At 70.5% G+C, this 56993-nt stretch carries 49 protein-coding genes, 1 tRNA gene and 1 pseudogene; 21 read left to right on the top strand and 30 right to left on the bottom strand.

What is annotated here, in order from left to right; translation table 11 throughout:
* Positions 1 to 268, top strand: a 268-nt coding sequence (locus FFK22_RS42645) for a hypothetical protein (protein WP_186002242.1), incomplete at its 5' end; no start/stop codon positions are given.
* A gap of 264 nt (positions 269 to 532) precedes the next feature.
* Here the strand turns inward: FFK22_RS42645 and FFK22_RS01085 are convergent.
* The 9 genes and pseudogenes from FFK22_RS01085 to fdnG form a co-directional block, all read right to left on the bottom strand.
* Complete coding sequence (locus tag FFK22_RS01085) at positions 533 to 1369, bottom strand: endo alpha-1,4 polygalactosaminidase (protein WP_138886541.1); 837 nt, start codon at positions 1367 to 1369, stop codon at positions 533 to 535.
* A 153-nt stretch (positions 1370 to 1522) separates the two neighbouring features.
* Positions 1523 to 1618, bottom strand: a tRNA-Sec gene (locus FFK22_RS42650).
* Positions 1619 to 1735: 117 nt separating this feature from the next.
* A pseudogene (gene selB, locus FFK22_RS44750) lies at positions 1736 to 3568 on the bottom strand (selenocysteine-specific translation elongation factor); the annotation flags it as partial.
* On the bottom strand, positions 3565 to 4362 hold the full coding sequence (locus FFK22_RS01095) for a tetratricopeptide repeat protein (protein WP_138886539.1): 798 nt from the start codon (positions 4360 to 4362) through the stop codon (positions 3565 to 3567). The gene FFK22_RS01095 and the pseudogene selB, both read right to left, overlap by 4 nt.
* Positions 4349 to 5764, bottom strand: a complete 1416-nt coding sequence (gene selA / locus FFK22_RS01100; protein ID WP_138886538.1) for an L-seryl-tRNA(Sec) selenium transferase — start codon at positions 5762 to 5764, stop codon at positions 4349 to 4351. Before selA ends, FFK22_RS01095 begins: the two co-directional genes overlap by 14 nt.
* A gap of 1 nt (position 5765) precedes the next feature.
* Positions 5766 to 6683: a formate dehydrogenase accessory protein FdhE gene (gene fdhE, locus FFK22_RS01105; RefSeq protein ID WP_138886537.1), complete on the bottom strand. Its 918-nt coding sequence runs from the start codon at positions 6681 to 6683 to the stop codon at positions 5766 to 5768.
* Between the two features lie 55 nt (positions 6684 to 6738).
* Positions 6739 to 7446 (bottom strand): formate dehydrogenase subunit gamma, encoded by a 708-nt coding sequence (locus FFK22_RS01110; protein ID WP_186002243.1) that lies wholly within the window; start codon positions 7444 to 7446, stop codon positions 6739 to 6741.
* The gene (fdxH, locus tag FFK22_RS01115; protein WP_138886536.1) at positions 7443 to 8387 is read right to left on the bottom strand and encodes a formate dehydrogenase subunit beta; all 945 of its coding nucleotides are present in this window, start codon (positions 8385 to 8387) and stop codon (positions 7443 to 7445) included. The genes FFK22_RS01110 and fdxH overlap by 4 nt, the downstream gene beginning before the upstream one ends.
* Before the next feature lie 13 nt (positions 8388 to 8400).
* Positions 8401 to 11490: a formate dehydrogenase-N subunit alpha gene (gene fdnG, locus FFK22_RS01120; protein ID WP_138886535.1), complete on the bottom strand. Its 3090-nt coding sequence runs from the start codon at positions 11488 to 11490 to the stop codon at positions 8401 to 8403.
* A gap of 371 nt (positions 11491 to 11861) precedes the next feature.
* Between fdnG and selD the strand changes: the two genes are divergently transcribed.
* From selD to FFK22_RS01170, 10 genes are all read left to right on the top strand, one after another.
* Complete coding sequence (selD, locus tag FFK22_RS01125; protein ID WP_138886534.1) at positions 11862 to 12947, top strand: selenide, water dikinase SelD; 1086 nt, start codon at positions 11862 to 11864, stop codon at positions 12945 to 12947.
* Positions 12948 to 13074: 127 nt separating this feature from the next.
* Complete coding sequence (locus FFK22_RS01130) at positions 13075 to 14892, top strand: S9 family peptidase (RefSeq protein WP_221938304.1); 1818 nt, start codon at positions 13075 to 13077, stop codon at positions 14890 to 14892.
* Between the two features lie 15 nt (positions 14893 to 14907).
* Positions 14908 to 16335 carry a M20 family metallopeptidase gene (locus FFK22_RS01135; RefSeq protein WP_138886533.1) on the top strand — a complete coding sequence of 476 codons (1428 nt, stop codon included), beginning with the start codon at positions 14908 to 14910 and terminating at the stop codon, positions 16333 to 16335.
* A 101-nt stretch (positions 16336 to 16436) separates the two neighbouring features.
* A complete protein-coding gene (locus FFK22_RS01140; protein ID WP_138886532.1) occupies positions 16437 to 18071 on the top strand; it encodes an ABC transporter substrate-binding protein in 1635 nt (544 codons plus the stop codon).
* Positions 18072 to 18083: 12 nt separating this feature from the next.
* Positions 18084 to 19154, top strand: coding sequence for an ABC transporter permease (locus tag FFK22_RS01145; RefSeq protein WP_138886531.1), 1071 nt, complete (start codon positions 18084 to 18086; stop codon positions 19152 to 19154).
* An 8-nt stretch (positions 19155 to 19162) separates the two neighbouring features.
* Positions 19163 to 20083, top strand: coding sequence for a nickel transporter permease (gene nikC, locus FFK22_RS01150; RefSeq protein WP_138886530.1), 921 nt, complete (start codon positions 19163 to 19165; stop codon positions 20081 to 20083).
* A complete protein-coding gene (locus tag FFK22_RS01155) occupies positions 20076 to 20939 on the top strand; it encodes an ABC transporter ATP-binding protein (protein WP_138886529.1) in 864 nt (287 codons plus the stop codon). Before nikC ends, FFK22_RS01155 begins: the two co-directional genes overlap by 8 nt.
* On the top strand, positions 20936 to 21724 hold the full coding sequence (locus tag FFK22_RS01160; protein ID WP_138886528.1) for an ABC transporter ATP-binding protein: 789 nt from the start codon (positions 20936 to 20938) through the stop codon (positions 21722 to 21724). The genes FFK22_RS01155 and FFK22_RS01160 overlap by 4 nt, the downstream gene beginning before the upstream one ends.
* A gap of 5 nt (positions 21725 to 21729) precedes the next feature.
* On the top strand, positions 21730 to 22749 hold the full coding sequence (locus tag FFK22_RS01165) for a serine hydrolase (RefSeq protein WP_221938305.1): 1020 nt from the start codon (positions 21730 to 21732) through the stop codon (positions 22747 to 22749).
* Positions 22750 to 22761: 12 nt separating this feature from the next.
* Positions 22762 to 24222, top strand: coding sequence for an MmgE/PrpD family protein (locus FFK22_RS01170; RefSeq protein WP_138886527.1), 1461 nt, complete (start codon positions 22762 to 22764; stop codon positions 24220 to 24222).
* Here the strand turns inward: FFK22_RS01170 and FFK22_RS01175 are convergent.
* From FFK22_RS01175 to mdcA, 8 genes are all read right to left on the bottom strand, one after another.
* A complete protein-coding gene (locus FFK22_RS01175; RefSeq protein WP_138886526.1) occupies positions 24120 to 25049 on the bottom strand; it encodes a LysR substrate-binding domain-containing protein in 930 nt (309 codons plus the stop codon). The two genes, FFK22_RS01170 and FFK22_RS01175, sit on opposite strands and share 103 nt — an antisense overlap.
* Before the next feature lie 267 nt (positions 25050 to 25316).
* Positions 25317 to 26237, bottom strand: a complete 921-nt coding sequence (gene mdcH, locus FFK22_RS01180; protein WP_138886525.1) for a malonate decarboxylase subunit epsilon — start codon at positions 26235 to 26237, stop codon at positions 25317 to 25319.
* Positions 26234 to 27061, bottom strand: a complete 828-nt coding sequence (locus FFK22_RS01185; protein ID WP_138886524.1) for a malonate decarboxylase holo-ACP synthase — start codon at positions 27059 to 27061, stop codon at positions 26234 to 26236. Before FFK22_RS01185 ends, mdcH begins: the two co-directional genes overlap by 4 nt.
* A gap of 1 nt (position 27062) precedes the next feature.
* On the bottom strand, positions 27063 to 27893 hold the full coding sequence (mdcE, locus tag FFK22_RS01190) for a biotin-independent malonate decarboxylase subunit gamma (protein ID WP_138886523.1): 831 nt from the start codon (positions 27891 to 27893) through the stop codon (positions 27063 to 27065).
* Positions 27890 to 28735 carry a biotin-independent malonate decarboxylase subunit beta gene (locus tag FFK22_RS01195; RefSeq protein WP_138886522.1) on the bottom strand — a complete coding sequence of 282 codons (846 nt, stop codon included), beginning with the start codon at positions 28733 to 28735 and terminating at the stop codon, positions 27890 to 27892. The genes mdcE and FFK22_RS01195 overlap by 4 nt, the downstream gene beginning before the upstream one ends.
* Positions 28732 to 29025 (bottom strand): malonate decarboxylase subunit delta, encoded by a 294-nt coding sequence (locus FFK22_RS44290; RefSeq protein ID WP_138886521.1) that lies wholly within the window; start codon positions 29023 to 29025, stop codon positions 28732 to 28734. The genes FFK22_RS01195 and FFK22_RS44290 overlap by 4 nt, the downstream gene beginning before the upstream one ends.
* Positions 29013 to 29900, bottom strand: coding sequence for a triphosphoribosyl-dephospho-CoA synthase (locus FFK22_RS01205; protein WP_221938306.1), 888 nt, complete (start codon positions 29898 to 29900; stop codon positions 29013 to 29015). The genes FFK22_RS44290 and FFK22_RS01205 overlap by 13 nt, the downstream gene beginning before the upstream one ends.
* Positions 29901 to 30230: 330 nt before the next feature.
* Positions 30231 to 31871 carry a malonate decarboxylase subunit alpha gene (gene mdcA, locus FFK22_RS01210; protein ID WP_138886519.1) on the bottom strand — a complete coding sequence of 547 codons (1641 nt, stop codon included), beginning with the start codon at positions 31869 to 31871 and terminating at the stop codon, positions 30231 to 30233.
* Between the two features lie 132 nt (positions 31872 to 32003).
* Here mdcA and FFK22_RS01215 point away from each other — a divergent pair, with 132 nt between their 5' ends.
* Both FFK22_RS01215 and FFK22_RS01220 read left to right on the top strand, forming a co-directional pair.
* Complete coding sequence (locus FFK22_RS01215) at positions 32004 to 32687, top strand: GntR family transcriptional regulator (protein ID WP_138886518.1); 684 nt, start codon at positions 32004 to 32006, stop codon at positions 32685 to 32687.
* Positions 32688 to 32738: 51 nt separating this feature from the next.
* On the top strand, positions 32739 to 34091 hold the full coding sequence (locus FFK22_RS01220; protein ID WP_138886517.1) for an SLC13 family permease: 1353 nt from the start codon (positions 32739 to 32741) through the stop codon (positions 34089 to 34091).
* A 21-nt stretch (positions 34092 to 34112) separates the two neighbouring features.
* On the opposite strand, the gene FFK22_RS01225 is transcribed toward FFK22_RS01220, so the two are convergent.
* The 12 genes from FFK22_RS01225 to FFK22_RS01280 all read right to left on the bottom strand — a co-directional run bounded on the left by FFK22_RS01225 (position 34113) and on the right by FFK22_RS01280 (position 47105).
* Positions 34113 to 35081 carry an ABC transporter ATP-binding protein gene (locus tag FFK22_RS01225; protein WP_138886516.1) on the bottom strand — a complete coding sequence of 323 codons (969 nt, stop codon included), beginning with the start codon at positions 35079 to 35081 and terminating at the stop codon, positions 34113 to 34115.
* Positions 35078 to 36238: an ABC transporter ATP-binding protein gene (locus FFK22_RS01230; RefSeq protein ID WP_138886515.1), complete on the bottom strand. Its 1161-nt coding sequence runs from the start codon at positions 36236 to 36238 to the stop codon at positions 35078 to 35080. Before FFK22_RS01230 ends, FFK22_RS01225 begins: the two co-directional genes overlap by 4 nt.
* Positions 36228 to 37778 carry a gamma-glutamyltransferase gene (locus FFK22_RS01235; protein WP_138886514.1) on the bottom strand — a complete coding sequence of 517 codons (1551 nt, stop codon included), beginning with the start codon at positions 37776 to 37778 and terminating at the stop codon, positions 36228 to 36230. The genes FFK22_RS01230 and FFK22_RS01235 overlap by 11 nt, the downstream gene beginning before the upstream one ends.
* The gene (locus tag FFK22_RS01240; RefSeq protein ID WP_138886513.1) at positions 37775 to 38665 is read right to left on the bottom strand and encodes a polysaccharide deacetylase family protein; all 891 of its coding nucleotides are present in this window, start codon (positions 38663 to 38665) and stop codon (positions 37775 to 37777) included. Before FFK22_RS01240 ends, FFK22_RS01235 begins: the two co-directional genes overlap by 4 nt.
* A gap of 10 nt (positions 38666 to 38675) precedes the next feature.
* Positions 38676 to 39461 (bottom strand): SDR family NAD(P)-dependent oxidoreductase, encoded by a 786-nt coding sequence (locus FFK22_RS01245; protein WP_138886512.1) that lies wholly within the window; start codon positions 39459 to 39461, stop codon positions 38676 to 38678.
* Between the two features lie 8 nt (positions 39462 to 39469).
* Positions 39470 to 40333, bottom strand: coding sequence for an ABC transporter permease (locus FFK22_RS01250; protein ID WP_138886511.1), 864 nt, complete (start codon positions 40331 to 40333; stop codon positions 39470 to 39472).
* Positions 40330 to 41256 (bottom strand): ABC transporter permease, encoded by a 927-nt coding sequence (locus FFK22_RS01255; protein ID WP_138886510.1) that lies wholly within the window; start codon positions 41254 to 41256, stop codon positions 40330 to 40332. The genes FFK22_RS01250 and FFK22_RS01255 overlap by 4 nt, the downstream gene beginning before the upstream one ends.
* Before the next feature lie 19 nt (positions 41257 to 41275).
* Complete coding sequence (locus FFK22_RS01260; protein WP_138886509.1) at positions 41276 to 42769, bottom strand: ABC transporter substrate-binding protein; 1494 nt, start codon at positions 42767 to 42769, stop codon at positions 41276 to 41278.
* Between the two features lie 2 nt (positions 42770 to 42771).
* Positions 42772 to 44283, bottom strand: coding sequence for an ABC transporter substrate-binding protein (locus FFK22_RS01265; protein WP_138886508.1), 1512 nt, complete (start codon positions 44281 to 44283; stop codon positions 42772 to 42774).
* Positions 44280 to 45059: a GntR family transcriptional regulator gene (locus FFK22_RS01270; protein WP_138886507.1), complete on the bottom strand. Its 780-nt coding sequence runs from the start codon at positions 45057 to 45059 to the stop codon at positions 44280 to 44282. The genes FFK22_RS01265 and FFK22_RS01270 overlap by 4 nt, the downstream gene beginning before the upstream one ends.
* 82 nt (positions 45060 to 45141) lie before the next feature.
* On the bottom strand, positions 45142 to 46137 hold the full coding sequence (locus tag FFK22_RS01275; protein ID WP_138886506.1) for a Gfo/Idh/MocA family protein: 996 nt from the start codon (positions 46135 to 46137) through the stop codon (positions 45142 to 45144).
* A complete protein-coding gene (locus FFK22_RS01280; protein WP_138886505.1) occupies positions 46134 to 47105 on the bottom strand; it encodes a Gfo/Idh/MocA family protein in 972 nt (323 codons plus the stop codon). The genes FFK22_RS01275 and FFK22_RS01280 overlap by 4 nt, the downstream gene beginning before the upstream one ends.
* A gap of 85 nt (positions 47106 to 47190) precedes the next feature.
* Here FFK22_RS01280 and FFK22_RS01285 point away from each other — a divergent pair, with 85 nt between their 5' ends.
* The 8 genes from FFK22_RS01285 to FFK22_RS01320 all read left to right on the top strand — a co-directional run bounded on the left by FFK22_RS01285 (position 47191) and on the right by FFK22_RS01320 (position 55277).
* Positions 47191 to 47907, top strand: a complete 717-nt coding sequence (locus FFK22_RS01285; protein ID WP_186002245.1) for a FadR/GntR family transcriptional regulator — start codon at positions 47191 to 47193, stop codon at positions 47905 to 47907.
* 26 nt (positions 47908 to 47933) lie between these two features.
* Entirely contained in the window at positions 47934 to 49502 is a 1569-nt protein-coding gene (locus tag FFK22_RS01290) for an ABC transporter substrate-binding protein (protein ID WP_221938307.1), read from the top strand.
* A gap of 61 nt (positions 49503 to 49563) precedes the next feature.
* A complete protein-coding gene (locus tag FFK22_RS01295; RefSeq protein ID WP_138886503.1) occupies positions 49564 to 50523 on the top strand; it encodes an ABC transporter permease in 960 nt (319 codons plus the stop codon).
* 1 nt (position 50524) lies between these two features.
* Entirely contained in the window at positions 50525 to 51409 is an 885-nt protein-coding gene (locus FFK22_RS01300; protein ID WP_138886502.1) for an ABC transporter permease, read from the top strand.
* A gap of 17 nt (positions 51410 to 51426) precedes the next feature.
* Positions 51427 to 52353 (top strand): dihydrodipicolinate synthase family protein, encoded by a 927-nt coding sequence (locus FFK22_RS01305; protein WP_138886501.1) that lies wholly within the window; start codon positions 51427 to 51429, stop codon positions 52351 to 52353.
* Between the two features lie 7 nt (positions 52354 to 52360).
* A complete protein-coding gene (locus FFK22_RS01310; RefSeq protein ID WP_138886500.1) occupies positions 52361 to 53377 on the top strand; it encodes an ABC transporter ATP-binding protein in 1017 nt (338 codons plus the stop codon).
* Between the two features lie 2 nt (positions 53378 to 53379).
* Positions 53380 to 54348, top strand: a complete 969-nt coding sequence (locus tag FFK22_RS01315) for an ABC transporter ATP-binding protein (RefSeq protein WP_138886499.1) — start codon at positions 53380 to 53382, stop codon at positions 54346 to 54348.
* A complete protein-coding gene (locus FFK22_RS01320) occupies positions 54345 to 55277 on the top strand; it encodes a dihydrodipicolinate synthase family protein (RefSeq protein ID WP_138886498.1) in 933 nt (310 codons plus the stop codon). The genes FFK22_RS01315 and FFK22_RS01320 overlap by 4 nt, the downstream gene beginning before the upstream one ends.
* A 7-nt stretch (positions 55278 to 55284) precedes the next feature.
* Here the strand turns inward: FFK22_RS01320 and FFK22_RS01325 are convergent, their stop codons facing one another.
* Entirely contained in the window at positions 55285 to 56796 is a 1512-nt protein-coding gene (locus FFK22_RS01325) for a PLP-dependent aminotransferase family protein (RefSeq protein ID WP_138886497.1), read from the bottom strand.
* Positions 56797 to 56993 lie beyond the last annotated feature (197 nt).

Below are 56993 nucleotides of genomic sequence, written 5' to 3' on the forward strand. Positions count from 1 at the left end.
GGGCATCCGCCCAGACCCGGCCTGGCTGGACCCGGACCATTCCGGCGCCGGCGGGTCCCATGGCCGCATGGCGGGGGAAGACGGCAAACAGGACGATGGCGAGGATGACGACGAGCCCGTCTCGCCCTGGTGGCCCCAGGACGGCCCCGAGCAATGCCGGTACTTCTACTTCAAGGGCAGCCAGAAAACCCCTCCCGGCTGGATCGACCTCTTCACCGAGAAGCGGCTCGACCGCCCGCCCTGGGAGTTGAAACCGCGCCGCCGCTGAGGGCTACCGGTCGTCAAGCGCCTCCCTCACAGAGAGATCGGACGGTTTTGCCTCTCCCGTTTACGGGAGAGGTCGGAGGCGCTTGCGCCTCCGGGTGAGGGGGGTTTGTCGAGGCCAGTGCCCGCCCTCACCCGGTCTCGCTGCGCGAGCCCGACCCCTCCCGCCAGGCGGGAGAGGCAAAGGAAACAACGCATCGAAGGTATACAAACGCCGTGTCCCGCGAGGGGAGGCGCGTTGCTGTGGCCGAGCCGGCCTGTCAGCCCCTCAACACCATTTGTATTCGTAGTCTCCGTCCCCCGCCGGGACCACGTCCCGGTCGCGGTAGATGATCGAGATCTTGCTGCCGCGCGCCGAACAGGCGGCGTTGAAGAAGCTGATCGGGTCGACCGGGTTGCCGTCCGCGTCCCGGTCGTTGTCGTTGTACTCGATCTCGTAGACCTGGTTGCCGTAGATTTCGGTGAAGGCCTCGCACTCCGACCACAGCTGGCATTCCTCGACGATGGCGAAGTCGAAGCCGATCTGTGACACGCCGATCGGGGCCAGCTCGCTGGTGTTCTTCTGCGCGATGGCGAGGTTGGCGGCATGGGCGCGCTGCACCAGCAGCTTGGCGAAGGCGGTGTTGTGGGCCTTGGTCAGCACGCTCTTCGAGCGGGTCCAGGAATCGAGGTTGTCCGGCTCCACCGCCTTGAAGCCATCGCGCGCGCACTGATCGATCCACGGCCCGATGATCGCCATCAGCGCCGTGCGCTTGGCCGCCGTCGAGGTGTCGAGCAGGTATTCGTCCGGCCACTCCGGATCGATCACGTATTTGCCGTTCTTCTTGACCAGCAGGTTGGAGTGGTTGGTGGTCCACCACACCGCGTCGTCGGGCTGGGTCTGGAAGGCGTTGACGTAGCAGATGCTGTACTTGCCCGGGGCGGGGGCCGCCAGCCGGTCGCGGTCGACGATGGCGACGCCGGCCGCCGCGGCATAGGCGCCGCCGATCTGGTAGTCGAACTGCCCGTTGGCGGTCGGGCGAGTGAAGGCGCCGGCGGGCGTGGCCGCAAGGATGCTCGCCGCGGCGACGGCAGCCGCCGTCGTCCGGAACCACAATGCATGCATGGGGGTCGTGACCTCTCGGGCCTGCCGTCCCCGCCTCGAGCCCGCTCGCTCTGGCGTGGTGGGGGCCGGGCTGGCTACCGGCTGGGGGCAGGCTGCGCGTAGGATGTCTATCCTTCCGCACAGGGTCAATAGTTATGATCGGGCGCGGTGGGATGGCGGAAGAGAGTGGGAGTCGAACCCACCAAGGACCGGCTCGCGGCCCCTCCCGGATTTGAAGTCCGGACGCCCCACCGGGGACGATTCTCCTCCAGGCTCCCCGGCCGGCGCCGCGCCGGTCGAGGGACGAAACAGGTCCAGCCGATGCCGGTTCAGTCGGCGCAGGTCGCCCCGCCGCAGCGTCACGCCGTGGCGGTCGAAGAACTCCAGGATCTGAATCGCGACCTTGCGGCCGCTGTCCACCTGATCACGGAATTGCGCCGCGGTGAAGCCGGTCTCATGGGCCTCGCCCAGTTGCTCCAGGATGCCGACGATCTCGGCCGCGGTCGGGCGCAGGAAGAAATGGTCATGCGCCACCTCGTCGACCCGGCCCATCCGCCCGGCGCGCTTCAGCAGCCGGCGGACCTCCGCCTCCTCGATGCCGGCCTCGCCGGCGATGTCGCGCACCCGCGGCGGCCGGAACCGGGCCTCGCCGCCGAGCCGCGGATGGATCTCGGCCCACAGGATCTCGTCGGCCTCGGTCAGATGCGCTTCGTGGCCGGCCAGCCGGACCCAGGCGCCGTCCAGCGCCACCTGGCCGGCCCGCGCCATCACCCGCAGCAGGGCGGCGAAGGCCGGCGCGGGCAGGCGCGGCTGCGACGGCAGGCGCAGCCGCTCGAAGCCGATGCCGGGCAGGTCGGGGTTGTCGCGGTGGAAGCCGTCCAGCGTCTCCAGCAGCCCCTGGGTCAGCCGCGTCCAGTCCTCCGCGGTCAGGGCCAGCCGCTGTTCGCCCGCCACGATCTGCATCAGGCCGAGCCGTTCGGCCAACGCGTCCACCCGGTCGGCGCCCAGCGCCCGGTCGCGGCCGAAGGCGGCGAGGTCGACCAGCTGCGGCGGCACCGCCAGCAGCGCCACCAGCGCGGCCTCCGGGTCGTCGAGCGCCAATGCCGCCAGCTGGGCCATCCGCTCCGGGCCGCGCCGCTTGCGCGCCGGCGCCCGCAGGTCGACCAGCCGGCCGCCGCCGATGGTGCGCTGGGCCGAGGTGTCGCGGATGACATAGCGGTCACCGGAAGCTGCGGCGACCGGCCGGTCCAGCACCAGCTGTACGAAGGCCTCGCCGCCCGGCGGGATCGGGTCGTCGCCCAGCAGCACGATCCGCGCCCCGGCCTCGGCCGCGGCGGTGTGGAAGCGCACCGGGAACCACTGCCCGATCGGCCTGCGCTCGCCCGGCAGCACGCGCAGGGTCGCATCGATGCGCTCGGTCGGGGCGTGCAAGGCGGGGTCTAGAACCACATCGCCGCGGGCAAAAGCCTCGCGCGTCACCCGGTCGCCGGCCAGGTTCAGGGCGCAGCGCTCGCCGGCGCGGCCACGTTCGGCCGGGCGGTTCTGGGCGTGGATCGACCGCACCCGCACCGGCAGGCCGGACGGGCTGGCGACCAGCTGGTCGCCGACCGCGACCGACCCCGAGAGCACGGTGCCGGTGACCACCGTGCCGGTGCCGTGCAGGGTGAAGGACCGGTCGACCGCCAGCCGGAACCGGCCCGCCGCCTCGCGCCCGGCGAAATCCGCGGCCTCACGCGCCAGCCGCTCGCCCAGCTCGGCGACGCCCTCGCCGGTCACGGCCGAGACCGGCAGGATGTCGGCTTCCGCCATGGTGGTTCCGGCCAAAGCCGCGTGGATCTCCGTCGCCACCGCCGCGCGCCGGTCGGGAGCGGCGAGATCGGCCTTGGTCAGGGCGACCACGCCGCGGCCGATGCCGAGCAGGTCGATGATCGCCAGATGCTCACGGGTCTGCGGCATCACGCCGTCATCGGCGGCCACGACCAGCAGCGCGAAATCGATGCCGGAGGCGCCGGCCAGCATGGTGTGGACCAGCCGCTCATGGCCCGGCACGTCGATGAAGCCCAGCACCTCACCCCCAGGGATCGGCCGGTAGGCGAAGCCGAGGTCGATGGTGATGCCGCGGGCCTTCTCCTCCTTCAGCCGGTCGGTGTCGACGCCGGTCAGCGCCCGCACCAGCGCGGTCTTGCCATGGTCGATATGGCCGGCGGTGCCGATGATCACGGCGCCACCTCCGGCAGAGGGCGGCGGGAGAGGGCCTCGGCCTCGGCGATGCCGGCGGGGTCGAGCACGGCCCGGGCGGGCCCGAGGAACCGGCCGGCGAGCGCGCTGCCGCCGGCTTGGCCGCGGATCAGCCAGGCCAGGGCCTGGACCGGATCCGCTGGCACGCCGGACCCCAAATGATAGGCCGCGCCGAGCATGGCCTGCGCGTCGGGCTCGCCGCACTCGGAGGCCTTGCGCCACCAGCGCGCAGCCTCGGCCGGATCGCGGGCGACGCCGAGGGCGTTGTGATGCAGCATGCCCAGCCGCGTCATCGCCGTGGCGACGCCCTGGTCGGCCGCGCGCTGCGCCCACAGCCGCGCCTCGGCCGGGTCGAACAGGACGCCGTCCTCGACCAGCATCCAGCTCAGCATGTCCTGCGCCGCGGCGTCGCCCTGTTCGGCGGCGGCTCGGTACAAGGCGGCAGCCCGGCCGTCGTCCCGCGCCACGCCCTCGCCGCGGAAATGCAGCGTCGCCAGGTTGCGCTGGCCGATCGGGTCGCCGGCCTCCGCCGCCAGGCTCAGCCAGCGCACCGCGAGCGCCAGGTCGCGCTCGACCCCCAGCCCTTCGGCGAAGCAGGCGCCGATATTGCTCTGCGCCCGGGCGACGCCGTCGCGGGCGAGCGGCCCCCAGATGGCGAGCGCCGCCGCATGGTCGCCTTTCCGCGCCGCGGCCGAGGCGGCGGCCAGCTGCTCGGCGACGGTGGGCGAGGGGGGCTCCGGCGTCCGGCCACCGCGAAGACGATCAAGCCAGCCCATGATCGCCCGTGTCGAGCGCGGCGAGGGAGGCCAGGAACCCGGCCTCGTCCTCCAGGCAGCGCAAATCCAGTAGCAGCGCGCCGCCGGTGATGCGCCCGACCACCGGCACCGGCAGCTCGCGCAACGCGGCGGCCAGCGCGTTCAGCGCCCGGCCGCTGTCGCCCGGCACGGTCAGGGCCAGGGCGGCGCTCGGCAGCGTCTCCAGCGGCAGGGCGCCGGAGCCGATCTGACTGGCGCAGGCCCGCAGCTCGACCGCGGCGAGGCCGCCCACGGCCTGCGCCACCGCCGGCAGGATGTGGCGGGCCTGGGCCTCGATCTCGTCGGCCTTGCGCGCCAGCAGGCGCAGCGTCGGCAGGCGCTCGGCCAGCCGGGCCGGATCGCGGTACAGCCGCAGCGTCGCCTCCAGCGCCGCAAGCCGGATTTTGTCGACCCTGAGCGCCCGCTTCATCGGGTTGCGGTTGATCGCGGCGACCAGATCGGCGCGGCCGACGATGAATCCCGCCTGCGGCCCGCCCAGCAGCTTGTCGCCGGAGAAGGTGACGAGGTCGGCGCCCTCGGCCACCGCCTCGCGCACCGTCGGCTCATGCGCCAGGCCGATGCCCGCAAGATCGGCGAGGGTGCCGGAGCCGAGATCATGCACCAGCGGCACGCCGTGCTTGCGCGCCAGCGGCGCCAGCTCCCGCGCCGCGACCTCGGCGGTGAAGCCGGCGATGCGGTAGTTCGAGGTGTGGACCTTCAGCACCAGCCCGGACTCCGGCCCCAGCGCCGCCGCGTAGTCCTTCGGATGGGTGCGGTTGGTGGTGCCGATCTCGCGCAGCGCCGTGCCGGCCCGGGCCATGATGTCGGGCATGCGGAAGGCGCCGCCGATCTCGATCAGCTCGCCGCGCGAGATGATCGACTGGCGCCCCTGGCCGAGGGTGTTCAGCACCAGCAGCACCGCCGCCGCGTTGTTGTTGACCACGGTGGCGTCCTCGGCCCCGGTCAGCTCGCGCAGCAGGTCCCGCAGATGGTCGTCGCGCTCGCCGCGCTGGCCAGTCGACAGGTCGAACTCCAGCGACACCGGGCTGCGCATGGCCTCGACCGCCGCCTCCACTGCCGCCTCGGCCAGCAAGGCGCGGCCGAGATTGGTGTGCAGCACCGTGCCGGTCAGGTTGAAAACCGGCCGCTGGGTCGACCGGGCGCCGGCCGCCAGCGTCGCCGCGGCGGTCGCCGCCACGCCCTCGGCGTCGGGGGCGGGGGCGCCCGCACGCACCGCCTCTCGCGCCACGGCCAGGGCGCCGCGCACCGCGGCCGTGGTCTGGGCGTGGCCGAAGGCGGCCAGGGCCGTCGTCGCGGCTGGCGTCTTCAGTACCTGGTCGACCGAAGGCAGGTCGCGCAGACGGGGGAGGGGGGCGCCGGCCATGTCAGTAGCCCAGCAGGAACGGATTGAAGCCGCCGCGCTCATACTCGCCCTGCTGCTGCATCAGCAGGTCGAGGCCGAGGCTGGCGGCGTCGTCCGCCACCGGCTCCAGATCCGTCTGCCTTACCTGGTACAGCACCTTCACATAGCGGTGGCAGCCGTCGCAGGTCTCGGCCTTCACCGTGCCGCCGCCGCCTTCGACCTCCTGGTAGCCGATGCCCTTGGTGCTGCCGCACAGCACGCATTGGATCCGGACCTGGTGCCAATAAGTGCCGCACAGGCTGCAGGCGCAGAACCGGATGCCGTGCATGCCGCGCCAGCCGACCACCATGGTGCTGACCGGCGGCCCGCCGCAGCACGGGCAGGCGCCGTTGCCGACCGGCCCCAGCGCCGCGGCGTCCAGCCGCGCCGCCAGCCGGGCGAAATGGACCTGCAGTGCCGCCGCCATGAAGGCGTGCTCGGCCAGGGCCTCCGCCGGGATGGAGGCGGCCAGAACGGCCCGCAGCATGCTCTCGCCCTGCGCCCGGCCGGCTGCGCGCACCCGGCTCAGGGCCTCGGCCGCCGCGGAGGGCATCGCGATCTCCTCTGCGGCGGCGGTGAAGCGGTCGAAGGTCGTCGCGAAGGCCGCGTCCGGGGCGAAGCCGGACCGGTCGAGCGGCGGCATGCCATGGGTGCGGGCCCACGCCAGCGCTGCCTCGCCGGGCGGGACCGGCTCGGGCAGGTCGTCCTGGATCCGGTACTGGAGCTCGGCGAGGTCGGACAGGAACCGCAGATAGGGGCCGATCTCGCTCGAGGGCGCCAGGGCCCGCAGGCGCAGGGCGCGGTCGATGAAGATCTGGTGCGGGTCGGGCAGGCGGGCGAAGGGCGGGGCCGCGACCTCGCCGATCACGGTCGGGTCGGGCCGGGCCGTATCATCACTCATGTCGATCCTCACGAACCCGACGGGCCACGTGATGCGGGACTCGTCTCTGCTGCGCCTACGGGGCCGTCTTGCCGCGCCCGGGCTTCCGCGCCACCAGCTCGCGCAGCCATTTGCGATGGTGGCGCCAAGCCCAGCCGCCGGTCACCCGGCCCTTGGTCATGGCGCCGATGGTGCCACGGACCCAGATCGCCGCATAGACATGGGTGATCCAGACGCAGATGATCACCACCGCCGCCAGGGCATGCACCAGGATGGCGATGCGCTTCTGCTCGATCGTGGTGAACGGATAGAAATACTGGTCCCAGACCACGAAGCCGCTGGCGATCAGGACGATGATCAGGATCGACATGCCCCAGAATACGAATTTCTGGCCGGCATTGTACTTGCCCAGCTCGGGCAGGTTCTCCTCGCGCCCGGCGAGGACGTCGCGGGCGCGGCGCAGCCAGGTGTTGTCCTCGCTCTTCCACAGATTGGCCTTCCAGAAGCGGATGAACAGGCCGGCGAAGGAGAAGAACAGCACCACGCCGATCCAGGGGTGCAGCGTCCGCGTCAACTGGCCGCCGCCGAACAGCGCGGTCAGGAAGAACAGGCTGGGATGGAACATCGCCAGGCCGGACAGGGCCAGCAGCACCAGGCTGGTCGCCGTGATCCAGTGGTTGATCCGGGCGGCGACCGTGTAGCGGTCGACCACCACCGGCTTGCCCGGGTGGACGTCGTCGCCGGGCAGGACGTCATCCGGCCGGGGATCGGTGGCGGCGGTCATGTCCGGTCTCCGCCGGCCAGTTCCTCGGCGTGCTTCTCATCTTCCGGCGACACCCGGTTGGCCCCGGCGAACAGGTGGTGCAGCACGCCGGCCACCGCGGCCAGGCCGATGGCGCCGAGCCCGACCACCTTGGTCACGCCCTTCCAGGCCTCGACGATCGGGCTGATGCTCGGGTCCTTCGGCAGCCCGGCATAGATCTCCGGCTTGTCGGCATGGTGCAGCACATACATGACATGGGTGCCGCCGACGCCGGGCGGATCATACAGTCCGGCCTGGTCGAAGCCGCGCGACTTCAGGTCCTTGATCCGGAAGTCGGCCCATTCCTTCATCTCGTCCTTGGTGCCGAACACGATGGCCTGGGTCGGGCACGCCTTCTGGCAGGCCGGGCCCTGGCCGACTGCGACACGGTCGGAGCACAGCGTGCATTTGTAGGCCTTGTGGTCGGTCTGCGAGACGCGCGGAATGTTGAACGGGCAGCCCTTGATGCAATAGCCGCAGCCGATGCAGTTCTCGTGCACGAAATCGACGATGCCGTTCGAATACTGCACGATGGCGCCCGGCGCCGGGCATGCCTTCAGGCAGCCCGGATCCTCGCAATGCATGCAGCCATCCTTGCGGATCAGCCATTCCAGGTTCTGGGTCTCCGGGTTCTCCCATTCGGTGAAGCGCATCAGCGTGAACATGTCCGGCGTCAGGTCGGCCGGATTGTCGTAGACGCCGAGATTCTCGCCGATCGGCTGCGCCTGGGTGTCGTTCCACTCGATGCAGGCGGACTGGCAGGCCTTGCAGCCGATGCATTTCGACACGTCGATCAGCTTGGCCACCTCGGTCTGCCGCACGGCGGCCGGGGTGATCGTGGAGGCCGATCGGCGGATCAGGTCCTGCTCGCCGAATTTGGGGGCGGTCGGGGCGACGGTGGGGTTGGGGATCGGGGGAAACATGGTCTCTTCTCCCTCACGCCACCGGCGGCCCGGACGAGGCCTCGATGTTGACGCAGAAGGCCTTGAACTCCGGCGTCTCGATGTTGGCGTCGCCGACGAAGGGCGTCAGGACATTCGCCCCGAAGCCCTTCCGGGCGGCGCCGATGAAGCCCCAATGGATCGGGATGCCGACGATGTGGACGGTCTTGCCGTCGCAGGTCAGCGGCCGGATCCGCTTGGTCACCACCGCCTTGGCGAAGACCGAGCCGCGCTTCGACCACACCCGCACCCAGCCGCCCTTGGCGATGCTCTTCTCCTTCGCCAGCTCCTCCGAGATCTCGACGAAGAATTCCGGCTGCAGGACCGAGTTCACATGGTTGTTCTTGGTCCAGTAGTGGAAATGCTCGGTCAGCCGGTAGGAAGTTGCGGCATAGGGGAAGTCCGGCGAGGCGATGTCGGCGAATTGCGCGAAGTCGTCCTTGAACACCCGTGACGCCGGGTTGCCCCGCACCTTCGGCGCGATGACGTTGGCGACCGGGCTCTCGAACGGCTCGTAATGCACTGGGAACGGCCCCTCGCGCATCAGCCCGCGGGCGAACAGACGCGACACGCCCTCGGCGTTCATGATGAACGGCCCGACATCCTCCGGCTTCGCCGTCGGCGAGATGTCGGGGACGTCGTAGCCGGTCCACTTGCTGCCGTTCCATTCGATCAGCTTGCGGGACGGGTCCCAGGGCTTGCCCGAGACGTCGCAGGAGGCGCGGTTGTACAGGATCCGCCGGTTGGCCGGCCAGGAGAACGCCCAGTTCTGGAAGGTGCCGGTGTCGTCCGGGTCGGAGTTGTCGTGCCGGGCCATCATGTTGCCGGCCTCGGTGAAGCTGCCGGCATAGATCCAGCAGCCGCTGGCGGTCGACCCGTCGTCGCGCATCACCGCGAAGTTCGGCAACTGCTTCCCGGCCTCGACGATCTTCTTGGTCGGGTCGGCCGGGTCGAACAGATCCGCCAGGGCGGACCCGTTCATCTCCTTCGCCAGCTCCTCCGCCTTCGGTTCGCCCGGGTCGGCATAGGCCCAGTTCAGGTTCAGGATCGGGTCGGGGAAGGCCCCTCCCTCCGTCCGGTACATCTCCTTAAGTCGCAGATGGATCTGCGCCATGATCCAGGCGTCGGTCTTGGCCTCGCCGGGGGGCGTGCCGCCGGGCCAGTGCCATTGCAGCCAGCGTCCGGAATTGACCAGCGACCCCTCATCCTCGGCGAAGGAGGTGGTGGGCAGCTGGATCACCTCGGTCTGGATCGAGGCGGTGGCCGCATCGTTGTAAACGCCGTGGTTCTCCCAGAATCGCGCCGTCTCGGTCTCCAGCGGATCCATCACCACCAGCAGCTTCAGCTTGGCCAGCGCCTCGGCCAGCTTGGCCTTGTTCGGGAAGGCCTGGAGCGGGTTGAACCCCTGGCAGAAATAGAGGTTCATCTTGCCCTGCTTCATCAGCTCGAAGGCCCGCAGGATGTCGTAGTTGGCCACGTCGAGCTTCGGCAGCCAGTCATAGGCGAAGTCGTTCTCCGGCGTCGCCGCCGCGCCGAACATCGCCTTCTGGAAGCTGACGAAGAACTTCCTGTAGTTCTGCCAGAAGCTGGTCTGGTTCGGCCGCAGCGGCTTGAAGCCGCGGGTCGACATGTAGGTGGCGAGATCCTTTTCCGTGTCGCGCGGCAGGTTCATGTAGCCGGGCAGCGAATTCGACAAGAGCCCGATATCGGTCAGCCCCTGGATGTTGGAATGGCCGCGCAGCGCGTTCATGCCGCCGCCGCGGATGCCGATGTTGCCCAGGATCAGCTGCAGCATCGCCATGGTGCGGATGTTCTGGGCACCCTTGGAATGTTGCGTCCAGCCCAGCGCGTACATCGAGGTCATCGCCTTGGTCGGCGACGAGGCCTCGCCGACCATCTCGGCCACCTTCAGGAACTTGTCCTTCGGCGTGCCGGTGATGCGCTCGACCATCTCCGGCGTGTAGACGGCGACGTGCTGCTTCAGCAGGTTCCACACGCAGCGCGGATGCTGCAGCGTGTCGTCAACCACGGCAAAGCCGTCCGGGCCGATCTCGTAGTCCCAGGTCGACTTGTCGTAGTCGCGCTTCTGCTCGTCATAGCCGGTGAACAGGCCGTCATTGTAGGCAAAGCCCTCCTTCACCAGGAAGGTGGCGTTGGTGAAGGCCTTCACATACTCCCACTGCACCTTGTCGTTCTGGATGCAGTGGTTGATCAGGCCCAGCAGGAAGGCGATGTCCGTGCCCTGCCGGATCGGCGCGTAATAGTCCGCCACCGACGCCGAGCGGGTGAAGCGCGGGTCGACGACGATCAGCTTGGCGCCGCGGTTGGCCTTGGCCTCGGTCACCCATTTGAAGCCGCAGGGATGGGCCTCGGCGGCATTGCCGCCCATGATGATGACGAGGTCGGTGTTCTTGATGTCGGTCCAGGAGTTCGTCATGGCTCCACGGCCGAATGTCGGGGCGAGACTCGCCACCGTCGGGCCGTGTCAGACGCGCGCTTGGTTGTCGAACGCCAGAATGCCGGTGCTGCGCACCACCTTGTAGGTGGCGTAGGCGGTTTCGTTGGTGGTCGCCGAGGCCGCGAGGAACCCGGTGGTCAGCCATCGGTTGACCGTCGTCCCGTCCTTGTTCTTGGCGATGAAGTTCGCGTCGCGATCGTCCTTCATGGCCCGGGCGATCTTGTCCAGCGCGTCGCCCCAGGAGATCCGCTCGAACGTGTCGCTGCCCGCGCGCCGCAGCATCGGAGTTTGCAGCCGGGTGGCGGACTTGACCGTGTCCAGCAGCGCCGCGCCCTTGGGGCACAGCGTGCCGCGGTTGGTCGGGTGGTCGGAATCGCCCTCGATATGGGTGATCTCGGCCCTCTCGCCCTTCCGAAGGTCGCCCTTGGAGTAGAGGATGATGCCGCAGGCCACCGAGCAATAGGTGCAGGTGTTGCGGGTCTCAGTGGTGTTGGCGAGTTTGAACGGCCTGATCGCCGCGGCGTAGGCCGCCTCGATGTCGCCGAAGCCGAAGGCCCCGAGCGTCGTCCCCGCCACACCCGCGCCGGCCCCTTTCAGGAAGCCGCGGCGCGAGAGCTTCATGTCCATCTGGACCTCCCGGAAGCCAGTTCCGCAAAAGACACGCCAAATCTGGAAAAATGCTACGCTTGGAAGCGTTCCAAGTCAAACGGCCGTTGGCACCCTATACCTTGGTATTGTAACGCTTTTACAATAGCTTAATTGCGGCCGCTTCATGCGGGGCGAGGCTCGCCGAGACGGCGAGTCGCAGAAGCTCGGTTGACCCTCCGCGAGCCTCCACCGTCTAATGGCTTCGTGGCACACAGCAGCGCTCCCGCGTCGCGGGGCAACAGCCAGGATCGGTGCGGCCGCCCGCGGGGACGGCACGACGCCTCACTTGCGCCCTTCACCCCTCCGGAACCATCGCATTCCCGGCCGGCGCCACACCAGGGAGCCCAACCATGACCAGCCGTCCCGATTCCACCACGGCGGAGGCGCCGCCGGTCCGCCTGACCAGCCTGGCGCATGGCGGCGGCTGCGGCTGCAAGCTGGCGCCTGCCGTGCTGCAGGAGCTGCTGGCGGGGCAGCCGGCGGCGACGCCGTTCCGCCAGCTGCTGGTCGGCACCGAGACCGGCGACGACGCCGCGGTCTGGCAGCTCGACGACGATCGCTGCGTCATCGCCACCACCGACTTCTTCATGCCGGTGGTCGACGACCCGCGCGATTTCGGGCGGATCGCCGCCACCAACGCCATCTCCGACGTCTACGCCATGGGCGGCCAGCCGATCTTCGCGCTGGCCATCCTCGGCATGCCGCTCGGCAAGCTGCCGGCGGAGACGGTGCGAGAGATCCTGGCCGGCGGCGCCGCCACCTGCGCCGAGGCCGGGATCCCGGTGGCCGGCGGCCATTCGATCGACGCGCCGGAGCCGATCTACGGCCTGGCCGTGATCGGCACCTGCCGGCCGTCGGAGCTGCGCCGGAACTCGGGGGCGCGGCCCGGCGACGCGCTGATCCTGACCAAGGCGCTCGGCGTCGGCATCTATTCCGCCGCCTTCAAGAAGGAGGCGCTGTCGGCCGATGGCTATGCCGAGCTGATCGCCAGCACCACCCAGCTCAACCGCATCGGCGCCGAGCTGGGGCGGGAAGAGGCGGTGCACGCCGTCACCGACGTCACAGGCTTCGGCCTGCTCGGCCATGGGCTGGAGATGGCGCGCGGCGCCGGCGTCACCCTGGCGATCCGGGACGGCGCGCCGGCGCTGTTCGCCCAGGCCGAAGCGCTGGCGCAGGACGGCTTCGTCACCGGCGCCTCGCACCGCAACTGGGCCAGCTATGGGGCGGAGGTGACGCTGCCGCCCGGCCAGCCGGAATGGCGCCGCCACCTGTTGACCGATCCGCAGACCTCGGGCGGGCTGCTGGTCGCCTGCGCGCCGGACCGGGCCGACGCCCTGCTGGCCCGCATCGCCGCCGCCGGCTATCCGGCCGCCCGCCGCATCGGCTCGGTCGAGTCCGGACCTTCCAGGGTGAGAATTTATACCGAAGCGGAATAGACCAAGGAAAATTATGAATTGGCCGGCCCCCTCTGCCGGACGACATCATGACCATAATTTGGGCGTGCCCATTTGATGGGCGCAGGGCCGGCCGCCAAGGCCGGCGGCTCGGGCAGGGGGCAGTCACGTGTCTGACGACGGCGCCATTCAGGCGGATCCGGCGACGATCCGCCCTTATCTCGACATCCCCGGCGCCAAGAGCCCGGCGCTGTCGCCGGATGGCGGGCTTCTGGCCTACCTGAGCGACAGCACCGGCTTTCCCCAGATCTGGCTGCAGCCGGCCGAAGGCGGGGCCGCCTGGCGCGCGGCGGAGACGCCGGAGCCGGTCGGCGCCCTGGCCTTCAGCCCGAAGAGCCGCGACCTGGTGTTCACCCTGGATTGCGGCGGCGATGAGCGGCACCAGATCTGGCTGATCCCGGGCGCCGACGGCCCGCCGCTGGCGCTGACCGACGACCCGACCGTGGTCCATGTCTGGGGCGCCTGGTCGCCGGACGGCACGCGCATCGCCTACGCGTCGAACGCCCGCGACCGCTTTCACATGGACATCCATGTGATGGAGGTCGCGATGCGGCAGGCGACCTGCGTCTACCGAGGCGAGCTGTTCCGGGAGGTCATGGCCTTCTTCCCGGACGGCCAGGCGCTGCTGGTGCGGGACTCCACCCGGGCGACGATGGACCAGGACCTGTTCCGGCTGGACCTCGCGACCGGCGCCTATGAGCCGTTCCTGCCGCATGACGGCCGGGCGCGCTACGTCGCCGCCAAGACCCGGAAGGACGGCACGGGGCTCTATCTCCTGACTGATCAGGGCCGGGACTTCCAGGGCATCGCCTTCCTGTCCTTCGCCGACCGCAGCCTCGCCTGGGTGGTGGCGCCGGACGGGCAGGATATCGAAGCAATGGCGCTGTCGCCCGACCAGGGCCGGCTGGCCTATGTCGTCAACGAGGAGGGCTGGACCCATCTCCTGGTCCGCGACCTCGACAGTGGTGCCGAGACGGTGGTGGCAGGGCTGCCGCCAGGGGTGATCGGCTCGGTCTCCTGGTGGCCCGATGGCAGCGGGCTGGTCTTCCCGCTGGAGGGCGCGACGACGCCGCCCGGCATCTGGGGCTACGACATCGCCGCCGGCGCCGTCAGCCGGCTGACCGATGCCCCGACGAGCGCGCTGGTCGGCGGCTTCGTCGAGCCGGAAGTGCAGCGCATCGCCAGCTTCGACGGGCTGCAGGTGCCGTTCCTGCTGTACCGGCCGCAGGGTGAGGCGCCGGCCGGCGGCTTCCCCGCGATGATCATCGTCCATGGCGGGCCGGAGGCGCAGTGGACCCCGACCTTCCGGGCCGACATCCAGTACATGCTGGCGCGCGGCATCATGGTCGTGGCGCCCAATGTCCGCGGCAGCACCGGCTACGGCCGGCCCTATCACCAGCTCGACGATGTCGGGCTGCGCATGGACAGCGTCGCCGACTTGCGGGCCGTGCGGCTGGCGCTGGGCGCGCGCGACGATGTCGACCAGGCCCGGATCGGTGTCTTCGGCCGGTCCTATGGCGGCTTCATGGTGCTGGCGGCGCTGACCGAATACCCGGACCTCTGGCGCCTGGGCATCGAGTTCTACGGCATCGCCAACTTCCACACGCTGCTGCAGACCACCGGCCCCTGGCGCCGCCGGCTGCGGGCGGCGGAATATGGCGATCCGGTCGCAAACAAGGATCTGCTGGAGCGCATCTCGCCAATCCACAAGCTGGACCGCATCCGCGTGCCGCTGCTGATGGCCCAGGGGCTGGACGACCCGCGCGTGCCGCCGGGCGAGAGCGAGATGATCCATTCCGGCCTGCGCGGCCTCGGCCGCCCGGTCGACTACATCCGCGTGCCGCATGAAGGGCACGGCTTCGCGCGGCGGGAGAACCGGCACGACGTCTTCGGCGCTGTCGCCGCCTTCCTCGACCGCCATCTCTGATCGAAAGCGAGAACCATGCAGAATTCCGACAAGATCTGGCAGCTGGTCGACGCCAAGCGGACGGAGTTCGTGGGGCTGAGCGACCGGATCTGGGGCATGCCCGAGATCGCCTACACCGAATACCGCTCGGTCGCCGAGCACACGGCGATGCTGAACGCCCAGGGCTTCCGCGTGACCGAGAACCTCGCCGGCATCCCGACCGCGGTGATGGGCGAGGCGGGCGAAGGCGGGCCGGTGATCGCCATCCTCGGCGAATACGACGCCCTGCCGGGGCTGAGCCAGGAGGCCAATATCGCCGAGCCCAGGCCGATCCCCGGCAACGGCTACGGCCATGGCTGCGGCCACAACATGCTCGGCTCCGCCGCCCTGCTGGCCGCCACCGCGGTCAAGGACTTCCTGGCCGCCACCGGCCGGCCCGGGCGGGTGCGCTACTATGGCTGCCCGGCGGAGGAGGGCGGGGCGGCCAAGGCCTTCATGGTGCGCGCCGGCGCCTTCGCGGATGTCGACATCGCCATCACCTGGCACCCGGCATCGCTGACCCGGGTCGACGAGGCGCTGTCGCTGGCCAACACCCGGATGGATTTCCACTTCACCGGCCGCGCCTCGCATGCCGCCGCGGCGCCGCATCTCGGCCGCAGCGCGCTGGACGCCGTCGAGCTGATGAATGTCGGCGTCAACTACATGCGCGAGCACATGCCGTCCGACGCCCGCATCCATTACGCCATGCTCGATTCCGGCGGCATCGCGCCGAATGTGGTGCAAGCCTCGGCCAAGGTGCGCTACGCCATCCGCGCCCGCGACCTGGCCGGCATGCTGGCGCTGAACGAACGGGTGCGGAAGATCGCCCAGGGCGCCGCCCTGATGACCGAGACCAGTGTCGCGATCTCGATCATGAGCGCCGTCTCCAACATGCTTGGCAACACCCCGCTGGAGGAGGCGATGCACCAGCACCTGCTGCGCCTCGGCCCGGTGCCCTTCGACGCGGCGGACCGCGACTACGCGGCGCAGATCCAGGCGACGCTGAGCGAGGAGGACATCCTCACCGACTACCGCCGCGTCGGCGTGCCGCCGCGCAAGGACCTGCCGCTGTGCGACTTCATCGTGCCGAAGGACTCCCGGGGCGAGCCGATGATCGGGTCGACCGACGTCGCCGATGTCAGCTGGGCGGTGCCGACGGTGCAGGCGCGGGTCGCCACCCACGCCATCGGCACGCCCGGCCATTCCTGGCAGATCACCGCCCAGGGCATGGCGCCGGCCGCGCATAAGGGCATGGTCCATGCCGCCAAGGTCATGGCCGGCACGGCGATGGACGTGCTCGGCGACGAGCTGCTGATGGCCCGGGCCAAGCAGGACCATCAGGAGCGGACGGCGACGACGCCCTATGTCTGCCCGATCCCGCCCGAGGTGCAGCCGCCGCTGCAGCCGCGGCCGAAGGCGGCCTGATCCCGCGGGACAAGCCGGCCCGGGGAACGAGGCCGGCACGCGGACGATGGTCGCGGAGGACGCCGGACAACAATCCCAGAACAAGCACGGAGGCTCGATCCATGTTCGCCCGTCCGATCCCGGCGCCGCCCGGATCCCGCCCGCTCCGCCATCTCCTCGGCGCGGCCTGCGGCGCCGCCATCCTCGCAGCGCCGCTTGCTGCCGGAGCCGCCACGCCATCGAACGCGCTGGTCATGGCCTGGAACATCGACGCGATCAGCACCTTCGACCCGGCCCAGATCGGCGAGGTGGTGACCAATGAGATCGTGCAGAACACCTGCGACTCCCTGGTCGATTTCGACCCGGCGGACGAGACCAAGGTGATCCCGCTCTTCGCCGAGAGCTGGGATGTGTCGGACGACCGGCTGCAGATCACCTTCCATCTGCGCAAGGGCGCCACCTTCCCCTCGGGCAATCCGGCGACGGCCGCCGAGACCGCCTGGTCGATGCAGCGCGTGGTCAAGCTCGGCTTCGGCAATGCGGCGACGCTGACCGAATACGGCTTCACCAAGGACAAGGTCGACACGCAGATCACCGCGCCCGACGACGCCACGCTCGTCATGAAGCTCGACAAGCCCTATCCGACCAACCTGGTCCTGCAGGCGATCGCGGCGAACCGCGTCTCCGCCACGATGGACACGAAGACGATCATGGCGAACGAGGTGAACGGCGACCTCGGAAACAAGTACCTCGCGACCCACACCGAATGCGTCGGCCCCTACAAGCTGGCGCAGTGGAACGCCGGCGAGGCCGTGGTGCTGCAGGCGAACGACAAGTATTGGGGCGAGGCGCCAGCGCTGAAGCGCGTCCTGATCCGCCATGTGGCGGAGGCGGGGACGCAGCGCCTGATGCTGACCCAGGGCGATGTCGATGTCGCCCGCGACCTGACGCCGGAAGACATGAAGGACCTGGAGAGCTCGCCGGACGTGTCGATCGTCCGGGTGCTGAAGCCGCAGCTGTTCTTCTGGACCTTCAACAACGCCGATCCGATCTTCTCGAACGAGAAGGTGCGCCTGGCGATGCGCTACCTGATCGACTATGACGGCCTCGGCAAGACGGTGATGACCTACACCGGCGTGCCGCGGGCCAGCTTCGTTCAATTGGGCGCGGTCGGCGCGCTGGACGAGAAGGAGGGGCAGCCCTTCTCCCTCGACCTCGACAAGGCCAAGGCGCTGCTGGCCGAGGCCGGCTACCCCAACGGCTTCAAGGCCACCGTCTTCATCGGCACCCTGCCGCATTCCGGCCCGATCGCTCAGAGCGTGCAGCAGAACGCCGCCAAGGTCGGCGTCGAGCTGACGCTGGAGCGGATGGCCAACGCCCAGCTGTTCAGCCGGGTGCGCGGGCGCGAATTCCAGACCGCGATGCAGGCCTGGCAGACCAGCGTGCCCGACGCCCATGGCAACGCCTCGCGGCTGGTCTACAACCCGGACAACCGGGTCGAGGCGAAGCTGACCCAGTATCCGGCCTGGCGGGCGGCCTTCTATTCCGAGGATGCGAACAAGAAGGTCGACGCGGCGCTGCTGGAGCCGGATCCGGAGAAGCGGAACGCGATCTACCGCGACCTGCAGCTGCAGATCATGCAGCAGGGGCCGATGGCGATCATGTTCCAGATGTACAACCCCGCCGCGATCCGCAAGTCCTTGAAGAACTGGAGCTGGAACGGCTTCCGCACCTACTACGAGTCGGTTGGCAAGTAGCGGCGCCGGGCCATGGTCGATGCCCCCATCGCCGTCCCGCGCCGGCCCGCCGCCCCAGGACGAAGGGTCTTCTCGTCCTGGGCCTTGGCGGCCGGCCGGACCGTGCTGTCCGTCGCCGTCACCCTGTTCGGGCTGGCCGCGCTGACCTTCTTCATCGGGCGGCTGCTGCCGCTCGATCCGGTTACCGCCATCCTCGGCGACAACGCCACCCAGGCGGCCTATGACGCGGTGTACCGGCAGCTCGGTCTGGACCAGCCGATCTGGGTCCAGTTCCTGCGCTACCTGCGCGACATCGTCAGCCTCGACCTCGGCACCGCCCTGACCACCGGCAAGCCGGTGGTCGAGGACATCGCCCGGGTGTTCCCGGCGACGCTGGAGCTGGCGACGGTCGCCATCATCATCGGCACCGGCTTCGGCATCCCGCTGGGCGTGCTGGCGGCGATGTACCGCGACAGCGTGGTCGACCACGTCGTCCGCGTCGTCGGCCTGCTGGGCTATTCGGCGCCGACCTTCTGGCTCGGGCTGATGGGACTGGTGCTGTTCTACGCCACGCTCGGCTGGGTCGGCGGGCCTGGGCGCATCGACGTGCTCTACGAGTTCGACATCGAGCCGATGACCGGCTTCCTGCTGCTCGACACCGCGCTGCGGGGGCAGTGGGAGGTGTTCGGCAACGTCTTCAGCCATGTCATCCTGCCGGCCTCGATCCTGGGCTTCAGCGCGCTAGCCTATATCAGCCGCATGACCCGCAGTTTCATGATCGAGCAGCTGGGTCAGGAATATGTGGTGGCGGCGCGGGTCAAGGGCCTGGACTGGGCCCGCACCGTCTGGATCCACGCCTTCCGCAACATCGCTGTGCAGGTGGTGACGGTGGTGGCCCTGTCCTACGCCTTCCTGCTGGAGGGCGCGGTGCTGACCGAGACGGTGTTCGCCTGGCCCGGCTTCGGCCGCTACCTGACCAACACTCTGCTGGCCGGCGACATGAACGCGGTGGTCGGCTGCACGCTGCTGATCGGCGTCATCTTCGTGACGCTGAACCTGGTGTGCGACCTGCTGTACCGCATCTTCGACCCTCGCACCCGATGAGCGCGGACATGCCCAGCGACATCGCTTCACGACCCGGCTCGATCCGCGCCTGGCTGCACGCCCCGGTCCCGGCCTCGCCGATGCAGGCCCGGGCCCAGCAGTTGTGGCTCAAGCTGCTGCGGCTGGTGGGCAACCCCCCGGCGCTGCTGGGGCTGGTCATCCTGCTGGTGATCCTGGTGATGGCGGTGTTCGCGCCGCTGATCGCGACCCACGACATCTACGCCCAGGACCTCGCCATCCGGCTGCAGCCTCCCTCGGCCGCGCATATCCTCGGCACCGACGAGCTCGGCCGCGACGTGTTCAGCCGCATCGTCTTCGGCGCCCGGATCACGCTCTACATCGCCGTGCTGACGGCGCTGATCGTGGCGCCGATCGGCCTCTTGATCGGCACCACCTCGGGCTATCTCGGCGGCTGGGTCGACATCGTGCTGATGCGCGTCGTCGACATCTTCCTGGCCTTCCCCAGCCTGGTGCTGGCGCTGGCCTTCGTCGCCGCGTTGGGCCCCGGCATCCAGAACGCGATCATCGCCATCTCGCTCGCCGCCTGGCCGCCGATCGCGCGGCTGGCGCGGGCCGAGACGCTGTCGATCCGGTCCTCCGACTACATCGCCGCGGTCCGGCTGCAGGGGGCGTCGTCGCTGCGCATCATCCTGTCCCATGTGGTGCCGATGTGCCTGCCCTCGGTGGTGGTGCGGATCACGCTCAACATGGCGGCGATCATCCTGACCGCCGCCGGGCTCGGCTTCCTTGGCCTCGGGGCGCAGCCGCCCAGTCCCGAATGGGGGGCGATGCTCTCCAGCGGCCGCGAATTCGTGCTGACCAGCTGGTGGATCGCGGCGATCCCCGGCTGCGCCATCCTGCTCACCAGCCTCGCCTTCAATCTCTTCGGCGACGGGCTGCGCGACATCCTGGACCCCCGCCATGGCTGAACCGCTCCTGCAGGTCGAGGACCTGCGCATCGACTTTCTCGGCGGCCGCGGCACGATCCAGGCCGTGCGCGGCATCTCCTTCGGCGTCGGGCGCGAGAAGGTCGGCATCGTCGGCGAATCCGGCTCCGGCAAATCGCTGACCGGTCGTTCGGTCATGAAGCTGACGCCCAAGGCGGCGCGGGTGACGGCGCGGCGGCTCGCCTTCGACGGCATCGACCTCCTCGCGGCCTCGGAGCGGCGGATGAGGGCGATCCGCGGCAACCGCATCTCGATGATCCTGCAGGACCCGAAATTCTCGCTGAACCCGCTGATGCGGGTCGGCCGGCAGATCACCGAGGCCTACCGGCTGCACCACCGGGTCGGCGCGCGCGAGGCGACGGCGCGGGCGCTGGAGATGCTGGACGCCGTCCGCATCCGCGACCCCGATCGGGTGTTCCGCCTGTTCCCGCACGAGGTCTCCGGCGGCATGGGCCAGCGCATCATGATCGCGATGATGCTGATCCCCGAGCCGGACCTGATCATCGCCGACGAGCCGACATCGGCGCTGGACGTCACGGTGCGGCGGCAGGTTCTGACCATCCTCGACGAGCTGGTGACACGGCGCGGCACCGGGCTGATGTTCATCAGCCACGACCTCAACCTGGTGGCCGATTTCTGCGACCGGGTGCTGGTGATGTATGCCGGGCGGATCATGGAGGACCTGCCGGCGCGGGAGCTGCACCGGGCGCGCCACCCCTACACCCGGGCGCTGCTGGACAGCCTGCCGCAGCTCGACCGGCCGGTCGACACGCTGCAGGTGCCCAGCCGCGACCCGGCCTGGCTCGACGGGCCGACCTTCGCCGGAGCCGCGGCATGACCGGCACGATCCTGGAAGCGGTCGGCCTGCACGTCACCTTCGGCTCCGGCGCCGCGGCGATGACCGCGGTCGACGACGTCTCCTTCGTCCTGAAGCAGGGCGAATCCTTCGGGCTGATCGGCGAATCCGGCTGCGGCAAGTCGACCGTGCTGAGGGCCCTCGCCGGCCTCAACACCGCGTATGGCGGGTCGATCCTGTTCCGTGACCACGAGGTGCCGCGCAAGCGCGACAAGGCGTTCTTCCGCCGGGTGCAGATGGTGTTCCAGGATCCCTATGCCTCGCTGCATCCGCGCAAGATGGTGCGGGCCGTGCTGTCCGAGCCCCTGCGGATCCACGGCTTCGACCGGCCGGAGCAGCGGATCGACGCGGCGCTCGACGCCGTCGGCCTCGGCCGGAGCTTCCGCTACCGCTATCCCCACGAGCTGTCGGGCGGGCAGCGCCAGCGCGTCGCCATCGCCCGCAGCCTGATCATCGAGCCGGAGATCCTGCTGCTGGACGAGCCGACCTCCGCCCTCGACGTCTCGGTCCAGGCGGAGATCCTGAACCTGCTCAAGGCGCTGCGGCGCGATCGCGGCCTGACCTATCTGATGGTGACCCACGACCTTCCGGTCATCGCCCATCTCTGCGACCGCATCGCCATGATGAATGGGGGGCGCATCGTCGAGGAGATGACGGCGCAGGGCGTCCGTGCCCGCCAGGCGCAGGACGCATACACGCGCAGCTTCCTGGAGGCGAGCACAGGCTACCGGCCGGCGCCCGAGACGGAAGAGGCGATAGCATCGTGAGACCGTTGAGCTCAACCGAACCGGCCGATCCCTGGCCCGGCACGATCTGGGACATGGTCGAGGATATCCGGTCGGCCGGCTGGTCGCTGGAGCATCTCGACCGGATCTGGGCCCATGCCGACCGGATCGGCACCGCTGCCCTGATGATCGTGCAGGGCGGCCGGGTGATCGCCAGCCGCGGCGATGTCACCCGGCGCTATCTGTGCCATTCGATCCGCAAGAGCTTCCTCAGCGCCCTGATCGGCACCCACCGGGGCGACGACGCCATCGACCTGTCGCTGACCCTGGACACGCTCGGCATCGACGACCGCGAGGGGCTCAGCGAGCGCGAGAAGCAGGCGACCATCTACGACCTCCTGACCGCCCGGTCCGGCATCTTCCACCCCGCGGGCTACGAGACGGCCTGGATGAAGTCGCTGAAGCCGCCGCGCCATGCGCACGCGCCGGGCACGGCCTGGTGCTACAGCAACTGGGACTTCAACGCGCTCGGCACGATCTACACGCAGCTGACCGGCCTCGGCATCCACGCCGCTTTCCGCGACCGGATCGCCGCGCCGCTCGGCATGCAGGATTTCCGCCTCGATGCGGAGCAGGCGGATGGCTGGCTGCGGCCCGATCCGTGCTCGGTCCATCCGGCCTATCCGTTCCGGATGTCGACACGCGACCTCGCGCGCTTCGGCCTGCTGTTCCTGCGTGATGGCCGCTGGGGCGACCGGGAGGTGGTGCCGCAGAACTGGGTGGCCGCCAGCGTGCTGCCCTATTCCGACGCCGGGCCACGCGGCGCCTATGGCTATATGTGGTGGGTGGCGCGGCAGGGCATCGCCTTCCCGGGCGCGATCGTGCCGGAGGGTACCTATAGCGCCTGGGGCTCCGGCGGCCATTACTGCGTGGTCATCCCGCCGCTCGACGTCGTCATCGTCCACCGCGCCGACACCGACGTGAAGGGACAGGAGATCGACCGGTTCCAGTTCGGCCGGCTACTCGCCCTGATCCTCGACGCCCGCAGGGCCGGCATGGCCGCCTGAACTGGAGGAACCATGGCCAGCATCATCGAGGCGATCGCGCGTTGGAGCCGCTCCGGGGTCGAGTTCGGTGATCTCGCCCGTCTCCGCGCCCGCCACGCCATCGCCGACACCATCGGCTGCATGCTGGCCGGGGCCGGCGACCCGTCGGTGCAGGCGGTGCGCGCCGCCTTTGCCGGCTCGATCGCCGACGGACCGCGCTGCACCCTGGTCGGCGGCGGGCAGGCGGCAGAGAGCCTGTCCGCCCTGCTCAACGGCACGGCGGCGCATGCGCTCGACTATGACGACAACTTCCGCCCGGCCTGCAGCCACGCCTCGGCGGTGCTGGTGCCGGCGCTGTTCGGCGTCGCGCTGGCCCGCGGCATGTCGGGGCGGGCGCTGGTCGACGCCTATCTGGTCGGGCTGGAGGCGCAGGCCGCGGTCGGGCGTGGGGTCAACCCGTCGCATTACACCGCCGGCTGGCATGCCACTTCGACCGTCGGCTGCATCGGCACGGCGGCGGGCGTGGCCTGGCTGCGCGGCCTGGACGAGGCCGGCATTGCCCGGGCGATGAGTCTCGCCGTCAGCATGGCCGCCGGGGTGAAGGGCCAGTTCGGCACGCTCGCCAAGCCGCTGCATGCCGGGCTGGCCGCGCGCAACGCGGTCGAGGCCGCGGCGCTGGCGGAATGCGGCATGACCGGCCGCATCGACATCCTGGAGGCGCCGCAGGGCTTCCGCGAGCTGTTCGGCGGCCCCGATGCCGCGGGCTGGGACGCGGTCGCGGTCGGCGCGCCGCATGTGATCGAGAGCGAGGGGCTGATGCCGAAGCGCCACCCCTGCTGCGGCTCGACCCACAATGCCGTCGACATCGTCCTCGACCTGAAGGCGCAGCACGGCTTCACGGCAGCGGCGGTGACGACGGTCGAGACGCTGGTCGGCATCGTCAACCGGCGCAACCTCGCCTACCCGAATCCGACGGACGAGATGCAGGCGCGCTTCTCGATGCAGTACTGCATCGCCCTGGCCCTGTTGAAGGACCGGCTGGAGCTGTCGGACTTCACCGCCGACGCGGTCGGGGCCGAGCCGATGCGTGCCCTGCTGCCTCGGGTCACCATGACCTCCCATTCGGCGGAGGCGGAGCGGGCGGCCGGGCGGGCGCTGCCGCACCGGGTCACCATCCGCCTCGCCGATGGCCGGGTGCTGTCGGGCGAGCGCGGCGAGGCCAAGGGCACCATCGCCGATCCGTTCGACGATGCCGACCGCCGCGCCAAGTTCGCCGATTGCTGCCGCGGCACGCTCGCTGCCGGAGATATCGAACGCCTGCACGACCGCCTCGACCGGCTGGACGGGCAGGAGAGCCTGGCCTTCCTCGAGCAATCGCTCGCGCGGGCCGGTCAGACCGCCGAGATCCTGCGGGGCAGGGGCATCTCGTCGCGCCCGTCGGGGATGGCCGACCAGAACCGATCGGCGCAGGCGCGGGGGGCGGAGGCCCGGTAGAGCCGGATCTCGACATCCAGCGTCCAGCTCGGGTTGCCGGCCCGGACCAGGGCGCCGGAGCGCAGATCCTCCGCGATCAGGCTTTCCGGGATCCAGGCCAGACCGCGCCCGGCCAGCGCCATGGCCTTGAGGCCGGCCGACATGGCGTTCTCATAGACCACGGCGAGCGGCAGCGGGCGCCCGGCGAACAGCTTGACCAGGCCATGGCCGAAGAAGGAGCCGGTGCCGTAGCTGAGATACTGGATCGGCCCAGTACCGCTGTCGATCGCATGCAGCGGCCGGCCCCGGGCGTCGGGGGAGGAGACCGGGATGACCCGCTCCTCGCCCAGGCAGCGGTGCTCGCAATAGGCGATGTCGCTCATCAGCGGCACCGATTCATGGGCGTAGGTCAGCAGGAAGTCGCACTCGCCGTCGAGCAGCGTGGCGATGAGGCCGGCGAAGGTCGGCCGGGTCTCGAATCGGGTGCGCAGCGGGCCGAGCTGGCTCTCCAGCCGCCGGATCCAGGTCGGGAAGAAGGTCAGCGACAGGGTGTTCAGCGTGGCGATGGTCAGGGTCTCCGCCGCCGCGTCGTGCCGGTGCCGCAGGTCGATCCGGGTCTGGTGCACGAGATCCAGGATCTTTCGCGCTCGCGGCAGGAAATCCTGGCCTTCCAGGGTCAGGCGCACGGGATAGCTGGTGCGGTCGAACAGCGGCACGCCGATCCAGGTCTCGAGCTGCCGGATGCGGCGACTGAGGGCGGATTGCGTGACGTGGCGCTCATCCGCGGACCGGGAGAAGCTCGATGTCGCGGACAGGCTGAGAAAATCTTCCAGCCATTTGACTTCCATCAGGGGCCTCCGCTCGGGGTTCGGGGCAGCCACGCGATCTCGACGGGATGGGGGCCGGACGTCCGGACGGAAGAGACGCCGGTTCCGGCTGGGCGATACTGCGTCATCCGCAGCGACTGTGGAACCGGGAGCTCATGCAGGCAGCGTACCAGCCCGGGATTCGCCGGCCGGCGGAGCGCACCGGCAGCCGGCGTGACCAGGAGACAGGCACGACCCGACGATGTGATCAAGACGGAGGCAGTTGGAAGGACGGGCGTCCTCCGGCTCTCACCGGTCTCCGGCGCGGGCGGCGAAGGCCCGGGCGCCCGCCAGCGACAGGCTCTCCATGTCCCGGTAGGCCAGGTCGGGGAATTCCGCTGCGGCCAGCCGGGTCAGGACCGTGCCGGGCGGCATCTCCAGGAAGGTGGTGGCGCCATGCTCCGCCATCAGGGTGACGCTGTCGGACCAGCGCACCGGATGGGCCAGGTTGGTCGCCAGCTCCTCCCGCACTGCGGCGACATCGCGCAGAACCCGGGCCCTCCGGTTGCCGACCATGGCGATGCGGGGCGCCGCGACAGGCACCGACTCGACTGTCGCCGTCAGGGCCGCCGCGGCGTCGTCCATCAGCGGACAATGGGACGGCACGGCCACGGCCAGCCGCTCCGCCCGCCGCGCGCCGGCCTGCTGTGCGGCGTCGATCGCGCGGTCCAGCGCGGGATCGGCGCCGCTCAGCACGAACTCCGCCGGCCCGTTGAGATTGGCGAGGTAGAGAAGCGGACCTGCCGCGGCGACGATCGTCTCGACCCGGCGCTGCGTCAGCCCGGTCACCGCGACCATGCCGAATCCGGCCGGGCAGGCCTGCTCCATCAGCCGCGCCCGGCGATCGACCAGGCGCAGCGCGTCGGGGAAGGTGAGGGCGCCCGCCGTCACCGCGGCGGCGAAAGACCCGACCGAGAGCCCGGCGACCATGGCTGGGGCGACGCCTTCCGCCGCCAGGGCGCGCGCGGTGGCGGCGCCGGCGACGAGCAGGCCGATCTGCACCGCCACCGTCGATTGCAGGGCGGAGGCTTCGTCCAGCTCCAGGACCTCCCGCCCCAGCACCGCGCTGGCCTCCTGCAGCGTCGCTGCGACGGCCGGGTGGTCCGGCAGCCGGTGCAGAAAGCCGGGGCTCTGCGCCCCCTGGCCCGGGAACAGGAAGGCGAGGCTCATGCCGGCTCGGTCCAGGGATCGCGGACCAGCCGCGGCCCGGTGGGGGCTTTGACCACGACGGGGCCACCCGCGGCGATCTCGGCCAGGCTGCAGGCGCCGAGCGGGGTCTCCACCGCCATGTCGACCCGGACCCGCAGCACCGCGAGGGCCGCGAGCAGACGGCAGGCCTCGGCCGGGCTCATCCGGCGCGGCGCACGCAGGACGATGTCCAGATCGCTGTCCGGACGTGTCGTCGGATGCCCGGTGGCGAGCTCGAAGCCGACACTGCCGGCCGGACCCCAGTCCGATCCGGCGAGGAGGGTGGCGACGGCGTCGAGAGCCGCCAGTGCCGGGATCTCGGACTGACGCCAGGCTCGGGCCGCAGCCAGATCCTCCGGCGTGCGGCACTCGACGATCGCGGCCGGCGGCAGCCAGGCCGCGCAGCGTTCGGAACGGCCGTGCCCGCGGATGCCGACCGGCAGCAGGCCGTCGCAGGCCAATGCCCGGCGCGCCACCACCCACGGCACCGCCGCCAGCGACGCCGCGGCCCAACCGGGCAGGCCCCGGGCCAGTTCGGTGAGGGCTGCAGGGTCGACCCGCAAGAGGTCGTGCGGTTGGAACAGTCCTGCAAGCCAGACGGAGCTCTTCTCGTTTTTGTCCCCCCTCCCCTTGCGGGAGGGGGGTAGGGGGAGGGGGCTGCGCGCGTCCGCGCGCGAATGGGAAGGCAACCGCCGGGCCGACTCGTCCAGTTGTGGAGCGAGCGGAGAGAACCCCCTCCCCCTATCCCCCTCCCGCGAGGGGAGGGGGGACTCATTAATCCAGGCGCTGCTCCCGCCTTCGCTCATCTCACTCGGCGTCCCATTGCTCTGCAAGCCGGCGGCGCACCTCGATCGAGGCGGACCGGGCCTGCCGTGCCTCGGGCGAGGCCAGGCGGGAGGACAGGTAGCGGTCGCCTGAGGCCCGGATATCGGCCACCGCCGCCGCCAGCTCGGCCCGCACCCTCTCGACATCCGCGCCGCCCGGCGCCTCCGCCGACACACCCTCGATCAGACGGTGCAGCAGGCCGAGCCCGGCATAGGCGCGGATGCCATAGGCCATCGGCGGAACCTGCTCGCCCAGCCGGTCGAGCTCGGCGACCGTGCGGCGGGTGACGCGCGCCGCGGCCTCCCGGCCCATGGCGTGGACCAGCACGCCGTCATCGGCCAGCGCCAGGATGCGGTTGGCCTGGTAGCCATGGGCCAGGAAGGCACCGGACATCGCCTTGCCGACCAGGAGCGCCACCACCGGATGGCCGGCCAGCCGGGCAGTCGCGTAGGCGTCGGCCGCCGCGGCGCAGGCGAGGTGGATGCCCAGCATCTCCTCCTGCCGGCCATAGGCCTGGCTGGTCACGTCGACCACCGCGATGATCGGGCGGGGAGCGCCGCCCTGGTCGGCCTCGATCACGGCGCGGACCGCCGCGGCCAGGCCCCAACCCTCGTCCAGCCCGACCTCGCCGTGCCGGGCTCGCGGGAAGCGGTTGGCCGGGTCGGGCACCACCGCGATGAAGCGCGCGGGCTCGCCGCCCAGCGGCGCATCGGCGGCCAGCACGGTCGACGTGCCCTCGACCGCAGTTCCCGTCCCGGCCAGGGCCGAGAGCCAGATCCGGCCCCGGCTGTCGGATGATGCTGTCGTGCTCATGACACGCTCTCCTCGCCCCACAGGGCTCTCAGCGTTTCTGGCGTCGGCGGCGCGGCGGGGTCGATCGCCGCCAGCCTCGCCCGGTACAGCTCGACCGCGCCGCTGCGATAGGTCCCCGTCACGCCGGCGGCGAAGGCGGCGCGCACGGCCTCGGTGATTGCCGCGGCATCATCCGCGACCAGTGCGTCGACGAAGCCGGCGTCCCGGCGCTGCTCGCCGCCGATCAGGCTCCAGATCAGCTTGCGGTCGGAGGAGTCCAGCTCCTCGATCCCCGCCTCCTGCTCGATCACCTCCGGCCCGTTCATGCCGAGCCGGGCCTGCCGGGTGACGATCAGCGTGCTGCACAGCGCCGCCGCCAGCGACATGCCGCCGAAGCAGCCGACCATGCCGCAGATCACCCCGACCACCGGCACATGCGGCCGCAGCGCCAGGATGCCGGCCTGGATCTCGGCGATGGCGGCGAGGCCCAGATTGGCCTCCTGCAGCCGCACGCCGCCGGTCTCGAACAGGATCACCGGCCGGGTCGGGATGCCGCGCTCATGGTCGGCCAGCGCCCGCTCCAGCGCCCCGGCGATCTTGGCGCCGGCGACCTCGCCCATGCTGCCGCCCTGATAGGCGCTCTCGATCGCGGCGACGACGGCCGGCTGGCCGTCGATCCGGCCGCGGGCCAGCACCACCCCGTCATCGGACTGGGTCGGGATGCCCTGCAGCGGCAGCCAGGGCGAGACCAGCCGGTCGAATGGCCCGAGGATCTCACGGACGCTGCCGTCGTCCAGCAGGGCGCCGGCGCGGTCGCGGGCGGTCAGCTCGATGAAGCTGTTGCGGCTTGCGATGGCGTTCATGACTTCGTCGCCTCCACCGCCTGCTCCAGGCGCAGCGCCACCATGCCCGGCGTGGCGCCGAAATCATTGATCTCGACCGAGGCGGCGACGCCGTGGCGGGCGATGAAGCGATCCAGCACTGCCCGCCAGACCGCGCCGTAGCCATCGACGCTGGTGGTGACGCGGAAATGGGCCTGGCCGTCCGGCGAGGGCTCGATCAGCACCTCGAGATTGCCGGAGCCGACGACGCCGACATGGACGCGCTTCGGCACGGGCGTGGTCGCGGGGTAATCGAAGCTCAGGCGTTCCATGGGACGAAGCTCCGGTCGATGCGGTCGAGGAACAGGGCGGCGGCCAGCAGGTCCGCCGAGCCGCCGGGCGACACCCAGCGGGCGAGGAGATCGGCGTCGAGCGCCTGCAGCGCCGCACGGCCGGCCGTGCTGGCGGTGCCGCCGGCGGCCAGCACGGCGCGGGCGCCGGATTGCGCCGCCGCCAGCGCCGGGCGGCCGCCGCGATGCAGCAGGCAGGTGTCGTCCAGCGATGCCATCACCGCCAGCAGCGCGTCCAGCCGGGCCTCGGTCTCCGTCGCCCCGGCGGCGCGGCTGGCGCTCAGGGCGGGGAGGGCGACGGCGACGACATGCGGGAAGCCGGCCCGGGCCTCGCCGCGGGCGCCGGCGGCGCCATGCGCCTGCAGCGCCTGCTCGCCGTTGCTCGCGGACTGCGGCGCGAACCGGTCGGGCCAGCGCGCGATCGCGGCGGCCACCGCGGCGATGTGGCGGGCGCCGGCCGGGCCGGCGATCGCCGCCCCGGCCAGCAGCAACCCCAGCGCCCAGATCGCGCCGCGATGGGCGTTGCTGCCGCCGGTCGCCGCCATCATGTGGATCTCGCCGACGCGGCCGATCGCAGCAAGCTCCTCGCGTAGCGCCTGGTCCGGCGCGCGGCCCCGGGCGGCCTCGGCCATGGCGTGGAAGGCCGGGCGCAGGGCCCAGGCGCTGCGGCGCAGAATCTCCAGGTCCAGGTCGCGATGGGCGCCGGGGCCGCGCCGGTCGACCAGGCCGGGCTTCGGGGTCAGCTCGGCCTCCTCGACCAGCGCCCAGGCGGCGAGGTCGGCGAGGGTGTCGGAGGTGATAACGGCTGGAGGATTCTCCTTTCTAGTCCCCCCTCCCCTCGCGGCCACGGCTTTCACACATCGATCGTCGATACCAACGGCGGAGCTGTGAACCAATTGCCTCTCCCGCTTGCGGGAGAGGTCGGACATCCGAAGGATGTCCGGGTGAGGGTATAGCGGTTTCGCCGAAAGTGCTGCTTTGCCACGAGCGAGCGCATGATCCGGCCGGCCCTGAAACAGCGGTCCTGGCGTCGCGGCCGCGTCGCCCTCACCCGGTTTCGCTGCGCGAGCCCGGCCTCTCCCGCAAGCGGGAGAGGCAATTTGACAGCACCCTGAGATCTGTGAATCCGATAGCCCGCGAGGGGAGGGGGGACTCAGTGTGAAAGTGTCGATCTTGCCCATCGCCGGTCACCAGCTGCGGAACCGGGCGGGGGGGCGGTACAGCCCGCCGGACCAGTCCACCAGGTCGTCGATCGAGCGCGCCGCCAGCAGCGAGCGGTTCGCCTGCAGCCGGCTGACGCCGAGATCCTCGGGATAGGCGACGATGCCGCGGGCCCGCAGGTCGGCGGTCCGCTTCGCCTCCGCCCGCCGGCCGATCTCGGTGGCGCCGGCCACGGCGGCGATGGCGGCGCGCCGTTCCTCGCCGCCCTCGGCCTTGTAGAGATAGGCGATGCCCTCCTCGGTCACGACATGGGAGACGTCGTCGCCATAGATCATCACCGGGGCGACCGGCATGCCGCTGTTGCGGCCGACCTCGACCGCGTCGAGCGTCTCGACGAAGGCCGGCACGCCGCCCGACTTGAAGGTCTCGACCGTCTGCACCACCAGCTTGCGGCCGCGGGCGACCGGCGCCTTGGAGGTCATCAGGCTGAGCCAGGCGTCGCTGGCGTGGCGGCGGCCGCGCGGGTCGTGGCCCATATTCGGGGCGCCGCCGAAGCCGGCCAGCCTGCCGAGGGTGACGGTGGAGGAGTTGCCGTCCGCATCCATCTGCAGGGTCGAGCCGATGAACAGGTCGACACCGTATTGCCCGGCCAACTGGCAGAACACGCGGTTCGACCGCAGGCTGCCGTCGCGGCCGACGAAGAAGATGTCCGGCCGGGCGCGGATGTAGTCCTCCATCCCGACCTCGCTGCCGAAGCAGTGGACGCTCTCGACCCAGCCGCTCTCGATCGCCGGGATCAGCGTCGGATGCGGGTTCAGCGCCCAGTTGCGGCAGATCTTCCCTCTCAGCCCCAGGCTCTCGCCATAGGTCGGCAGCAGCAGCTCCACCGCCGCGGTGTCGAAGCCGATGCCGTGGTTGAGGGAGGTGACGCCGTGCCGCTCGTAGATCCCGCGGATGATCATCATCCCCATCAGGATCTGCAGCTCGCCGATATGGCGCGGGTCGCGGGTGAACAGCGGCTCGACCGCGAAGGGCCGGTCGGCCTCGACCACGAAATCCACCCAGGAGGCCGGGATGTCGACCCGCGGCAGCTCGTCCACGATCTCATTGACCTGAGCCACCACCACGCCGTGCCGGAAGGCCGTGGCCTCGACGATGGTCGGCGTGTCCTCGGTGTTGGCGCCGGTGTAGAGGTTGCCGTGCCGGTCCGCCTTCTCGGCGCAGACCAGCGCCACCTGCGGCGTCAGGTCGACGAACATCCGGGCGTAGAGTTCGACATAGGTGTAGATCGCGCCGATCTCGAGCTTGCCGTCCTCCAGGAGCTGCGCCACGCGCAGGCTCTGCGGCCCGGCGAAGGAGAAGTCGACCTTGCGGGCGATGCCGCGCTCGAACAGGTCGAGATGCTCGCGCCGGCCGAGGGTCGAGATCAGCAGGTGCAGGTCGTGGACCTTGGCGGGATCGAGCCCGGCCAGGGACCGGGACAGGAAGTCGGCCTGCTTCTGGTTGTCGCCCTCCAGCGCGACGCGGTCGCCCGGCTCGATCAGCGCCGTCAGCGCGTCGCCGATCCGTTCCGGCTTCAGCACCGCACCGTCGGCGAAGGCGGCGGCGCGCTGCAGGCGTCTCGCCTTGCGGGCGGGCAGCGTCGACCAGGTCCGTGCGGCTTGCATCGGTCTCTCCGCAGGTGGCGTATACACGTATCGATTCTATCGTCGAATATGAATACAGAGATTGCATCTGGCAAGATCTTGGAATACGTTCGTGCCATTAAAACCAATCAATGTGCACGGGAGGCTCGCTCCATGGCCCCTCTGGATACGCCCGTCGATGACCGCGGCTCGCTGTCGGAGCGGATCCGACTGGCGCTGACCGACGAGATTTCAACCGGCCGCATGCCCCCCGGGACGGTGCTGGACGAGGCACAGCTGGCCGAGATCTATGGCGCATCGCGCACGCCGGTGCGGGACGCGGTACGCCAGCTGGCCGCCGCCGGGCTGGTCGAGATCCGGCCGCGCCGCGGCATCGTCGTGCTGCCGATGACGATCGAGACCCTGTCCGAGATGTTCGAGGTCACGGCCGAGATCGAGGCGATGTGCGCGCGGATGGCGACCAACCGGATGACGGCGCTGGAGCGCGGCCGGCTGGTCGAGCTGCACGAGGAGTCCGAGGCGCTGCTGCAATCCGGCGACATCCCCGGCTACGACGCCTTCAACCTGGCCTTCCACGAAGGCATCTACCGGGCCACCCACAATGCCTTCCTGGTCGAGCATGCGCTGCAGCTGCGCGCCCGGTTGCTGCCGTTCCGCCGGACCCAGCTGCGCTATCCCAACCGCCTGGTCCATTCGCGCGAGGAGCATGGCCGGATCCTGCGGGCGATGACCCGCGGCGACCCGGACGAGGCCGCCTTTGCCATGCGCGAGCACATGCTGAATGCCGGCAGCGCCCTGGCGCGCTTCCTGACATTGGAGCCGGACCGGCCGGGCTGACGTCGCCGGGACGATACCGCCGCAAAACGACAAAGACAGGAGGGGAAACGCGTGTCTGCGCAGATCGCATCCATCATCGGGCTGGTGGTGATGTTCGTCATCGCCACCGCCCTGCCGATCAACATGGGCGCCCTCGGCTTCGCCATGGCCTTCCTGGTCGGCGGCGCCTTCGCCGGCATGTCGGCGACGCAGATCCTGGCCGGCTTCCCGGGCGACCTGTTCGTCACCCTGGTCGGCATCACCTATCTCTTCGCCATCGCCCAGAACAACGGCACGGTCGACTGGCTGGTGCATTACGCCGTGCGCCTGGTCGGCGGCCGCATCTCGGTGATCCCCTGGGTGATGTTTGCGGTCTCCGCCGTGCTGACCGCCATCGGCGCGGTCAGCCCCGGTGCCGTGGCGATCATCGCGCCGATCGCGCTGCGCTTCGCCGCCCGCTACAAGATCCATCCGATGCTGATGGGGCTGATGGTGGTGCACGGCGCCCAGGGCGGTGGCTTCTCCCCGATCAGCATCTATGGCGGCATCACCAACCAGGTGGTGAAGAACGCCGGGCTGCCGGGCGACGAGATCGTGCTGTTCCTGTCCAGCCTGGCCTTCAACGCCGCCGTGGCGCTGGTGATCTTCTTCCTGTTCGGCGGCCACCGGCTGCCGGTGCGCCGCCCGGCCGAGGATTTCGAGGGCCTGGTCGACGCCGTGCCGGCCGGCGCCTCGGTCCCGGTCCGCGGCCATGGCGGCACGCCGGCACGTCCGGCCAACCCGCGGCCGGGGGCCGTGCATCGCGAGGGCGAGGACCATCACGTCGCGCTCGACCGCGAGCAGGCGCTGACCCTGGCCGGGCTGGTGGTGCTGGCCGTCGCTTCGCTGGCCTTCAGCCTGAATGTCGGGCTGGTGGCGATGAGCGTCGCCGTGGTCCTGGCGCTGCTGTGCCCGCGCGGGCAGAAGGGCGCGGTCGACAAGATCAGCTGGTCGACCGTGCTGCTGATCGGCGGCGTCATCACCTATATCGGCGTGCTGCAGAAGACCGGCGCGGTCGACTATGTCGGCGGCGGCGTCTCGACCATGGCGGCGCCGCTCCTGGGCGCGCTGCTGCTGTGCTACGTCGCCGGGGTGGTCTCGGCCTTCGCCTCGTCGGTCGCGGTGCTGGGCGCCACCATCCCGCTGGCCGTGCCGCTCTTGATGCAGGGCCATCTCGGCGTGCCCGGCATGGTGGCGGCGATCGCGATCTCGACCACCATCGTCGATGTCAGCCCGTTCTCGACCAATGGCGCGCTGGTGGTGGCCAACGCCCATGGCGTCGACCGCGACGCCTTCTTCCGGCAGATGCTGATCTACAGCGCCATCGTCGTGGTGGTCGGCCCGCTGCTGGCCTGGCTGGCGCTGGTGGTGCCGGGCATGCTGTAGGTCCGGGGCACCACGCCGCCGTCACCCCGTCCGGACCAGGCAGGCGGCCTCGGTGCCGCCATCGGCCGGGCGGAGGGCGGGGCGGATGGCGGCGCAATCCGCGACCCGGATCGGGCAGCGGCTGACGAAGGGGCAGCCGGCGGGCGCCGCCAGCGGGCTGGGCAGGTCGCCGGACAGGATGATCTTGCGGCGCTGCCGCTGGGCTCGCGGGTCGGGCAGCGGGATCGCCGACAGCAGCGCCTCGGTATAGGGGTGGCGCGGCGCCGCGAAGACGGCGTCGGTGTCGCCCTGCTCGACGATGGTGCCGAGATACATCACCGCCACCCGGTCGGCGATGTGGCGAACCACCGACAGGTCGTGGCTGATGAAGAGATAGGCCAGGCCCAAACGGTCCTGCAGCCGCACCAGCAGGTTCAGGATCTGCGAGCGGATCGAGACGTCGAGCGCCGAGACCGGCTCGTCGCAGACCAGCAGCTTCGGCGACAGCGCCAAGGCGCGGGCGATCACCACCCGCTGGCGCTGCCCGCCCGACAGCTCGTTGGGATAGCGCTGGGCGTAGCCGGCCGGCAGGCCGACCAGGTCCAGCAGCTCCGCCACGCGCCGCCGCCGCTCGGCGCCCGGCGTGCCGCGGATCGCCAGCGGCTCGGCAATGCTGGCGTCGATCCGCATCTTCGGATCCAGCGCGGCGCTCGGGTCCTGGAACACGATCTGCATGGCGCCGGCCAAGGCGCGGCGCTCGGCCGGGGCGGCATGGGTGACGTCGCGGCCCTCGAAGGCGACGGTGCCGCGCGTCGCCGGCTCCAGCCCCAGGATGGCGTAGCCGGTGGTCGACTTGCCGCAGCCGCTTTCGCCGACCAGCGCCAGGGTGCGGCCGGCCTCGAGCTCCAGCGAAATGCCGTCGACCGCCTTGACCACGGCGCCCTTGGCGGCGCCGCGGACCGGGAAATGCACCGCCAGGTCGCGGACCGAGAGGAGTGGGGCTCCGGTCATGCCAGCTCCCCGACGCGATCGCTGTGCCAGCACGCGGCCAGATGGTCCATTGCCGGATTGGCTCGCGATGGAGAGGCCTGCTCCCCCTCACCCTCCCGTCGCTGCGCGCCGGGCCCCTCCCTCTCCCCGAGGGAGAGGGTTTCTTCACCTCTCCCCCGGGGAGAGGTCGAAATCGCGTCGGCGATTTCGGGTGAGGGGGTGGCACCAGCCTGTCCATGGAGGCCAGCGCCCTTCGCCGGTTCCAGCGGGGGCGTCTCGGCGCAGCGCTCATCGGCCAGCGGGCAGCGGGTGCGGAAGCGGCAGCCCTGCGGCCAGCTGGCCGCGTCCGGCACCGCGCCGGCGATGGTCTTCAGCTCCTGCCGGCGCGGGCCGTCGAGGCGCGGCACGGTCGCCAGCAGCAGCCTGGTGTAGGGGTGGGCCGGGGCATCGAAGATGGCGTCGACCGGCCCGGTCTCGACCACCGTGCCGCCATACATCACCGCCACCCGGTCGGCCATGTCGGCGACCACGCCCATATCGTGGGTGATCAGCAGGATGGCGCTGCCGGCCTCGGCCCGCAGGGTCTTCAGCAGGTCCAGGATCTGGGCCTGGATGGTGACGTCCAGCGCCGTGGTCGGCTCGTCGGCGATCAGGATCTCCGGCCGGCAGATCAGGGCCGAGGCGATCATCACCCGCTGGCACATGCCGCCCGACAGCTCGAACGGGAACTGCCCGGCCCGCCGCTCCGGATCGGCGATGCCGACCCGCGCCAGCATGGCGACGGCCTCGGTGCGGGCGGCGGCGGCCGAGGCGCCGCGATGCAGCCGCAGGCTCTCCGCCACCTGGTCGCCGACCCGGACCAGTGGGTTCAGCGACGCCACCGGCTCCTGGAAGATCACCGACACCCGGTTGCCGCGCAGGTCGCGCAGCGCGGCCTCGTCGAGGGCCAGGAGGTCGGTGCCGTCCATGGCGACGGTGCCGCCGGCGATGCGCGCGGCGGCGGGCAGCAGGCGCAGCACCGACAGGGCGGTCAGGCTCTTGCCGCAACCGCTTTCGCCGACCAGGGCCAGCACTTCGCCGCGGCCGATCGACAGCGACACGCCATCGACCACGGACCGGCCGCCGATGGCGACGCGCAGCCCGTCGATGGCGAGAAGGGGCAGGGCTTCAGCCGGCATCTGGCCCTCCGACAGCGACGCCGGACCAGGGGCTGGTCGGGTGCGCCATGCCGACCGTCTCGCCTGTCGCCGGATCGCACGCGGCGGCGGAGGCGATGGCGAAGTTCACCGGATACAGCGTGTCCTCGACGATCTGGACCGGGAAGTCGCGCGCCACCGTGGCGGCGACATCCGGCGCCGCGGCCGCATTCACCTTGATGGTCGGGGTGCTGGCATCGACCCGCGGCGTGTGGAACGCCGCCTCCAGCGTCATGCCGTAATCGACGACATAGGAGATCAGCTGCAGCAGTGCCGGGAAGATCGACCGGCCGCCGGCGGCCCCGATCGCCAGCTCCGGCCGGCCGTCGCGGCCCAGGATCAGCGGGCACATATTGGCCAGCGGCTGGGCGCCCCTGGCCATGGAGTTCGGCTGGCCCGGCCGCGGGTCGAACCACATCATGCCGTTGTTCATCAGGATGCCGGCCCGGGGCAGCACCACCTTCGACCCGAAGCGGGACAAAAGGGTGTTGGTCAGCGACACCATGTTGCCCTGCGCGTCGACCACGCTGACATGGCTGGTGCAGCCGGGGTCGCGGGAGAGGCCGGCATGGCCCATGCCGGTCAGCCGACGGCGATAGGCCTCGCGCGCCGCCCGCGCATAGGCCAGCGCCGCGCGTGCATCCGGCCGCTCGCCCCAGGCTGCGCGCGGGGCCAGCAGCTCCAGCGCTTCCAGCAGGCTGGGGCCGCCGCTCAGCCCAGGCATGGCCCAGACCTGACAATCGCGATAGCGGCCTCGCAGCGGCTCGGCCCAGCGCGGCCGATAGGCGGCGAGGTCGGCGGCGGTGATGCAGGATCCGGCCGCGGCCAGGTCGGCCGCCAGGTGGCGTGCGGTCTCGCCCTCATAGAAGTCGCGGGCGCCGTCGCGGGCCAGGCGCCGCAGCATCCGGGCCTTGGCCGGCATCGGGCGGTGCTTGCCCTCGGCCGCCTTGGGCGCCTCGCCGTCCTCCAGCAACAGCGCGGCGGTCGGCGCGAAGCGGGCCAGGGCCGCGGCTTCGATCGAGAGGCAGAAGGCGGCGTACCAGTCGATCTCCAGCCCCCGCTCGGCATGGTCGATGGCGGGGTCCAGCGCCTCGGCCCAGCCGATGCTGCCGAAGCGCTCCAGCGCCGCGGCCAGGCCGGCGATCGCGCCAGGGACGCAGATCGAGGGGCCGCCGATCAGGTTGCGGTCCTCCACCACCGACGGCCACTGGAACCAGTTGCCGGTGTCGGCCCCGGCCAGCGGATAGTCGGCCGGGTCCAGCGCCGCGGGGGCCCGGACGTTGAAGTCCAGCGCCGAGACCGCGCCGGTGGCGCCATCGGCATGCAGCAGGAAGCCGCCGCCGCCGATGCCGGAGAGCCAGGGCTCGACCACGCTCAGCACCAGCGCCGCCACCACCGCCGCATCCATGGCGTTGCCGCCGCGGGCCAGCACCGCCGCGCCGGCCTCGGCCGCATAGCGATGCTGGGCCGCGACCAGGCCGTGGCGGCTGCGGATCTCGGTCTTGCGGCTATCCACGGTCATGCCGTGCGCCCGAAGCGGCGCGGCTCGACCGGGCCGGGGATGGCGGAGGCGGCGACGAAGCGCCCGGCATTGGCCGAGCCGGCGTGATACGCCGCGACCTCTCCGACCGTGGCGATCCAGACGCCGGGTGCGGCGGTGACCCGCTCCAACAGGCGCTCCAGCAGGCGCAGCCGCTGGGCGCGGCCGGAGATCCAGTCATGGACCGTCAGCATGAACAGGCCGTTCAGGCGGCGCAGCCCTTCCCACTCGTCCAGCCAGCCCTCCAGGATCGGCCCCGGCGCCTCGGGCGGCCACTGGTCGGTGCCGCCGCCGGAGAATTTGAAGAAAACGGCGTCGTCGATCGCCCATTGCACCGGCACCTCGACCACGCCGTCGATCTCATAGGGGTGGTCGGCGCCCGCCAGCGAGCTGTCCCAGAAGCCGTGCCGGCGGATCTCCGCCAGCATATGGGGCGTCATCTCCCAGGCCGGGGAGCGGAAGCCCCTCGGCACCGCGCCGGTCTGGCGCCGGAACACCTCGATCGCCGCTTCCAGCGCGCCGGTGAACTCGGCGTCGCTGCTCTGCGCCACGATCTCGTGGAAGTAGCCATGCAGGCCGATCTCGTGGCCGCGCTCCAGGAAGGCCGGCAACAGCTCGGGGTTGGCCTCGGCCACCGCGCCGGGCACGAAGAAGCTGCCCTTGATGCCGAAGCGGTCAGCCAGGTCCAGCAGCCGCCAGATCCCCAGGCGCGGGCCGAAGCGGCGCTGCTCCAGCTGACCCAGCGACCGCGTCGCCTCCGGCGCCCGCTGCTGCCAGAGATAGGGCGAATCCGCGTCGACATCGACGGTGAAGCAGAAGGCGCTGTCGCGGCCTTGCGGCCATTGGTAGCGCGGCCAGGGCTGGACCATCGGTGCCTCCTTACAGCGGCGACTTCTTGGCCTGGTAGACGGCCATCGACCCGATCGAGTTGCCGCCGTCGACGGTCATGGTCGATCCGGTCATGTAGGCGGCGGCGTCGCTGGCCAGGAACAGCACGGCGTTGCCGACATCGGCGGCGGAGGAGGGGCGGCCGAGCGGGATCGACCCGCTGGTGGCCTCGACATGCTCCTCGGTCAGCAGGCTGACCTTGCTGCCGGCGATGAAGCCGGGCTCGACCGCGTTGACCCGGATGCCGAACTCTGCCAGCTCCAGCGCGAAGCCCTTGGTCAGCCGGTCCAGCGCGGTCTTGGAGACGCAGTAGGGCACCACCGTACGCCGCATCTTGCGCGACGCGCCGGAGGAGATGTTGATGATGCTGCCCGGCACCTTGGCGGCGATCATCTGCTTCGCCAGGGCCCGGGTCAGCAGGAAGGGCGCGCGCAGGTTGACGTCGAAGATCCGGTCCCATTCCTCGACATCGATGTCGAGCAGGAAGCCGCTGGGATAGACCCCGGCATTGTTGACCAGGATGTCCGCGGTGCCCCAGCGGACGGCGATCTCCGCGGCCAGACCGTCGATCTCGGCCTCCTGGCGCAGATCAGCCGCATAGGCGAAGCGGTCGCCCTTGAGGTTCATGGCCAGGCGGTCGAGGTCGGGCTCCGAGGTGTCGGTCAGGCACAGCCTGGCGCCGGCCTCGGCGAAGGCGGCGGCGATCCAGCTGCCGACCACGCCGCAGGCGCCGGTCACCACCACGCGCTTGCCGTTCAGATCCTGTGGGATATTCATGGGGTTCCTCATCGGCTGTGGGGGTCGAGACGGTCGCGCAGCGCATCGCCGATCAGGTTGGCGGCGAGCACCAGCAGGAACAGGCAGAGGCCGGGGAAGGTCGCGATCCACCAGGCGGTGGCGACGTAGTTGCGCCCGGTCGACAGCATCGCGCCCCAGCTGGCGGTCGGCGGCTGCACGCCGAGGCCGAGGAAGGACAGCCCGGCCTCGAACAGCACCATCAGCCCGAACTCCAGCGTCGCGACCACGGTCACGGCGCCCAGGATGTTCGGCAGGATGTGGCGGAACAGCACGCGCAGCGGCCCGGCGCCCATGAAGGCGGACAGCCGGACATAGGGCCGGCCGGCGATCGACAGCGTCTGGCCGTAGGCGACGCGGGCGTAGCGCGGCCAGCGCGTCAGGGCCAGCACCAGGATGACGTTCAGCAGGCCGGGGCCGACCACCGCGACGGTGATGATCGCCAGCAGGATGGCCGGCACCGACAGGAACACGTCGACCACCCGCATCACCACCATCTCGACCGGGCCGCGCAGATAGCCGGCGAGCATGCCGAGCACGGTGCCGACGACGCCGGAGATCAGCACCGACAGCACCGCAACCAAAAGCGAGATCCGGGCACCCCAGACCAGGCGGCTCAGCAGGTCGCGGCCGAGCTCGTCGCTGCCCAGCAGGTAGTGCACGTTGCGGGCGACTGTGCCGGGCGGCTTCAGCCGGCCCAGCAGGTTCTGGGCGTTCGGGTCATAGGGGGCGACCAGCGGCGCCAGCACGGCCGCCAGGGCGAACAATGCCAGCAGGATGATGAACGGCGCGGCACGTCGCAGCGGGTTGCGCTTGGCGGCCGGGGCTGGAGACGTGTCGACGGCGGCGCTCATCGTGCGTTCCCCAGCCGGATGCGCGGGTCCACGACGGTGTAGAGGAGATCGGTCAGCAGGTTCAGCGCGACGGTGACGAAGGACCCCAGCAGCACCACCCCCTGCACGATCGGGAAGTCGCGCGCCAGGATGGACTGCACCGTCAGCTGCCCCAGCCCGGGCCAGGCGAACACCGTCTCGACGATCACCGCGCCGGCCAGCAGGTTCGAGATTTCGAGCCCGGCAACCGTGATCACCGGGATCGAGGCGTTGCGGGCCAGGTGGCGCAGCAGCAGGCGGCCGGTGGCGGCGCCGCGGGCGCGGGCGCTGCGGACATAGTCCTTCGACAGCTCCTCCAGGAGGGCCGTCCGCGTCACCCGGGCGAAGGTCGCCATGCTGAGCAGGCCCAGCGCCACCGACGGCATCACCAGATGGTCGATCCCGCCGGTGGAGGAGGGCGGCAGCCAGCCCAGCGTCACGGCGAAGACCAGGATCATCAGGATGCCGCTCCAGAAGGTCGGCATGCTCTGCGCCGCCAGCACCAGCCCGGCCAGGATCCGGGCCACCCAGCGGTCGCGCCACAGCGCCAGCGCCACCCCGACCGGATTGCCGATGCCGCAGGCGACCAGCAGCGCCCCGGCCGCGAGCGCCAGCGTGTAGGGCAGGCGCGAGGCGATGATGTCGGCGACCGGCACGTTCTGAACGACGGATTTGCCGAGATCGAAGCGGGCGATGTCGCCCAGGAAGGACAGGTACTGCACCCAGAGCGGCCGGTCGAAGCCCAGCGCATGGCGCAGCGCCTCGATATCCGCCTGGGTCGCGGTGTCCGGCACCAGCAGATAGGTCGGGTCGCCGGTCAGGCGCTGCAGGAAGAAGATCAGCGTGGCGACGCCGAAGATCGTCAGCAACGCCTGGCCCAGGCGGCGGAGCAGGAAGGCGGTCATTCCGGGCGCCAATCCTCCGTCATTCCGCCCATGACATGCGGTTCAGGAACAGGCTCTCATTCGGCGTCGGCGTCCATTGCAGCGGCTTGGCGGCACCGTAGATCGCCACCGTCTGGAACAGCGGCACCACCGGGATCTCCTTGGCGATGAAGGTGCTGACCTTGCGGTAGTCGGTCAGCCGCTTGTCCGTGTCCAGCGTCGCCCGGGCGTCGTCCAGCCAGCCGTCGACCTCCTTGTTCTCGACGATCGTCCAGGGATTGCCGGAATGGAACAGCTGGTACAGTGCCCCATCCGCATCCTGGCAGGCGCAGGAGGACCGGCTGACCGCCAGGGCGGGGCCGCCCTGCGCGCCCTGCTGGATCAGCTTCAGGAAGGTCGGGGTGTCGACCAGCTTGATGCTGGCGTCGAAGCCGACATCGGCCAGCTCCTGCTGGATCGCCTGGACCACGCGCTGGTCGAAGAAGGCGCCGGTGGCGATCTCGACCTTCGGCGATCCGCCAGCCTCGGCGACCAGGGCCTTGGCCTTGTCCGGGTCGTAGGGCAGTCCGGGGATGTCGTCGAACCAGCCGAAATGCGCCGGCGTCAGCATCTGGCCGATCGGCTTGTCCAGGCCGCCGAGGATGCCCTCGGTGATGCCCTCCTTGTCGACGGCGTAGGCCACGGCCTGGCGCAGCCGAAGATCGTCGAAGGGCGGCCTGGTTGGGTTCAGGCGCAGATAAGCCAAACGCTCGGTCAGCGTATAGAGCCGCTTGCCCTTGCCCGAGGCCTCGAGCTGGCCGGCCAGGTCGGAATCGAGCGACACCGCCAGGTCGGCGCTGCCGGCCTGGATGTCGGCCAGCCGGGTGGCGGCGTCCGGGACGGCGCGGAACACCGCGGTCGCGAACGGCCCCTTCGTCCCCCAATAGGCGTCGTTGCGGGTCAGAGTGGCGGCAACGCCGCGCTGCCAGCTTTCGAACCTGTACGGCCCGCTGCCGACCGGCTTCAGGTTGAAGGCGTCGTTGCCCACCGCCTCGACCACATGCTTCGGCACGATCGACAGCTTCACCAGCTGCGCCAGCAAAGCGGGGTAGGGGCCGGCGAGGGTCAGCACGACGTTGTGCGGCCCGGTCGCCTCGGCCTTCACGATCTTGTCGAATTGGCCCTGCTGCGGGCTGGCCAGCTTCGGGTCGATGATCCGGCTGACGCTGAAGGCGACATCCTCCGGCGTCAGCGTGCTGCCGTCATGGAAGGTGACGCCGTCACGGATCTCGAACTCCACCTGGGTGTCGGACAGCACCTTCCAGGCCGTCGCAACCTGCGGGACGATCTCGCCCTTGTCGTCGCGGGTGACCAGGTTGTCGAAGATGTTGCGGTAGACGTAGTAGCTGTCCGGGTTCCACTGCAGCTGCGGGTCCAGCGTCGACGGCTCGTTGACCAGGTCGACCACGAAGCGGTCCTTGGCCTCGGCGAGCGCCGGCACCGCCACCAGTGCCAGCGCGACGCCGAGCAGGCGGGCCTTGAATCTGCTCGCCATCGTCAGTCCGCCCAGGACATGCGGTTCAGGAACAGGCTTTCATTCGGCGTCGGCTGCCAGTTCAGCCCCTTGGCCGCGCCGTAGATGATCGCCGCCTGGTACAGCGGCAGCGCCGGCACCTCGGTGGCGACGATCTCGTTGACCTTGGCGTAGCGGTCGAGGCGGGTGGCCTGGTCCAGGGTCGAGCGCGCCTCGACCAGCAGCTTGTCGACCTCGGCATTGCGGTAGTTCGACCAGCCGCTGCTGCTGTGCAGCAGGGGGAACAGCACGCCGTCGGCATCCTGGCAGGCGCAGGACCAGCGGCCGAAGGTGATGCTCGCGCCTTCCTGCGGCTTGCCCTGCGACCGCTTCAGGTAGCTGGCCATGTCGGTCATCGTGATCTTCACGTTGATGCCGACCTCCGTCAGCTGCTGCTGCACTGCCTGGACGATGCGCTGATCGTAGACCGGGGCGGTGGACAGCTCGGCCTCCACCTTCGCCGCGTCGCCGGCCTCGGCCACCAGCGCCTTGGCCTTCTCCGGATCGTAGGGGAAGCCCTCGATGCCCTCGGTCCAGCCGACATGGGCGGGGGTCAGCAGCTCCGCCACCGGCTTGTCGTAGCCGCCCAGGATGCCCTCGGTCAGCCCCTGCTTGTCGATGGCATAGGCCACGGCCTGGCGCAGCTTCGGGTTGTCGAAGGGCGGGTTCATCGGGTTCAGCCGCAGATAGGCGACGCGCTCGGTCAGCACCACCAGCGGCTTGACCTTGTCCGAGCCCTGGATCTGCGCGGCCAGGTCGCTGTCGAGGGTGACGACGAGATCGGCGGTGCCGGCCTGCAGGTCGGCCACGCGGGTCGCGGCGTCCGGCACGGCGCGGAACACCGCGGTCTGGAACGGCCCCTTCGTCCCCCAATAGGCGTCGTTGCGGGTCAGGGTGACGGCGACGCCGCGCTGCCAGCCCTCGAATTTGTACGGGCCGCTGCCGACCGGCTTCTGGTTGAAGGCGTCGTTGCCCACGGCCTCGACCACATGCTTCGGCACGACCGACAGCTTCACCAGCTGGGCAAGGAGGGCGGGGTAGGGGCCGTCGGTCTTCACCCGGACCGTGGCCGGGCCGGTCGCCTCGGCGCCGGTGATCTTGTTGAACTGGCCCAGCTGCGGACTGGCGAATTTCGGGTCGGTGATGCGGCGGATGCTGTAGGCGACATCCTCGGCCGTCAGCTTCTGCCCGTCATGGAAGGTGATGTCGTCGCGGATCTGGAACTCGATCTCGGTGTCCGAGAGGTATTTCCAGGATGTCGCGACCTGCGGGACGATCTCGCCCTTGTCGTCGCGGGTGACCAGGTTGTCGAAGACGTTGCGGTAGACGTAGTAACTGTCCGGGTTCCATTGCAGCTGCGGGTCCAGCGAGGACGGCTCGTTCACCAGGTCGACGGTGAGCCGGTCCTTGGCCATGGCGGGCGCCGCCGCCAGCATCATGGCCCCGAGCGCCACACCCAGGCCCGCGCCGAGCCATCCGGTTTTGGTGCGCGTCATGTGATGTCCCCCTGTTGTGACGGCCGGTCCGGTCGCGCCGCGCGCGCCGTCGGCCTGGTTTGTCGTTGACGCCTGACGCTTCCCGCCACGTCGAGGGACGAGGGCAGGGAGAACAGCGCGTCGGTGGCGAAGTCCTGGAAGGAAGCGATCGCGGCCGCGATCTCGCGCCGCGCCGTCGCCGCATCGCCCGCGGCGAGCGCCGCCACCAGCGGCTCGCGCCCGACCGGCCGGTGGTGCAGTCCGGCGAGGTCGAAGAAGGCGGCGATCCGGTCCGCCTGGTTCCAGGCCTGGTCCAGCCAGCTTCCGACCAGCCCGCCGGCCTGAGCGGCCAGCTGGTCCAGGATCTGGCGGTCGGTGGCGCGCAAGGTGACCAGGGCCTGGCGATCCTCGCGCCCCTGCAGCGCAGCCCCCATGCGGGTCATCGCGGTCAGCCGGGCCGCGACATCCGGCGGCAGCCGGAGGTCGGCCAGGCCGGGCTCGATCGCCTTCCTGGCGCGGATAACATCGCCGATCAGCGCGCCGGTGACCGGCGCCACCCGCCAGCCGCGGCGCGGCTCGACCGCGACCAGCCCTTCGGCGGCCAGGGTGACGAGCGCGGTGCGGACGGCGGCGCGGCCCAGCCCGAAGCGCTTGGCGAGCTCAGGCTCCGAGCACTCGGCATCCGGCGGCAGCTCGCATTCGATCAGGGCACGGCGCAGCCGCTTCAGCGCGAAGGCCGCCTTCGGCTCGGCGCCGGGTGCCCGGATCTGGGCGAAAGGCGAGGACGGATCGTACATGCCCGGCAGCGTGGCATTGTACGTGACATCTCACAAGATGAATCTGAGATTTTACACAGCTATCCTGAATTAGGAATTCGTGTCAGGGGGCGGCTGACAGCGCGACTTCGCGGCGGGACCGTTCGGACTGCCGGGCCGCCTCGATGCAAGCGATGAGATGCCGGGCATAGGCGCCATCCGCCGGATTTGGTCCGGTGCCATCGATCAGGGCCAGCATCGCCTGCCATTCGCGCTCGACCGCGCGCTGCGCCCAGTCCGGCTCGATCGAATTCGGCACCGGGGTCCAGGCGCCGCCCCGGCCGATCGCGACGCCCTGGTCGAAATCGAGGCGCAGCGCCCCGGCGTCGCAGACCAGGTCCATGGCGAAGCCGACGCCGCCGTCACGATAGCCGACGCTCGCCACCTGACCGATCCGGCCGTCGGCAAAGCGCAGCAGCATCAGCGCTGTGTCGTCGGCCTCCTGGTCGTGGAAATGGGTGCCGGCCATGGCCGAGACCGACGCCACCGGGCCGTCCATCAGCCAGACCAGCCGGTCGAGCGCGTGGATCCCGGCGGTCAGCAGCATGCCGCCGCCGGTCTTGGGCGACAGGTGCCAGGGCTGGCGGTTCCCCTCCATCCACAGCTTGATCAGCCAGCTGCTGCCGAGGACCGGACGGCCGATATCGCCGGATGCGATGATCTCCCGCGCGGCGAGGCAGGGCAGGGCGAAATGCAGGACGTGGCCGACCATCAGATGGATTCCGGCCTTGGCCACCGCGGCGTTGATCGCGTCGCATTCGGCGACGGTCGGCGCCATCGGCTTCTCCAGCAGGATGTGCTTGCCCGCCTGGGCCGCGGCGATCGCCATCTCGGCATGGAGATGGTGCGGCGTGGCGATCAGCACCGTGTCGACCGACGGATCGTCCAGCAGCGCCTGCCAGTGGCTATGGGCGTTGCCGCCATGCTCCCGCGCGAAGGCCCGGGCCGCGTCGATGTCCTGGCGGCAGGCCGCCGCGACCCGCGCGCCCGGCACGGCGGCGATGGCCCGCGCATGGATCGCACCGAAAAAGCCCGCGCCGATGATGCCGATGCCGATCATGCTGCAGCCTCCTGGTAAGCCCGGTCGATCAGGCGCATGGCCTGCAGATAGTCCGTGATCCCGACCGATGGCGCCGCGCCGCGTGCCAGGCGGTCCAGCGTGTCGGCCATGAAGGCCTTGTACCGGTCCGCCGGCAGGATCGGCGCCAGGTCGCGCACCTGCCCGTCGTCCAGCGTGGCGACGCGGCAGGCGTCGCCGCGGTCGACAAGATAGGCGTCGCGGGCCGAGACGCGCCATTCGAAGTCGCCGCCCGGTGCCATCGAGGCGTAGGTGTAGCCGGCCTCGACCGTCGCGATCATGCCGTCCGAGGCCCGCAGGGTGACGATCGCATACTCTTCGACCGCCTCGGCGTAGAGGCGCCGGTCGATCGAGGCCGAGATGACAGCGAGGTCGGCGCCCCCGGCCAGGGCGAGGGCGGCGTCGATGCCGTGGATGCCGAGATTGCGCAGCGCCCCGCCGCCGCCGATCGCCGGATCCAGTACCCAGGGCACCCCGTCCAGCCGGTAGCGCTCCGGCGGGCCGTTCACGATCCGGAACTGGGCGTGCGACACCGGGCCGAGGCGGCCGGCGGCGTTCAGCGCCTCGATCTCGACCCAGATCGGGCCGCAGCGGTTGGGCAGGGGGACGGCGACGAACAGGCCGCGGGCCGCCTCGGCCAGCGGCTCGAGGGCGGCGGTCGACACCGCGGCCGGCTTCTCCAGCATGATCGGCAGGCCGGCCTCGATGCAGGCCAGGGCCAGGTCGGGCACCTGGTCCGGCCGGCCCATGACCACGGTCAGGTCGGGCTTCGTCGCGATCAGCGCCGCGACCGTGGGCTGGTGGGCAACCCCGTGCTTCGCGGCGAATCCGGCTGCAGCCGCGGGGTCCCGATCCCAGGCGGCGACCACCTCGGCGCCTGCCGCCCGGGACGCCTCCAGATGCATGCCCGCATGCCAATGCCCCACGCCCGCCAAGGCCACTCGGGCCATTCCATCCTCCCTCTTTGCTTATGGCCTTGACAGATATCCTACAAGTCGGCAACCATCAAGCCATGCTGATCCGGGGATGCTGCCGATGAAGGAGATCAAGCCGCTCGCCCGGCCGCCGCTGCTCCATGTCTCGGTGCAGGAGAGCCTGAAGAGCTACATCGACGACAACGCCCTCGCCCCCGGCGCGCCGCTGCCGCCGGAGAACGACCTGGCGCAGCAGCTCGGGGTCAGCCGCAACTCCGTGCGCGAAGCGATCAAGGCGCTGGAATCGCTCGGCATCCTGGAGACGCGGCGTGGCATCGGCGTGTTCGTGAAGGCCTTCTCCTTCGAGCCGCTGCTGGCCAACCTGGCCTATGGCCTGGGCGGCGCGCTGCGCGAGGTGGAGGAGGTGCTGGAGATCCGCCGCGTGCTCGAGGTCGGGCTGATCGGCAAGACCATCGAGCTGATCGGCGAGGCGGACCTGGCGGAGCTGAAGGACACGGTCGAGCGCATGCGCCGCCGGGCCGAGCGGAACGAGAGCTTCGCCGAGGAGGACCAGCAGTTCCACCACCTGCTGTTCCGCTGCCAGAACAACCGCATGCTGACCAGCCTGATCGATGTGTTCTGGATGGCCTTCTACAAGGCGTCCGACTTCGTGAACCTGGCCAATGTCGACCCGATGGCGACTTGGCGGGACCACCAGGAGATCTACCAGGCGATCGCGGCGCGCGACGGGGCCGCGGCCCGCAGCCGGCTCGACCAGCACTATGACGGGATCGCCCGTCTCCTCGCGACCCGGAAGGGCGCGAAAGCAGAAAACTGACAGGGAGGAACATGATGAGATTCGGGATGCTGGCATCCGCGCTGGCGCTCGCCGCCGCCATGGCTTGGGCGCCGGGCGCCCCCGCTCTGGCGCAGGAGCCGTCGACGATCACCGGCGGGTTCGATGTCGGGCCGGGCGGCTTTCAGGGCAACTTCAACCCGCTCGCTGCCACCGGCGGCTTCACCTGGCTCAGCCTGTATTTCGAGCCGCTGGTGATCAATGACGACAAGCTGGAGAGCATCGTCGGCGACCTGGCGTCGAGCTACGAGGTCAGCGCCGACAAGCTGCAATACACCTTCAAGCTGGCCGATGCGAAATGGCATGACGGCCAGCCCTTCACCTCGGCCGATGTGAAGTTCACCATCGACACCGCGAAGAACGGCGCCACCGGCACGGTCTTCGCCGCCCGGCTCGGCGCCATCGCCTCGGTCGAGACGCCGGACGCGAAGACCGCGGTGCTGAAGCTGTCGGCGCCGAATGCCGGCCTGCTGGCGACGCTGACCCAGCTGATGATGCTGCCGCAGCACGCGCTGAAGGACATCCCGTCGGACACGCTGGCCAAGCATGAATGGTGGTCGAAGTCGCCGATCGGCACCGGCCCGTACAAGTTCTCGCGCTACGTCACCGACCAGTATGTCGAGCTGGCCGCCAATGCCGACTACCGCGGCGGCAAGCCGGTGACCGACCGGATCATCAACCGCTACTTCGCCAACACTGCGGCGGCGGTGGCGGCGCTGCGCTCCGGCGAGATCGCCTTCAGCTATGTCGAGGCCGACGACGTCGCGACCTTCCAGGGCAATGACGGTTTCAAGGTGATCGAGGGCAACTCCTTCGTCGTCAACTACCTGGGCTTCAACCAGGAGGTGCCGCTGTGGAAGGACGTCCGCGTCCGCCAGGCGGTGATGCACGCCATCAACCGCGACGCGATCGTGCAGAGCCTCTACAAGGGCGCCGCCGAGATCGCCAATTGCGGCTATGTCGCCGACCATCTGCTGCCGTCCGGCCTCGACGCATACGCCTATGATCCGGAGAAGGCGAAGCAGCTGCTGGCCGAGGCCGGCTGGGATAAGATCAACGGCGACAAGCCGATCCCGCTGCTGACCTACTACAACACGCCGCTGGCCTCGAACGTGCTGGCCGCGGTGCAGGCGATGCTGGGCCAGGTCGGCATCAACGTGGTGCCGCGGGCGGTCGACACGCCGACCTACAACGCCACCATCTATGCCCAGAGCCCGGACTGGTCGCAGTTCCCGCTGGTCTATGCCGGGCTGCAGAACGGGCCGGACCCCAGCGCCATCAACATCGGCCTGAACGAGAAGCAGATCCCGCCGGCCGGCGCCAACTTCCTGCGCATCCGCATGCCGGAGGTCACCGGCGCCTTCGACGCCGCGCTGAACGAGACCGACGACAGCAAGCGGGCCGAGCGCTATCAGGCCGTGTGCAAGGCGATGAACGCCAACCTGCCCTGGGCCACCATGTGGGTGGCCAAGCGCTACGGCGTCGCCTCAGCCAAGCTGAAGGATTTCGTCTGGATCCCGGCTCCGGCCGGCGGCCCCTTCGCCGCCCATCCGGAGAAGTGGGCGCTCGGGAACTGACATCCATCCATGGGGCAGGGGGCGCGGCCGGCCGGGCCGCGCCATCCCGCCGGGACAGGACATGCTGAACTATTGCCTTCGTCGCCTCGCGGTCGGGGTCGGCATGCTGATCGCCCTCAGCCTGCTGATCTTCATCCTGCTCCGGCTCGCGCCCGGCGACCCGATCGACGCCTACATCAACCCGAATGTGGCGATGTCGCAGGAGGAGATGGCCGCCGTGCGTGCCCGTCTCGGCCTCGACCAGCCGCTGCCGGTGCAGTACCTGGCCTGGCTGGGCGGGGCGCTGCGCGGCGATCTCGGCTTCTCGCTGCAGCGCAACGGCGAGACCGTGCTGGGCCTGGTGGCGCAGCGGATCGGCCCGACCCTGCTGCTGATGGGGACGGGGCTGGCGATCGCCATCGTGGCCGGGATCGGCGCCGGCATCATCGGCGCCGTCCGGCGCAACTCGGCGACCGATCTCGGCCTGTCGGTCGCCGCCTTCCTCGGCATCTCCAGCCCGGCCTTCCTGACCGCGCTGGTCGGCCTCTACGTCTTCTCCGTGCTGCTGCGCTGGGCGCCGTCCGGCGGCATGCTGACCCCCGGCGCGCCGTTCTCGCTCGGCGACCTTATCAGCCACCTGATCCTGCCGGCGCTGCTGCTGTCGATCGGCCACGCCGCGCTGATCATGCGCTACATGCGTGCCTCGCTGCTGGAGGTGCTGAACCAGGACTATGTCCGCTCGGCCCGCGCCAAGGGGGTGAAGGAGTTCTGGGTGGTGGTGAAGCATGCGCTGCGCAACGCGCTGCTGCCGGTCGTGACCCTGATCGGGTCGACCATCGGCATCGCCGTCGGCGGCGCCATCTTCCTCGAAAGCGTCTTCAACTGGCCGGGCATGGGCCTGCTGCTGGTCAATGCGGTGGAGACCCGTGACTATCCGGTGATCATGGGCGCGACGCTGGTGGTCGGCGCCTGCGTGATCCTGGCCAACCTGCTGACCGACATCGCCTATGCGGCGATCGACCCGCGCATCCAGGTGGCCTGACATGGCGATCGCGGAAACCTCCCGACCCCGCGGCGGCAACGGCCCGCTGGCCCGTGCCTTCCGCCGCTTCGCCGCCAACGGCGCGGCGCTGGCCGGCATCGCCGTCCTGGTGCCGATGCTGGTGCTCATCGTGGCCTACCCGCTGATCCTGGGTCACAAGCCGAACGACATCGACCTGCTGGCCCTCAACAAGGGCCCCAGCGCCGCGCATTGGCTCGGCACCGACGGGGTGGGCCGCGACATCCTGGCCCGCGTGCTGCAGGGCGGCCGCATCTCGCTGCTGGTCGCCGTGGTCTCGGTCGCGATCTCGGTGGTGATCGGCTTCCTGGTCGGCTCGATCGCGGCCATGGCCGGGCGCTTCACCGATGCGGCAATCATGCGCTTCGTCGACCTCGCCATGACCCTGCCGCCCGTGATCTCGCTCTTGGTGCTGGCCTCGATCACCGGCGCCGGCATCGTGCCGACCATCGTCGTCATCTCGCTGCTGTCCTGGCCGGTGCTGGCGCGCATGGTGCGCGCCCGGCTGATGGAGCTGCGCGAGCGCGACTTCGTGGTGGCGTCGCGCGGCATGGGCGCCGGTCTCGGCCACCTGCTGTGGCGGCACGGCCTGCCCAACTCGATCGACATCCTGGTCGTCTACGCCACGCTGCAGATCGCCGCCGCCATCCTGCTCGAGGCCGGCCTGTCCTTCCTCGGCCTCGGCGTGCCGCCGCCGGAGGCGAGCTGGGGCAACATGCTGAACGCCGCCCGCAGCACCGTGGTGCTGGAGCAGTACCCCTGGCAATGGCTGTTCCCGGGCGCCGCCCTGGTGATCACCGTGCTGGCCATCAACTTCGTCGGCGACGGATTGCGCGACGCCTTCGACCCCCGCTCCGAACTCAACTGACCGAAAAGTCCCTCATCATGGCCTCAGCCCCCACCTTCCAGGGCGTCGTCCCGCCCGTCGTCACCCCGCTGACCGCGGATTTCCAGGTCGACTACCCGTCCTTCACCCGCGTGCTCGAACACCTGATCGACGGCGGCGTGCACGGCCTGTTCGTGCTCGGCTCCACCAGCGAGGTGGTGTTCCATGACGAGGCGACGCGCCGGAAGATCCTGGAGCACGCGATCAAGGTCGCGAATGGCCGGGTGCCCGTGCTGGCCGGCGTGATCGACCCGACCACCGACCGCGTCATCGGCCACGCCAGGGTGGCGCAGTCGGTCGGCGTCGCCGCCGTGGTGGTGACCGCGCCGTTCTACGCCCGCACCAGCCAGCCGGAGATCGTCGACCATTTCCGCTACATCCGCGAGGCCATCGACGTCCCGGTGATCGCCTACGACATCCCGGTCTGCGTCCACGTCAAGCTGGACCGGACGAGTGTGGTGACGCTGGCGCGCGAGGGCACCATCGCCGGGCTGAAGGATTCCAGCGGCGACGACGGCAATTTCCGCTTCGCCCTGATGGACCTGGCCGACAGGCCGGAATTCGCGATGATGACGGGCTCGGAGATCGTCTGCGATTCCGTCCTGGCCGCCGGCGCCCACGGCATCGTGCCCGGCCTCGCCAATGTCGATCCGCATGGCTATGTCCGCCTCTACGAGTTGTGCCGCAAGGGCGACTGGGCGGCGGCACGCCAGGAGCAGGAGCGGCTGTGCCGCCTGTTCGAGATCGTCTGGGTCAGCCTGCCGCGCACCAGCGCTGGGTCGGCCGGCGTCGGCGGCTTCAAGACCGCGATGCGCCGCCTCGGCATCATCGACACTAATGTCATGGCCCGGCCGCAGCGGGCGCTGAACGACGCCGAGGCCGCGAAGGTCGAGGCGATCCTGCAGGCGACCGGCCTGTTGGCCTGAGGACCCCATGGTAGAGGCTCAGCACCCGATCCTCGACGTCCATGGGCTGCGGACGGTGTTCCGCATCCGGGGGCACGAGGTGACCGCGGTGGCGGATCTCGACCTCGCCATCGGCGCGGCGGAGACCGTCGCGCTGGTCGGCGAGTCCGGCTCCGGCAAGTCGGTGACGAGCCTCTCCATCATGGGGCTGCTGCCGGCCAAGGCGGGCCGGGTGGCGGCGGGGTCGATCCGGTTCCGCGGCAAGGACGGGCAGGGGCGGGACCTGGCGACGCTGGATGGCGAGGCGCGGCGCCGGATCCGCGGCAACGACATCGGCATGGTGTTCCAGGAGCCGATGACCAGCCTGAACCCGGTCTACACCATCGGCGACCAGATCGCGGAGCCGATCCGCATCCATCTCGGCCGCGACCGCAAATCGGCCTGGGCGGCGGCGGTGGACCTGCTCGACAGCGTCGGCATCCCCGACCCGAAGCGGCGGGCGGCGCAGTATCCGCATGAGCTGTCGGGCGGCATGCGCCAGCGCGCTACCATCGCCATGGCGCTGGCCTGCGACCCGACGCTGCTGCTGGCCGACGAGCCGACCACCGCGCTCGACGTCACCATCCAGGCCCAGATCCTCGACCTGCTGCGCCGGCTGCAGGACCAGCGCGGCATGGGCGTGCTGTTCGTGACCCACAATCTCGGCGTGGTCGCCGAGATCGCCCATCGCGTGGCGGTGATGTATGCCGGCCGGATCGTCGAGACCGGGCCGGTGCGCGAGGTGTTCCGGCACCCGCGCCACCCCTACACCATCGGCTTGCTGGCCTCGGTACCGAAGCTGGGCGAGGCGACGCGGCTGAAGGCGGCGGGGGAGAAGCTGGCCACCATCCCGGGCACCGTGCCCAGCCTGGCCGCCATGCCGCCCGGCTGCGCCTTCGCGTCGCGCTGCCCGCATGTGGTCGGGGCCTGCCGCGCCGCCGTGCCGGCGCCGGCCGAGGTCGCCCCCGGCCACACCAGCCGCTGCATCCGCTGGCAGGAGCTCTGACCATGGCCGAACCGCTTCTCGCCGTGCGCGGCCTGGCCAAGCATTTCGGCCCCGGCGCCTTCGGCCGCGGCCCGCTGGTGCGCGCGCTCGACGACATCCATTTCGAGGTCGGCCGCGGCGAGGTGGTCGGCCTTGTTGGCGAATCCGGCTCGGGCAAGACCACGATCGGCCGGTCGGTGCTGCGGCTGATCGAGCCGACGGCCGGGGAGGTGGTGTTCGATGGCCAGGACCTGACCAAGCTGTCCGGCAGCGCGATGCGCCGGCAGCGGCGGCGGATGCAGTACATCTTCCAGGACCCCTTCGCCAGCCTGTCGCCGCGCATGACGATTGGCGAGATCCTGACCGAAGGCCTGGCGATCCAGGGCATCGGCACCGGCCGCGAGCGGCTGGCCAAGGCGCGGGCGGCGCTGGAAGCGGTGGAGCTGCCGGCCGATGCGGTCGAGCGCTACGCCCATGAGTTCTCCGGCGGCCAGCGCCAGCGCATCGGCATCGCCCGGGCCCTGGCGCTGGAGCCGGAGTTCCTGGTGGCGGACGAGCCGGTCTCGGCGCTCGACGTCTCGGTGCAGGCGCAGATCGTCAACCTGCTGCGCGACCTGCAGTTGCGCCTCGGCCTGACCATGCTGTTCATCTCGCACGACCTCGCGGTGGTGGAGTACATCTGCGACCGCGTGATCGTGCTGTATCTCGGCCGGATCATGGAGATCGCGCCGAGCGACCGGCTCTACGCCGCGCCGAAGCACCCTTACACCCGCGCGCTGCTGTCGGCGATCCCGGAGCCGGACCCCGACCGGCCGCGCCAGCGCCAGATCCTGAAGGGCGACATCCCCAGCCCGGCCAACCCGCCCTCCGGCTGCGTCTTCCGCACCCGCTGCCCGCACGCGGTCGAGGCCTGCGCCCGCGAGGTGCCGAAGCTGGAGGAGGTCGAGCCCGGCCACTTCAAGGCCTGCATCAGACAGGATGTCAGCCGATGACCGGGAGAGACACCGTGCTGCGCGGCAACTGGGCGACGCTGCTGCTGCCGATCGCGGCGGATGAGGGCATCGATTTCGCCCGCCTGGCGGAGGAGATCGACCTGCTGGTCGCGGCGCGGGTCGACGGCATCTATTCCAACGGCACCGCGGGCGAACTGCACAACCAGACCGAGGCGGAGTACGCCGCGATCCAGGCGCTGCTGGCCGAAAAGTGCCGGGCCGGCGGCACGCCCTTCGTGATTGGAGCCTGCCAACCGGATCCGAGCCTGGCGCGGGAACGGGTGAAACTGGCGCGGGACCTCGGCGCGTCGGCGATCCAGGTGGTGCTGCCGGATTGGTGGCCGGTGACCGAGCCGGAAGCCTTGGATTTCCTCCAGCTGATGGCCGAGGCCGCCGGCGAGGTGCCGCTGATCCTCTACAACCCGCCGCACGCCAAGCGCGTGCTGGCGCCGGATGAGCTCGGCCGGCTGGTCCGGGCGGTGCCGGCTGTGGCCGGCATCAAGCTGGCCGATGGCGACGACGCCTGGTACGCGGCGGCCAAGCAGCATTTGTCCGGCACCGCGCTGTTCGTGCCGGGCCACCACCTCGCCACCGGCATGAGGCACGGTGTCGCCGCCGGCGCCTTCTCCAACGTCGCCTGCCTCAGCCCTGCCGGCGCCCAGGCCTGGACCGACCGGATGGCCGGCGACATCGACGGTGCGCTCGACCTGGAGCGTCGGATCTGCCGCTTCATGGACGAGCACGTCGTGCCGTTCCGCAGCCTGCATGGCTATTCGAACGCTGCCCTCGACAAGCTGCTGGCGGCGGTCGGCGGCTGGGGGCCGGTCGGCACCCGGCTGCGCCGCCCCTATCGCTGGATCGACGAGGCCGAGGCCCAGCGCCTCCGCCCGGTGGCGCGGTCGATGATGCCGGAGCTGTTCCCGGGGTAGGGTTCGGTCACCCGACCCCGGCCTGCCGGGCGTCGTGGCGTTCGGCGCGGACCAGCCGGGCCAGCAGCTGGATGCCGGGGTCGATGCGGTCGACCGGGATCGAGGAATAGCCGAAGCGCAGGAAGTTCTCCGGCGGCAGCGGATGGTCGAAGAACACCGCCCCCGGGTCCAGCAGCAGTCCCTGCTGCGCCCCGGCGGCGGCGACCGCGTTCATCGAGACGTCGGCCGGACCTTCGGCCCACAGGGCGGATCCGCCGGCCGGCAGCCGGAACTCGAACTCCGGCAGATGGGTGCGCAGCCCTTCGCCGATCGCGTCGGCGCGCTCGCGATAGGCGGCGATCAGCCGCTTGATCGCGGCGTCGTGGTGCCCCAGCTGCAGGAACAGTGCCACGGCGCGCTGGTTGTTGGACGGCGGGTGCCGCGCCGTCAGCCGCCGCATCGCCCGAGCCTCGGCGATGAACTCCGGCGCCGCCACCACGTAGCCCAGACGCAGCCCCGGAGCCAGGGTCTTCGACACGCTGCCGACATAGATCACCCGGTCGTCGCGATCGAGCGCCTTGAGCGCCGGGGTGGCCTCGCCGACAAAGGTCAGCTCGCTGTCGTAGTCGTCCTCGACGATCACCAGGTCGTGCACCGACGCCGCCTGCAGCAGCTCCTGCCGGCGGGCCAGCGGCATGGTCACGGTGGTCGGGTTCTGGTGGCTCGGCTGCACGAACAGCATGTCGCATTCGGCCAGGCTGCCGGTCGGACGCAGCCCGTGATGGTCCATCGCCAGGGGCAGGATGCGGGCGCCGAACTGCCGGCACAGGTTGCGGATGTCGGGATAGCCCGGCTGCTCGATCCCGACCGTCCGCTCCGGCTTCAGCAGCAGCGAGGCGGCGAGGTACAGCGCCTGCTGCGCCCCGATTGTGACCAGGATCTGCTCCGGCGACACCCAGATGCCGCGGCGCGGCAGGATCCGCTTCTGCAGCTGCTCGATCAGCAGCGGGTCGTCGGCGTCGACCCGGTCGCCGGCCCAGTCGCGGATGGCGACCGAGCGCAGCGACAGCTGCACCACCTCGCGCCACTCGGCGATCGGGAACAGGGTCGGGTCGGGCTGGCCGTAGACGAAGGGGAAGCGGTAATTGTACCAGTCGACCGGCTTCATCACATGTCGGGTGCGCGACGGGCGGCTGGTCAGCCGTCCGGTCCAGTCCGGCCGGCGGATCGGCGCGTCGGGCCGCGCCCCGGCCGCCCGCGCCGCATTCTCCAGCGCCGCTGGGTCGACCATGTGCCGCGACCGGCTGTGCGCCGCGATGAAGTGCTCCTGGGTCAGCTGGTCATAGGCCTGGATCACGGTGTTGCGGCTGATGCCCAGGATCTCCGCCAGGCGCCGCGACGAGGGCAGCTCGGCGCCCGGCGGCAGCCGCCGGTCCAGCACCGCCTGGGCGATGGCGGCGCGCAGCTGCGCCTGCAGCGTCAGGTCGGGTCGGCGCGACAGCGTCAGCAATTGCCGCCACAGAATATCGTCGGCCCCCACGCGGCCTCTCCTGCACACCAACCCTGGATTGCATAAGATCGTATTTCATCCCCTGGCGCAATTTGGACTCATCGACAGGTCCCATCTGGACTCATCGAAACCGCATCTGGACTCATGGGTTGGTCGGATCTGGACCTAACGGAATATGTGGCATACCTGCTAAATCCTCCTCAGCGCGTGACTGCCCGGCCAGCCGG

The organism is Mycobacterium sp. KBS0706 (assembly GCF_005938675.2).
Lineage (GTDB): Bacteria > Pseudomonadota > Alphaproteobacteria > DSM-16000 > Inquilinaceae > Inquilinus.

What these genes read in the sequence shown, in the direction of transcription:
- FFK22_RS01085 (WP_138886541.1), bottom strand. Translation starts at nt 1,369, where the DNA reads ATGCATGCATTGTGGTTCCGGACGACGGCGGCTGCCGTCGCCGCGGCG.
- FFK22_RS01095 (WP_138886539.1), bottom strand. Translation starts at nt 4,362, where the DNA reads ATGGGCTGGCTTGATCGTCTTCGCGGTGGCCGGACGCCGGAGCCCCCC.
- selA (WP_138886538.1), bottom strand. Translation starts at nt 5,764, where the DNA reads ATGGCCGGCGCCCCCCTCCCCCGTCTGCGCGACCTGCCTTCGGTCGAC.
- fdhE (WP_138886537.1), bottom strand. Translation starts at nt 6,683, where the DNA reads ATGAGTGATGATACGGCCCGGCCCGACCCGACCGTGATCGGCGAGGTC.
- FFK22_RS01110 (WP_186002243.1), bottom strand. Translation starts at nt 7,446, where the DNA reads ATGACCGCCGCCACCGATCCCCGGCCGGATGACGTCCTGCCCGGCGAC.
- fdxH (WP_138886536.1), bottom strand. Translation starts at nt 8,387, where the DNA reads ATGTTTCCCCCGATCCCCAACCCCACCGTCGCCCCGACCGCCCCCAAA.
- selD (WP_138886534.1), top strand. Translation starts at nt 11,862, where the DNA reads ATGACCAGCCGTCCCGATTCCACCACGGCGGAGGCGCCGCCGGTCCGC.
- FFK22_RS01135 (WP_138886533.1), top strand. Translation starts at nt 14,908, where the DNA reads ATGCAGAATTCCGACAAGATCTGGCAGCTGGTCGACGCCAAGCGGACG.
- FFK22_RS01140 (WP_138886532.1), top strand. Translation starts at nt 16,437, where the DNA reads ATGTTCGCCCGTCCGATCCCGGCGCCGCCCGGATCCCGCCCGCTCCGC.
- FFK22_RS01145 (WP_138886531.1), top strand. Translation starts at nt 18,084, where the DNA reads ATGGTCGATGCCCCCATCGCCGTCCCGCGCCGGCCCGCCGCCCCAGGA.
- nikC (WP_138886530.1), top strand. Translation starts at nt 19,163, where the DNA reads ATGCCCAGCGACATCGCTTCACGACCCGGCTCGATCCGCGCCTGGCTG.
- FFK22_RS01155 (WP_138886529.1), top strand. Translation starts at nt 20,076, where the DNA reads ATGGCTGAACCGCTCCTGCAGGTCGAGGACCTGCGCATCGACTTTCTC.
- FFK22_RS01160 (WP_138886528.1), top strand. Translation starts at nt 20,936, where the DNA reads ATGACCGGCACGATCCTGGAAGCGGTCGGCCTGCACGTCACCTTCGGC.
- FFK22_RS01170 (WP_138886527.1), top strand. Translation starts at nt 22,762, where the DNA reads ATGGCCAGCATCATCGAGGCGATCGCGCGTTGGAGCCGCTCCGGGGTC.
- FFK22_RS01175 (WP_138886526.1), bottom strand. Translation starts at nt 25,049, where the DNA reads ATGGAAGTCAAATGGCTGGAAGATTTTCTCAGCCTGTCCGCGACATCG.
- mdcH (WP_138886525.1), bottom strand. Translation starts at nt 26,237, where the DNA reads ATGAGCCTCGCCTTCCTGTTCCCGGGCCAGGGGGCGCAGAGCCCCGGC.
- FFK22_RS01185 (WP_138886524.1), bottom strand. Translation starts at nt 27,061, where the DNA reads ATGAGCGAAGGCGGGAGCAGCGCCTGGATTAATGAGTCCCCCCTCCCC.
- mdcE (WP_138886523.1), bottom strand. Translation starts at nt 27,893, where the DNA reads ATGAGCACGACAGCATCATCCGACAGCCGGGGCCGGATCTGGCTCTCG.
- FFK22_RS01195 (WP_138886522.1), bottom strand. Translation starts at nt 28,735, where the DNA reads ATGAACGCCATCGCAAGCCGCAACAGCTTCATCGAGCTGACCGCCCGC.
- FFK22_RS44290 (WP_138886521.1), bottom strand. Translation starts at nt 29,025, where the DNA reads ATGGAACGCCTGAGCTTCGATTACCCCGCGACCACGCCCGTGCCGAAG.
- mdcA (WP_138886519.1), bottom strand. Translation starts at nt 31,871, where the DNA reads ATGCAAGCCGCACGGACCTGGTCGACGCTGCCCGCCCGCAAGGCGAGA.
- FFK22_RS01215 (WP_138886518.1), top strand. Translation starts at nt 32,004, where the DNA reads ATGGCCCCTCTGGATACGCCCGTCGATGACCGCGGCTCGCTGTCGGAG.
- FFK22_RS01225 (WP_138886516.1), bottom strand. Translation starts at nt 35,081, where the DNA reads ATGACCGGAGCCCCACTCCTCTCGGTCCGCGACCTGGCGGTGCATTTC.
- FFK22_RS01230 (WP_138886515.1), bottom strand. Translation starts at nt 36,238, where the DNA reads ATGCCGGCTGAAGCCCTGCCCCTTCTCGCCATCGACGGGCTGCGCGTC.
- FFK22_RS01235 (WP_138886514.1), bottom strand. Translation starts at nt 37,778, where the DNA reads ATGACCGTGGATAGCCGCAAGACCGAGATCCGCAGCCGCCACGGCCTG.
- FFK22_RS01240 (WP_138886513.1), bottom strand. Translation starts at nt 38,665, where the DNA reads ATGGTCCAGCCCTGGCCGCGCTACCAATGGCCGCAAGGCCGCGACAGC.
- FFK22_RS01245 (WP_138886512.1), bottom strand. Translation starts at nt 39,461, where the DNA reads ATGAATATCCCACAGGATCTGAACGGCAAGCGCGTGGTGGTGACCGGC.
- FFK22_RS01250 (WP_138886511.1), bottom strand. Translation starts at nt 40,333, where the DNA reads ATGAGCGCCGCCGTCGACACGTCTCCAGCCCCGGCCGCCAAGCGCAAC.
- FFK22_RS01255 (WP_138886510.1), bottom strand. Translation starts at nt 41,256, where the DNA reads ATGACCGCCTTCCTGCTCCGCCGCCTGGGCCAGGCGTTGCTGACGATC.
- FFK22_RS01260 (WP_138886509.1), bottom strand. Translation starts at nt 42,769, where the DNA reads ATGGCGAGCAGATTCAAGGCCCGCCTGCTCGGCGTCGCGCTGGCACTG.
- FFK22_RS01265 (WP_138886508.1), bottom strand. Translation starts at nt 44,283, where the DNA reads ATGACGCGCACCAAAACCGGATGGCTCGGCGCGGGCCTGGGTGTGGCG.
- FFK22_RS01270 (WP_138886507.1), bottom strand. Translation starts at nt 45,059, where the DNA reads ATGTACGATCCGTCCTCGCCTTTCGCCCAGATCCGGGCACCCGGCGCC.
- FFK22_RS01275 (WP_138886506.1), bottom strand. Translation starts at nt 46,137, where the DNA reads ATGATCGGCATCGGCATCATCGGCGCGGGCTTTTTCGGTGCGATCCAT.
- FFK22_RS01280 (WP_138886505.1), bottom strand. Translation starts at nt 47,105, where the DNA reads ATGGCCCGAGTGGCCTTGGCGGGCGTGGGGCATTGGCATGCGGGCATG.
- FFK22_RS01285 (WP_186002245.1), top strand. Translation starts at nt 47,191, where the DNA reads ATGAAGGAGATCAAGCCGCTCGCCCGGCCGCCGCTGCTCCATGTCTCG.
- FFK22_RS01290 (WP_221938307.1), top strand. Translation starts at nt 47,934, where the DNA reads ATGCTGGCATCCGCGCTGGCGCTCGCCGCCGCCATGGCTTGGGCGCCG.
- FFK22_RS01295 (WP_138886503.1), top strand. Translation starts at nt 49,564, where the DNA reads ATGCTGAACTATTGCCTTCGTCGCCTCGCGGTCGGGGTCGGCATGCTG.
- FFK22_RS01300 (WP_138886502.1), top strand. Translation starts at nt 50,525, where the DNA reads ATGGCGATCGCGGAAACCTCCCGACCCCGCGGCGGCAACGGCCCGCTG.
- FFK22_RS01305 (WP_138886501.1), top strand. Translation starts at nt 51,427, where the DNA reads ATGGCCTCAGCCCCCACCTTCCAGGGCGTCGTCCCGCCCGTCGTCACC.
- FFK22_RS01310 (WP_138886500.1), top strand. Translation starts at nt 52,361, where the DNA reads ATGGTAGAGGCTCAGCACCCGATCCTCGACGTCCATGGGCTGCGGACG.
- FFK22_RS01315 (WP_138886499.1), top strand. Translation starts at nt 53,380, where the DNA reads ATGGCCGAACCGCTTCTCGCCGTGCGCGGCCTGGCCAAGCATTTCGGC.
- FFK22_RS01320 (WP_138886498.1), top strand. Translation starts at nt 54,345, where the DNA reads ATGACCGGGAGAGACACCGTGCTGCGCGGCAACTGGGCGACGCTGCTG.